Here is a 55397-nt window from a genome sequence, read left to right on the forward strand (position 1 = left end):
TAATGTGCCGATAATCTGGCACTTGCTGCAACTGTTCTAGCAGATTATTCATCCGAATCGCTTCTCAATTTCCGATCGCCTTCTAAAAGTATTGTCATTTTTCTCTGCTTGTATGAAACCACCCTGCTCTCCGACACGGAGAGGGGAGATAAAGCACAGCTTTATCGGGGTGAGGTAATTGCTGTACCTCACTTGCTTAGGAAACGCTATAAATAATTTTAACAATTCGGCATCTAACGTCTTCTGGTTACAGTTTCAACAGAGATATCAACACAACCAGACAGGAAAAAACAGAGTTACATCTTGAAGGTTGGGTAAAGGAGTTTACTTAATGTATGAATAGTGATAAATAAATAACTGTATTAATCAATATTTTGGCCAAATTAATAGCCGAAAAAATTTGGGCAAAACTCGCAAAATAACCTAAAGATGAGGGTTTAACTTCAAAGGGAGCTTGGACTCTCAAAGAATGTTTGAAAAGTCGCAAAGTTTACCGAAGAACCTTACTTCGATTATTCTGACCACAAAAGGAACAAAGGCTTTAAAAACCCAACTCCTGACAAGGAAATGGATCTAGGTGATTATAAGCACAGGTGACACTGAGAACATAATTTTGGATATGGTGAAACGCATTTATCTATGCTGAAAAATACTTCTTTGAAGACATTTGCGACTGCCGCAGTAAGTAGTACGGCTTTTTTGTGTGTAAGTATTAATAACGCTTATGCAGCTTCTTTCAACTCCATTTCTCGTATTTATGCTTTTGGTGATAGCTATTCAGATAATGGGGCAGCACTTGAGATTACAACAGCAGCAGTCAAAGCTGGAGTGCCTGGAGCATTTATATTCCCCCGATTGGATGTATATGACTCTGAGGGTCGATGGACAAATAACCCCGGATTAACTTCAGTTGAGGTACTGGCAAAACAAGAAAATTTACAGTTAACAAATTATGCCGTAGGTGGTGCAAAAAGCGGTAATGGCAATTTAAGTACTTGGCTTGATCAATATCAAGATACAGGTTTATTCGGTCAAATCGAACAATATAAAACAGAAGTTAATCGCGTGGTAGATTCTAAAGCGTTATACTTCATTTTTATATCTACAAATGACTTATCAGAAAGGTTTTTTTATAATCAGACTGGTTCGGTCGATGCACTAGCTGATGCTGCTGTTAACAATATTGCTTCTGGAATATCACAACTTGCAGCGGTAGGTGCAGAACAGTTTTTTGTCGTAAATTCTACAGATTTAGCTGCATTACCGCTTTTTGAGCAATACTCCGAAGAGGCAGTTAACTTTAGAGATGTTATCAATGAAAGTCTTCCCGGTCAACTCGACACCCTGAATGAACAATTAGGTGTTGAAATTGCACTGTATGACCACGTTGCAATTAGCAACAAAATTCGTTCCACCCCACAGGCATATGGTTTGACCAATATAAATGATGCCTGCGAACTTTTATATTCTGCTGCCTCTCGTCCTGGTTGTTCAACACCTGATAATTATTATTACTTCGACGAGATTCATCCCACTCGTCGCGTACATCAAATCATTGGTGAAGATATGGCAAATTTCTTAGATACACAAAAAACAAAAGCTGTTCCAGAACCATCAACTGTTATAGCTTCGATATTTTGTATAGGTATAGCAATTTTACTACGGCGTAAAGTTCATAGTAGCTAAAAACATTACCGTGCCAACTAGCAGGAGTGCTAAAACCGAATTACCAACAGTAGCTTCAATACAAGAAATTTCCGCAGCGATCGCCCAAATCTGCATGAGGGCTAATCTGAAGTAATTTAAGTCGCAATTCAGCTTTACCGAAAAGTTTTTCAACGGATGCAACCCAGGTGGTATAACGAATTCCATTCGTTGGAAGCTCACGTTAAAATTTAAACTTTGAAAAGGTTTTTTAACCGTTTCCTTACCCAATCCAAAGGATTTTGGTCATCTTCTGTAGTATCAACTAAACCCATGTCTCGTAGCTGTTGTTGACGCTGTGCAAGTTCTTCTTGATTTTTTGCTAACTCTTCTACAATTTGCTCATATAACTCTGGATTATCTCTTAAGAGTTTTTGAAAACCATTTTGGTTAATGGCAAATAATACTGTCTCTTCTATTGCTTTAATTGAAGCAGTACGAGGAATTCCCAGCATCAAAGAAATTTCCCCAAAAAAATTCCCAGCTTGTAGGTTGGTGAGATGTTTGTTAATTTTTTCTACATACACTTCTACAGCACCTGAAAGAATTATGTAGAAGGCATCTCCTGGGTCATTTTCACGAAACAAAACCTCCGATCTTTGCAAGCGTTGTCGGTATCCATTTTCTATCAATTGCCGTAATTCTGGGTCAGAAAAGTTTCCAAAGTACTTTATCTGGCGCAGTAAATTACTGAGAGAGAACCGTTGTTGAGTTGGTAATGTAACGTGTGACGATTCCTGATTATTTTTATCTAGATTATTCTCTGTATTTTTAAGCAATAAATACGTATCTATAATAGATAAACTAATTCCTTGTTGACGGAGACTATACTCGATTTCAAAATTCAAAGAACTTTTAATAAATTCTCTTTCATTGGGTCGGTCAATCCAAACCAAAAGTTCAAATTTAAAACAATTATCCCCAAATTCTACAAACAAAACTTTAGGATTTGGATTATTAAGAGCTGCTGATTCCATGTATGCAGCGTTTAATAGAGCTTCTGTAACTGCCAAAGGATCACTATCATCTGGAACTCGTACGGGTATTCTCAAACAACAACTTGAACTTTCATAGCTCCAATTAACAACTTTGTTATCAATCATGTTACTATTTGGAACAATGACAGATGAATTATCAAGAGTTTTGATGATGGTAGACCGAATAGAAATGGCTTTGACTGTTCCACTTAAACCATCTAATTCAACATAGTCTCCTACCTTGACAGGTCGGTCTAATAAGAGTGTGAGACCACTGACAAAGTTGGTTGTCAAATCCTGGATACCGAAGCCAATGCCTACTCCCAAACCACCTGCTAAAACTACCAAAGAGCCGAGGTTAAAGCCAATGCTTTGCAGAACAATAATGATGCCTAAGCCAACTAGCAAATAACGAACAATAACAGCGATCGCCTCCCGGTTACCTTCGTCCATTTCCACTCTAATGAGTAGTCTATTTTTAAGAAAATTACTGAGAGTGTTAGAGAGGAAAATAACTAATATGACCGACAGAATGAAGACAATAATTGATTGAAAAGATACACTATTATCGCCAATTTTAAATAATGTCAATTTCCACAACTTTAATAATTCTGTCCATAGTTCTTGGACAAGAGTGACTATTGTTGCTAGTTGATTGTGGCTGAAAACTTGTTTTTGTATCAAAACATACCTCTTTTTAACGCTTTAACGTTTTTTAAGGCTACGGTAAGGCTTTGTCCATAGAATGAATAACATACATAAGCTACGAACTGATGCAATTCTTGACTAGTCAGTCGAAAGTAAGCTGTTGCGCTTTTAACTTGCATATTATTTTGATCTAGTCAATCATTGAAACTCTTTTCCCTTTATCTCCCGCTGCCTCATGCCTTCTGCCTTGCTGTTGTGCATTAAAAATGCACAATAGCTTATTAAACTAAGCATAAACACAAGTATAATAAGATTGATTATTTAAGTTAATATCTATCTCACAAAAAATACTAATCTGCGGAAAGCCTGGAAATTGACACGCGGAAGCAAATCCACTCTTGACCATCACTAAATGCAACTTATTATCTGAATCTATGTTAATGTTGCTTTTCTATATCCAAAATGACCGTTATGCCTTGGAGAGTAAGCATGTTGTAGAGGTAGTACCTAAAGTAGTACTGAAAACTCTACATCATGCGCCCGATTATATCGCTGGTATATTTAACTACCGGAATAGTCTTGTACCAGTGATTGATTTATGCCGTTTAATTCAGGGTACTCCTTGCCGTCCTCTATTCAGTAGTAGGATTATCTTGGTGAATTACCCCCACAACGATAATTCTCTTACGGGAAGCCGCTACCAGACACAGACACAAGAGGCGAATGCCTCTCAACCATCGCATATTTTAGGATTGATGGCAGAGCGCGTAACCGACACATTCCGCAAGCAAGAAACTGAGTTTTTTGTGCCAGGAATTAAAGTTGATACTGCTCCCTATTTAGGAGAAATGATGAATGATGCACAAGGAATGATTCAATGCCTTCAGTTGGATAACATTTTGCCAAAACGAGAGCGAACTTTACTGTTACCTCAATAGCAGATGTAAATTTTATCACTACAAGACTCTGTAGTCATAAATCTACTTTTCATATATAGGAATCCGATTTGATTATTGAAAAAACAGGTTATTGAAGAATTAGAGAAAAAGTGTATAATTATGACGCAAATATTATTTGAGTCATCCAGTTCAGTCACTTTGATTTTTATTATCAGCTTACATAACTATTTTCACAAAAATTATCAGGATAGGTTCATATGTTTCACGGTGTGCCAGAAAAACAAATGCATTTTGTTAGATGGCTGCTTGTTAGTGGCTGGCTTTTACTCATTGTTTCGTTATTCTATGACCCGATTTCGCCCTACCTAACACAGCCTACGACGGAATGGAGCATTTTTCGTCTTAGTCCGGATTTGTTAGATCCGGTGAAATGCAAAGAGGTTGCGACAGTACAAGGAAAGTGTATTGATGTCAAACCTTTTGCTGTTGGAGCAAAAATATTCTGGGGAATTGTGATACCTTGCGGTGTCATGATTCTGATAGTTTTTGGTCATGAAACATGGCGACGCATTTGCCCGTTATCTTTTCTATCACAAATTCCTAGAGCATTAGGAAAGCAACGTCAACGCAAAATTACCAATCCCCGTACAGGAGCGGTGCGCTATGAACTGGCTAAGGTATTAAAAGATTCTTGGCTGGGACGCAATCATTTATACTTCCAATTTGGATTTCTCTGCATTGGTCTTTGCTTGAGAATTCTCTTCATTAACTCAGACCGTTTGTTTTTGGGGTCTTTTTTGCTCCTCACCATCCTATCAGCCATATTAGTAGGATATTTATATGCTGGTAAAACTTGGTGTCAGTATATCTGTCCTATGGGTCCGGTGCAGATGGTCTACAACGGACCAAGAGGATTGTTTGGAAGTGAGGCGCACCAAGGACAGAAACAGATTATCACTCAATCTATGTGTCGAGCAGTGGACAAAGAAGGTAGTGAGAAAAGTACCTGTGTGAGCTGCCAATCTCCTTGTATGGACATTGATGCAGAACGATCTTATTGGGAAGTTTTCAACAAGCCTGGTCGCCGATTTGTTCAGTACGGCTATGTAGGATTGGTCGTTGGATTTTATCTCTATTACTTCCTGTACTCAGGCACTTTTGATTACTACTACTCTGGAGTTTGGAGTCACGAAGAAAATCAGTTGGCAACTCTTTTCGCTCCGGGATTTTACATTTTTGGTCAGTCAATTCCTATTCCTAAATTGGTTGCTGTTCCGCTCACGATTGGGGCTTTTGTAATAGCTAGCTATTTCTTATTTTCTAGGATAGAAAAGGCTTATAAGGCTGATCGGCAACGCATTAATAAACCTCTGAGTCAACAACAAGTACAACACATAATTTTTTCAATTAGCACGTTTCTAGTCTTTAACATTTACTTTTTGTTTGCTGGGCGACCGATACTCAAACAGCTACCAACTTTTGTGGAGCTAGGATTTAACGCTTTGGTCATCCTTGTCAGTACAGTGTGGCTTTATAGAACGATTGCTCGTAGCGCAGAAACCTATTCACGAGAAAGCCTTGCCGAAAGTCTGCGTCGTCAGTTGAGCAAACTCACGGTTGACTTCTCCAAATTTTTAGAAGGTCGAACAATGGAGGAACTCAAACCTGATGAGGTTTATGTTCTTGCCAAAGTACTGCCCAGTTTTAGTAAAGAATCCAGTTTTCAAGTCTACAAAGGGTTACTACGGGAAGAATTGGAACAAGGAAATATTGACCCTGCCAATAGCTTGGAAGGACTCAAGCAAATTCGCCTGGAACTGGGGATTAAGGACGAAGAGCATTATAATATCCTCACAGAACTGGGAGTGGAAAACCCAGATTTGCTCGACCCAAGCAAGCGAAGAAGCCGGGAAAACCAATTACGGATTGAAAATTATCGGCAAGCCCTAGAACTGCAACTTCTGGACTTAGTGGAGACGGGTGTTCCTCTGCGTCAAGCACTCCAAAGCAGAGAAAAGCAAATTCAAGCTTTGAAGCAGGAGTACGGAATTACGGCAGAGGAACAAGCACAAATCTTGGGACAGATAACTGATGAAAACAGTGCTATTCTCCGCAAAGCAGAAATGCTGTTAGAGCAGTTAAAGCAACTAACTGTCCGTGACCAAATACTGAGCAATTTGGTTCCTAACCCCTCTGCACCTGTGTATATTTTGCTGCGATTGGTTGCCATTCACAACAAAGAACAAATTGTCACCAAGCAACTGCTAAATATTCTAGAAGTTTTGGGAGATGCACCTGAAGCTGTGAAAATTGCCAATGCGATGGGATTACTCGCAGACAATGTCTTGCCCAAAATATTTCAAGAATCTACTGAGAATACACAGTGGCAAGAAAGACTCAGTGCAAAGGCGATCGCCATACTACAATCAGATGAGTTAGAACCAGCAACGCTTGATACTCAAGCACAGATGGTTGATGACGAAATACCAACTCAGCTCTTCATTGCTGGACAACCGATACCAAAAGTCACATCAACAAAACGTCAGACTTCTGTGATTGAAGTCCTCAAGGAACTTCTGCAAGAGCTAGAGCCACTTGTCCAAGCAGCAGCACTTCATGCACTTGCTCAACTCGATCCTCAACAAAGTCGGCAATATGCACATCAGTTACTCAATTCGACGAAGCCCGGAGATTGGCTGGTAAAGGAAACAGCAGAAAATATTTTGGGTCTTTCCAACGCACAAGTGACCACTATGGTGCAAACTTTAATCGTCCAAGTGATGGTAAGAGACACAAAAGAACAGCTTTTCTTCCAGCAACCAGCTATCCAAATCGGACGAAGCGTGACAAATGACATCATCTTGCCCAGCCCGAAAGTCTCCCAACAGCACGCCATTCTTCAGCTTGACGAGCAAAAAGCCAGCGTGACTGTGCTCAAAAGTGCTTATGGTTTGCGGATTAATGACAAACGCGAGCGAAACAATACAGTACGGCTTAATCAGGGAGATGTGATTCGGTTTAGTCAAGCGGAGGAACCTTCGATTACCGTCAATTGGAAAAAGCAAGCGTCGATGCAGTCCGTCGCACCCTCTGAAAGGTTAAGTACTCTAGAAAAGCTGTTTTTGTTATTTGAGACTAGCCTCCTGAGAACTGTGAAGCCGGAAGCACTTATTGAATTGGCTCGTCAGGCAGAGATTCGAGTTTATACTCAGGGTGAAATGATGTGCAAGGCAGGAGAACCATCCAATGAACTACTCCTGTTAATTGATGGTGAAGCTGATGTCACAGTTTTGCGAGGGGAGAGTGAGGTTGTGATCAATATGGTTCGGACAGGTGAAACCATCGGTGAGATGGGAGTCATCAGCCGCCAGCCACGTTCAGCAAACGTAGTCGCTAAAGCCGAGAGAAATCGAGCATTGGTGATTGAGACTAAGGATTTTGAGGCAGTGTTACGTAACGATCCTGACGTGTCGAGGAGCCTTTTGCTCAACATAATTGGTCGCCTGCAAAGGCTAACAACAAAAGTCACGTCTCAATCTTAACCATAAAAGTTGGGAAATAAGGCAATGCTCAAACTCAAACTTTTCAACTCAAAAGCACCCACAGAGGGCAAAGAGCTAGAAATAAACCCAGAAATGCTGATCAATGGTGAGTGTTTCATTGGGCGATCGCGCAATTGTGGTATCGTTCTCCCCAGTTCTGAGGTGAGTCGCATTCATGGAAGTTTGCGCCGTGAGAAAGAACAATATTACTTTAGTGACCTTGCCAGCCTTGGTGGTTCTCGAATTAATGATGAAGTGGCAAATGTCAACCAAAAGTATCTCCTCAAAAATAATGACATTATTCGGATTGGTGAATTTATCCTCACAGTTGAAGCAACTTCATCAAATGGACACCACCTCACGCAAACCGAGGAAGTTCAAACTCAACCTTCAACTCAGAAGAAATCAGCAAACATCACCATCTCTGTTCCCCATCAACAAGTTGAGTCTACCCGTCACCCTAGTGAGTATATGCCGGTTGCACTTGTACCACCAGACCAGATGAGTCGATGGATGAAAGGGGATGTGATGGTTCGCTGTGTGGCAGTGATTGACGAAACCCATGATGTCAAAACTTTTCGCTTTGCTGCTGAAGCATCATTGTTATTTACCTACCAACCGGGTCAGTTTATGACCCTAAATTTGGAAATCAATGGCAAGCCAGTCAAACGCTCTTACTCAATTTCTTCCACCCCTTCACGACCCCACACTTTGGAAATTACAGTTAAGCGTGTCCCATCCCCACCAGATGCTCCTGATATTTCACCAGGATTGGTGTCCAACTGGTTGCACGACAACTTAAGAGTCGGTCATGAAATCAAAATCAGCGGTCCGTTGGGAAAATTCACTTGTTTTGCCAGTCCTTCCGAGAAAATGTTGATGATTTCCGCAGGAAGTGGCATAACGCCAATGATGTCTATGTCACGCTGGGTTTTGGATACTGCTGCTGATTGTGATATCATCTTTTTTCATTGCGCTCGCAGTCCCCGCGATATTATTTTCCGCCAGGAATTGGAGTTGATGTCCTCGCACAATCCTAAGTTTCGTCTAGCGTTCTCCATCACTCGACCAGAACCTGGTCAACCTTGGTGGGGCTTTACTGGGAGACTCACCGAACAATTGCTATATGCGATCGATCCAGACTTTTGGCAGCGTACAGTTTACGTCTGTGGTCCCAATTCCTTTATGCAAGGGGTCAAAACCATGCTGGAGCAAATCGGTTTCCCGATGCAAAACTACTACGAAGAAAGTTTTGGCGGAGCGAAAAAGGCAAAATTGCAGCCATCATCAACCCCAGTGCCCCCTGCTGCGAATCCTCCCATTGCTCCTACTGTTGCTCCTCCCCCATTCGTTGAACCAGTTGCTGAGGTCACGCCAACAGTAGCACAGCCAGTGGTTTCAACCGTAGTTGCGGCATCGCAGACAGCAGCTTCCGTAATTTTGGTCTTTTCCAAATCAGGTAAAGAAATCACCTGTGGAGGAGAAGACCCGATTTTGGATCTGGCAGAGCAAGAAGGAGTCAATCTTGATAGTAGCTGTCGCAGCGGAGTTTGTGGCACCTGTAAAATTCGGAAGCTACAAGGCGAGGTAAAGTATACAGGAGAGCCTGAGGCACTCGATGAGAGCGAGCAAGAAGAAGGGTATATTTTGACTTGCATTGCTTACCCAACAGGGAAAGTTATCATCGACGCTTAGGACTCATCTTTGATGATGTATCAATTAACCCTCTTTTGTCAGGCGCTCCACGGTTTGACCTGAAGTTGCAGCGACTACTTTCTCCACCATCCTCACCATGCCTAACAAAATACTTTAGTTGCAACTATTACTTATCAGCAGGTGTTACTCCCTCTATTGATTTCGGTATTTGTTTGTGAAAATATATATAATTAAACCATAAACTCTATTTTTATTATGTGTATAGTCGTAATAGCTGCGACGGTTGTATCTTTTGCAATTAGTGCTTTTTCCGCCTTCAAGTTATTAAACACTGAAAGCTCTCTAATGGATTTCCTAATCTTAATAATAAGCTTTTTAGGTGGAGTAGTTTTAATTAGTATTTACTCTAGTAGTTTACAATGTTAATGATAAAATATAGATTTATTTTACACAACAACAAATTAGAATCATCGATAGGAATAGTCTATCATTGATTCCGGTTTTATTATGTACCTACCGTACAAATCAGTGATTAGTTTCCATATCTACGTAAGTTCGGAGAGGCTTTATTTTTCTTTTTGTTTATTTTTTTCATGACGGATTTTATTTTTCTCCCTGTCTATTAGTAAACGTTCATATTCTTCTCTAAATTGTTGTTCTTCTTTAAGCTCACGTATTCGTTCTTCTTCATTTGCAGCCTTAGTGCTTTTAATTAAGAAGAATAAAGCAATGGGAAAAACAACGTAAGCAAGCAAATCAGTCATATATTCATTAATCCTTATTTTGCTTTAAGAAACAGTTATTTATTATTCATGTTTCTAAAAAGCCCTCTCCAAGGATTTTTCAATTTTTCTTCTTCTGCCTTCTTTTTTTTCTCCATGTCTTCGTTTTCAATTTCAAGTTCTGCTATGTGTCTAATCCTTTCTTTCTCATAATCTTCCATCGCTTTTTTGACTCCCCACCGTTCTTTTTCTTTTTCCTCTAATTTAACATCGTTCCTTGTTAAAAAGACTACGAACCAAGCAAAAGCAACAACTGGTAATACGATGTATGCAATAAATTCTTTCATATTTACTACTTAAAATAAAAAAGGTATTGTTTTTAACAATCATATTGCTATTTAGTAGATTATACATGAATAATGGTCAGAGGAGTATGTCGAAATAAGTATAAAGTGGGATATTTGTAAAGAATGATTATAGACATTCGTTTGACGATGATTTGCACAACAGCATTGGCAAAGATAATTGTAGGTTGGGTTGAGGAACGAAACCCAACAAAGCCGAGAGAATGTTGGGTTTCGTTCCTCTGGATTTGCAGGGTTTTGTCTGACACAAACGTGCCGGAACGTTAGTCGGCCATTACTGTTGCAGTGGGTCAATCTCAATGCGCCGAAGCAGAGCCGTGCGACCGTGATATCGACCTATTGGCAGGCGAATGCACTTGGTAATATCGCTGGAACTCCAGTGCTTGGATGGCTTGCTAGAATAGCTTCCCTGCGAACGGCGCTGAGTGCGGGAACGCTGGTGTACATTACGACGATACCGATCTTACTCATCGCCCAACGACGGTGGAAGCGCGCGCAGCAGGTGCCTATGGTTACGGGAGAACAGTAGCCTTTATGTAGCACAGGAGCAGACATCTGGGTTCGAGGTGAGAAGGCGCTTATTTCTGCCGCCGAACGGTTATGGTCAGCGGTTGTCAGTCACTCTACAACTCGACAAGCAGCTTGAGTCAATCCGCTGCACCAGAATGGTTAGACGGAGTTCGCGGTCTTTGCAGAATACACCAAACATTGTTATGCGGCGATCGCGCTACATCCATCAATTTAACCTTACAAAACTAATTGAGTTGCTGCTGAAGTTGCTGAACCTCTTCAACTGATAACCCTGTTCCACGAGCAACTGCTTCAACCGACAACCCATCGCGTAAGAAGTTGAGCGCAATTTCCCTTTGTTTTTTCACTTCCCCTTCCGCCAGAATAGACTGATACACTGTAGACTCTTGCATGATGTCCCTCCGCAATATACGATAAATCACGTCTTCTTCCAATTGTAGCCCAGCTAAAATCCCGGACGCTGCGATCAGATTCGCTTGAGTTTGGGGATTGGCGACCTGTTCCGCCCTTTGAGATGCTTGGCGAAGCGTCTCCTCGACATTTGCGCTTTGCCCCAGTGCTGCAAAGGGAATCAGTCCAGGATATTGCAGGAAAAGCGAGGCAGGTTGCTCCCACAAGCGAATCACTTCAAACTCATGCCGCGTTCGTTCCATTGTAAAGCTCGTTTGGTAGACCAGAGGTGAGTTGGTCTGCTTCAGATAAATGACAAATTGCCGCATCGGTTTGGTCGGGTCTCTGCGATAGCCTCGCACTCGATAGTCCAGAACGCGGAATGGAATGACCTTTTTAGGCAGTGTTTGGAATTCGAGATGCAGAATCTCGTCGTCCGACTCCAGGAAAATCAGGGCATCGGCACGAATCGGGTCAAGGGAGAGTTCAGAGGGCTGAAGTTCCGTCAGGGTGACAGATTTACCCAGCAGCCAACTGGCGAAGTCGGCTGAGAAGTGTTCGGCTAGGAATCGGCAGGTATCATCATACATAATAGGTACGATGGTACCATTAAGCACACGACTTGATTTTGAGCAAATCTAAAGTTTGGTGAATTTTATTGTTGCGGGCAATTCAACTCGCTAGGTGGCTTAAGCATCTGGTTGGAAAAGAATAGGTGAGATCGCTCTCACCTTGCTTGTAAAGAGGCGATCGCTACGAATCAATTTCCCTCTTCAATCAGTCTTCTTTGTTGAATGTAAAGCCGAAACTGGGCGAAATAGTTTTCCCATTGAGTTTTTTGAATATCGCAGCTACTCCGCATAATAGGATATGATGCAGCACCTTGATAGCAACTCTCAAGAACAATGTTTGCGTTATTCAATTCATGCTCGTACAAGGCAAGTACTTCATCAAGTGTCAAGTTATCCAGTTGTTGTCGTGTTGCCGCAAGTGTTTGTGGAGCATACAGAACGGAACATAGAAAGATTACGAACAAAATGATTTTTTTAGCATTTTGGGATCTCATAAATTCCTCTTGGACATACTACTTAGGTAGGAATACACTGACATCAATACGAACTCAAGTTTTTCAGATCATCGCACACAGTTATTTTTAAATCTTCTGTTGCGATTCTTGAGAAACTTAATCTTGCACACCAAATGATACGCCTCCGAATGTTCGCCATAACCGATCGCCCAGCGGCATAACTATTTATTATACGGAAAGTTTTCGTATAATCTTTTTTTAATCCTGATATATCAGGCATTCTAAGGAAATCCTGTTTGAATATACGGAAAACTTCTTTTTTACCCCCTTATTTGGGTATTATACAGAATTTTTCCGTATAACCACCCTTCACAGGAGGATTATATGGAATTTTTCCTTATATCCCTTGGTGTTATCAAGAACTTTTCTGTATAACATCCTGATTTAGAGTATTAAACGGAATTTTTCTGTATAACACCGATGGAACAACGCCCAAAGAAACTGCTTGAACAAGTACAAGATGTTATCCGGCTTAAACACTATTCTTACCAAATAGAGAAGACTTACATTTACTGGATTCGACGCTATATCCTTTTTCATAATAAACGCCATCCTAAAGATATGGGAAGTACCGAAATAGAAACGTTTTTAACGCATCTTGCGGTTAATGAAAATGTGGCTGCATCAACGCAAAATCAAGCACTTCATGCTGTTCTAAGGAAACGATCGCCTTCTGATTTTAATTTAGCGATCGCCTGATAATACTGCTCGAAAAAATTTATAACCTCTCACCAAAAGTGAAATTAGAATAACCCCTAATCATACCACAAAATATTTATGCAAGAGTTCTTTACTTGTGAGAAATCCGGGTTAGGGGGATCATCAATGTATTTTGCTACAAAACAAAACATTCCAAACATCCTCTGACTCATCATTCAAAAATCAAAAGTCTGACCTCGTTTCACAAAACCATGAAATCCATCTTTTCTGGCGTCAGGAAGTGTACCTGGTTGATAACCATACAACCAGATTTTATTTTTTATCTTGTCTGGCAAAGTCAATAGTTGCTCGTAATGAGCGTGGACTGTACTAGGAAATTTTGCTGTTTCACAATCGTGGAAGATAATATCTGCTTGCTCATAAAATTCTCCATTTTCTTCTAGAGCCAGTTGAGTATCTGTGGTTAAAAAGACTTTAGTTCCATTGATTTCAAAAAATAGTCCATAACTTGGCATTAAAAAATATCCATTATCAACATGTATCACTCTCACCGTATGAAACTTTATTCCTCCCCAAGTAAAATTTTCATGACGAGGAATTATATTCACGTTAAAAAAGGAATTTAAATCTGTCACATCCCCTTGAACCGATCTCATTCCGCCAGATAAACTTCTTTCCCAAATTTCACCTGCTAAATCTTTACTCAAATAAAGATTAGGCTTTTGGCAGCGTGGATCAAATTTTGTACTAAACCCAATGTATTCTAATCCTCCTATATGATCGGAATGCAAATGGCTAATATAAACATCAGTAATATCTAGATATGATAATTCAAATGCGTGTAATGAAAATCGAATATCTGAACCGCAATCAATTAAAAGTTTCTTCTCTTGGTCGGTTAAAAGTATATTTGATTGAAAATTGTCTGCTCCTACGGTAAAAGCTGAACCTGAACCTAAAAAGATTAACTTCATAAAAGTTATCAAGTATTAATAGTCTAAATTATTTCAGTGATTGATACAGTTCATCAAGCCCTGCTTTTATAGATGGAGGCATGGTAGTAAAACCAATATAAAAACTTCCTTGCTCTGCTGATTCTACCAAAACTTTAGCATAAATATCACCACTACCTTCTGTTGAAGTGGAAGGTGTTAAGAAGTTCAGCTTGAGATTGCTGAGTGGCAATGGTATTCCGTTAGTAGCACCTGGAATTGTACGAACAAGCGCTCTATTGGCAGAAAGCTTGACTAGACTTCCCTTCGATAAGTTATCATTAATATGCTTTCCATCAAAAACTGTATATTGTATTGAAATTTCTTCAGTAAGGGAAAAGAAGACTTCTTCTTCTTTGCTTAAGAAAAGATTATATTCTCCACCGATACCACCGACTTCATAGATGGTAATTGGCTGCTTAACTCCTTTTGGTGTTACTTGCCTTTCCCCATCAATTTTTACTAATTGTCCTACTTCTTTATAAGTCGATTCGGAAATGAAAATTTGACCACCAAGTGTGTAAGATTCAATGCGATAAGTAAGATTCACTTGGCTACCAACAATACCATATTTAGTGCGTTTATCTGAGCCAATATTTCCGACAACGACTTCACCAGTGTTGATCCCAATGCCCATTTCTAGTTTTGGTAAACCCCATTCTGCCATTTGTTCATTGACTGCTCCCATTGCCAATTGCATATCTACCGCACAGGCGATCGCACGAGTCGCATCGTCTTCTCTGGGGGTGGGCGCACCAAACAGAACCAAAATCCCATCACCCATAAATTCATCAATTGTTCCTTTGTATTTGGTAATAACTTCCGCCATGTGATGTAGATAGAAGTTGAGAACTTTCACCACTTCTTCAGGTGATAATCGTTCTGCTGTGGCTGTAAATCCTCTTAAATCAGAAGTAAATATAGTGATTTTTCGTCTCTCTCCACCCAGTTTCAATCCTTCAGGACTTTCTAACAAGCTGGCGACGACTTCATCACTGAGATAACGTCCAAAAACTTGACGAATGAGTTCATTAGATTTCTCTAATTTTCTAGAATAATTTTGGATCGCTTTATAAGCTTCATTTCGTTGTAATAAGTTGATATAACCTTTGGCATGGTAACGAATGCGAGCAATCAGTTCAACTCGATCGGGCAATTTGACCAAGTAATCATTCGCACCCAAAGCAAAAGCTTCTGCCTTAACTTTTGCATCCTCTTTTGAAGAAAGGACAATCATTGGTACATTACGAGTCGCCTTATTAGCACGAAAGAACCGCAACAAAAGTAAGCCATCAATGTCAGGCATAACTAAATCTTGCAGAATGACTTTTGGCGAAACCTCTATCGCTTTAGGAATAGCAACTGCTGGATCGCTACAGTAGTGAAAAATAATATCTTCTTCATCAGCTAACATCCGGCGTACCGCTTCACCAATCATAGGTTGATCGTCGATCAGGAGGACAGTAGTCGCGTAATCTGTGAAAAAAGATGATGTATTGTTAGCCATTTTTCTGCTTTAAAAGATTGAGCGCAATAATTGCTTTTCACAAGCTTGTGCGATCGCCTCAATTGGTAAAATCTCCACTGCGGCTTTCAACTCCACCGCTGCTTTTGGCATACCATAAACTACGGATGTCGCTTGGTCTTGAGCGATGGTATACCAACCTGTAGAACGCAAGGATAGTAGTCCTTGAGCTCCATCTTTTCCCATACCAGTTAATATGACTGCAACTCCCTTTCTAGTCCAGTGCTGAGCTACACTCTTAAAAAACACATCCACAGATGGACGGTAAGGATAATCGCGTGGTTCTTTAGTATACCAGAGACTCAAGTTTGGTTGTAATATGAGGTGGTCATTGGTGGCAGCAATCAAAACTTGCCCAACTTGTATCTGGGAACCAACTTGAGCCAGCTTAACTGGCAATCGTGATTGAGTGTTTAACCATTCAGCTAAGCCAGAGGTAAACTGTTCATCGACGTGCTGCACAATCACCACAGCAGCTGAGAAATTTGCTGGTAACCCAGAGAGAAGAACTGCAAGGGCTTGGGGACCGCCAGTAGAAGAACCAATGACAATCAATGGTGGGGTAAACTTGGATGGGGAACTTCCACGCTCTCGAATTCGCCCAGATGGCTTGCTCGTTTTCCCAATAAGTTTGCCTATTGTCGCAATTTTTTCTAAAATCCCTGCACCGCCTTCGATTTGCCCACTATGACCTAAAATAGGTGCATGTATGGTATCTAGTGCACCATACCCCATCGCTTCAAAAACTTTGGATGTATCCCCATTGACAGTATCTGTGATCAACAAAATCGCGCATGGAGAATCGCTCATAATTTGGCGCGTAACTTCTACCCCATCCATTACTGGCATAAGCAAATCCATCAATATCAAGTCAGGGGTATCTGCTGCACATTTTGTCACTGCTTGGGTGCCATTACTAGCAATCCAAGCAACTTTATAGTCTGGAACTTGTGCCAAGACAGACTTTAGCGCCTCTACTACGTTTGGGATATCATTAACAATAGCTATTCTCATAATAAAACTCGGGAAAATTATTCAAACTTCAAAGCGATTCGCCAATTAGGTCAAGAACGGCATTTATTAAACTATTGTCCTGAAAACTGCTCTTGGTTAAGTAATAATTAGCGCCAACTTCCAAACCACGAATTCGGTCTTCTGGACGGTCTTTGTAAGAAACAATAATCACAGGTACAGACTTCAAATTGGGATGATTTTTAATCCGGCTCGTCAGTTCTAACCCATTCATTCTGGGCATATCAATGTCACTGAGAACCAGGTCATATGAATTTGTCCTGACAGCATTCCAACCATCCATTCCATCTACAGTGACTTCAACTTCATAACCATTATTTTCTAGCAACTGCCGTTCCATTTCACGTACAGTAATGGAATCATCTACTACCAGAATCCGCTTGCGTGGTTTAGTGACGCCGCTGCCAGTCATTTTGTTAATTTTGCTTATCAGACCGACACTCAGCAATTTGTCAATTGAGCGTAGCAAATCTTCAACATCGACAATGAGAACAGGAGAACCATCATCCATTAATGCAACAGCGCTAATATCTGGTACTTTCCCCAAGCTGGGAACTAAAGGTTTCACAACCAAATCCCGCTCTCCAAGAAATTTATCGACGACCAAGGCATAACGACTCAAGCGATCGCTAATAATAATGCATGGTAATTCTTCTGAGTGGACATCAGAATTTGGCAATTCCAACACTTCATGAGCCGCCACCAATCCTATATTTTGCTCATCCAAAACAAAATACTGGCGATTTTCCACAACGGAAATAGAAGCGGGATGAATCATGACAATCCGGTCGATGCGCGTGAGCGGAAAAGCATAAGGTTCTCCTGATATCTCCACCAACAACGTGCGAATAACAGACAAAGTCAGTGGCAATTGTAAATGAAAACTCATGCCCTTTCCAAACTGAGATATCGCTCGCACGATACCTCTTACTTCCTGCACCATGCTTTGAACAACATCCAAACCAACACCGCGACCAGAAACTTCAGTCACTGCTTGTGCTGTAGAAAAACCTGGCAGAAATAAAAACTCCATCAATTCGGGTTCGGTTAACTGCTCCGCCATGTCAGCAGAGACCATACCCTTACTGATAATTTTTTGGCGTAGGCGCTCTAAATCTATCCCACGACCATCATCGGAAACTGTAATTGATAACATTCCCGCTCGATGAGCAACTTCCAATCGCACTGTCCCTTCAGGAGGTTTCCCTACAGCCTGCCGTTTTTCAGGTGACTCAAGACCGTGATCGATAGAGTTACGCAAAATATGGGTGAGGGGAGCCTCTAACTTTTCTAAAATATCACGATCTACTGGCGTTGATTTGCCAATAATTTCAAATTTCACTTGCTTTCCTAGGCGTCTGGCTAAATCCCGCATCATCCGGGGAAATCCCTGAGCACCATCTGCAAATGGGCGCATATTACTGGCAATAACTTCCCGATAGAGACGATCTGAAAGATTCCCAGAACGACGAGCAAATAATTCCAGTTCATTCAAGCGGTCGGATAGAATTTGGCGACATTCATTTGCCTTTGCCTTTGAAGTCGAGAGCGAGTTAGCAGCACGCTCATTCAGGTTTTCCCCAACTAGGGATTCCTGTAGTTTTTCCAGAAGATTAGATAGCTCAATTTGGGTTTTCTTGAGTCTTAGCAAGGAACTAGCAAACGGTTGTAGCCAGTTTGCTTCTACGAGAGATTCTCCAGCGAGTCCCATGATGCGATTGAGGTTATCTGCGCTGACTCGCACCACCCGGTCTGCTGATTTCGCTTTTTGAATTTCTGCAATATCTTTGGTCGATGTGGATGTGGTCGTTGCGGCTGGAGTTTTAGGTGATGAGGTAATGGCGGATGAGGGAGCAGGAGGAGTAGGGGAAGCTGGGGAAGATGAGGAAGAGACTTCTAATTTTGAATTTTGAGATTGCGTCGCTTCCCGCCACGGCTTCGCCTCGCGGCTTCGGCTCGCAACGCTTTGCGATTTTGAATTCTCTTGTCCTCTTGTCTCCTTGTCCTCAGTTTTCTGCGTTGGAATAGTAGAGATAGCTGCGACTAGGGTTTCAATTTCTACTTGATATTGAACTGACCAGTTTTCTATATCGGTTTCAGGAACTTGCGCGATCCGTAGGAGCACATTAATGCCTTGGAGGCAATTATCAATGTGCGAGCCGACTAGGGATTTTCCTTCCTTAGCAGCGATGAAGCAATGCTCAATAGCATGAGAAACTCGAAAGGCGGCATTAATTTGGACAATCCGGGAAGCCCCACTCAGTGTATGAGCAGCTTTTATCAAGGGTTCTAATTGTACTTTAGTATAACCAACCTCCGGGTTATTTTTGCGTTCTAGTAAACTTTCTTTCAGTATTGCTGATTGACCGATCACTTCCATACGGAATAAATCCAGCATGGAAAAATTTTCATCGTCTGGCAATTTGAGATTTTGGATTTCCACTGCAGACTCTGTAGAGGAGGACACTTGCGTACTTTGGGAAGCAAAAATAAGCGAAGTGTCCTTTATTACAGAATCATTCTCAATATTCTGTGTGTCCTCTATGATTGGCTTTGAATTGGGGGAAGGTATAGTAGATGCGGGTTCTAAGGATGAAGAAGTCAAACCTTCCTCGTTCCCGTCTTCCTGTGTTTCCTGATTCGGTGTCATGATAGCACAGAGAGGTGTTATTAAACTTTCAATTTCTCCTTCATTAGTTGCTATCCAGTTACTGACCTCGCTCTCATTAAGTTGAGAGAGGCGCTCAATCATATCAACCCCTTGCAGTAGCACATCGACTTGATCTGCTGAGTCAATCGCGATCGCTCCTTGCTGTGCGGCGACAAAGCAATCTTCCATAACATGGGCTATTTTCACGACAGCATCAAGTTGCACTGTGCGAGCAGCACCCTTGATAGAATGGGATGCACGCATCAAACTTTCAAGTTCTGTGCTGACGTTGGGGTTACCTTCCAGAGCTAAAAGATTATCGTTTAATATTATCGCTTGGGCTTCCACTTCCATACGGAATAAATCCAGCATGGAGAAATTGCTCATATCGTGATTAGTCATAAGTCATTTTATAAAACTTTACCGCAGAAGAATTCAGGAGCAAAGCCGGAGACGCTCCGCCTCCGGTCAGGAGTCAGGAGTCAGAATGAACACAATCGTGCGACTGGTGGGGATGAATAATATAGGACTTACGCACTGTACAAATTGGCTGTTATGTGCATAACGATATTTGGTTGTCGAGCGAGTGTTGGCGATCGCGCTTGTGCTGGCTCGCCAGTCCAAATGCAAACAAGCTAGGACTTGCAAATTGACAAAATCAATATGACATGCTTTTAGAATGAGACGATTATCTCCAAGTTGTTCAGATCAAGGAATTGAGCCGCTAAATTATCAATAATAAAAGAGCGGATGACTTCATAAAATAAATTTCTTTGCAAAGAATACCAATTGAGAATTTGACCTTGAAATCGGAGGTACTACAGAAGAACAAAGTCAATATTAAAAGCGAAATCTTTACATAATTTTTGTCTGAGTATTAATTGTGTAATTTTTACATAAACTTCTCAGAAAATATATTAATTGTATGAAGATAAGCCCTAAACTCTGATTGTCAAATTGTAGTTCTAATCAGGAGCATGAAAACCAAAAGGTTCGCACTCTCGACTATTGCGGCATTAGCTACCTTGGCTGGCACCGCAGCAAATGCACAAGCAGTCTCGCTCGTCAATCAAGCCTTAGACGTTCTCTCCTCGCCTCCACCTGGTGAACCAGTTTTCACTTTCACAGAGCTACAAGTTACGTCCCTACCATATCTTAGTCCTACTCTCACGACAGGATCTGGAACTACAGTTAGCATTAACAATAACCTGAACAACTTGGATGTTTCTGTCGGTGATATTGTGTATCGTCTGTTAAGCCCTGATGCTCAGTTTGGCACTGTTACTTCAAACCTTTACACGGTCACGCTATCTGAGAACAACAAAGTTGCAACATTCACAGGCGCGCGCGTCAACCCTGGTGAAGTGTTTCGCATTGAGCGCTTGGTCAGCGATGAATTGCCTGTCGATTTTACTGGGGAATTTTTTAGCGCCAATGAAACAAACACGGCTACTGTTCCCGAACCGACCACAATTCCAGGTCTAGCACTCATAGGTGTCCTTGGTGCCTACCTCCTAAGGCGCAAACAGCAAGTGCAAAGTAAATAACTCAAGTTGCGTTATTGGGGTAAGTGCACATATAGATGAAATGTCATATTACAGCCATTTTGTACAGTGACAAATTAAATGGCGTTGAGACAAATTCCTGTCATGGAGTTAAGCCTTACCCACTTTAAGCTTGCAAGTATTGGTGTTGATGTTGATATAGCTTGTCAGTTTCCGTTTTACTTTTAAGCTTAACGCTCTTTGAATGCAAGCATTACAGCCTCAATGACAGTAATTTAACACCGCGACAAATAAAAAGTCACTGTACACTTTTTGACTCACTAATAGTATTATCAATAGTGTTGTTGAGTAAGTTGAGTTAGAACTTACGCATCGTACATAAGTACTATACACAATTTGGTTATTTCAGCCATTTTTAGCTGACAGCGATGTCTACGACGGGCTACGCCTACGCAAAGCAAGCAAATAAATTAGGGTTATGCGAAGCGTTTGAAACGACCAAATACCGTGATACACATTATGGTTTATTTGTACAGTGCGTAAGTTCTATAATAATCTAAAGCCCCTGGATTTCTCTATGGAGAAGAAGAAAACTTCTCATCATTGCTGATAGCGTCCCTTGCGCGTGTCCCCTTGGGACGAGCGCGTGGCGTTAGCTATAGCCCCCGGATCTATCGGTAAGGATATTCTGACTCTTTCTTACTTATAAAACTTTTTTGCTGAGGGCATAAAATAATAATTCATCATCTAGGTAACTAACCTTTTGATTTTTCCAGTTAAATAGCCCTTGTGTATAGTTTTCTGGCATTTTGGATAAGGTCGCAGGCACATTTCCTAGTTCCATCGGATGGATGCGGTGCATACCATATATTTCATCAACAGGAAACACCCAAGGATTGCCAAGTTTCTCAACCACGACCATTCTTTCATAGATGACAGGGCTAATTTTCTGGCGATCGCCATCTGCTGTTTCTATTCCCAGGAACTCTTTAAGCGAGATACAAATCTGGACTTCACCCCGGAGACTCACCAGCCCCAAAAATATATTGTTGCTGCGATGTGGTAGGGTGTGAATGGTAGATATCGGCATCACTTCTTTGATTAATTGCGCCGATAGAGCTAACCATTCTTGTCCCAGTCGAAAGATGCCCACTGTTATCGTTTTAATAGAAACGATTCGATGACCGACCTCTAAAGATTTTTCTGATTTTTCCTTAGAAAGTAGATTTGTCCACTCATCTATATATTCTTGTGGCGCTTCACGTTCTAATAAACTGCGCCCCGCCCAGGAATAGACTGGACAGTTTTGGCAATGAATATGGGTTTTTAGTTCAGGACAAGAGCGATCGCCTGCTATACCGATTTGATTCCAGCAGTTGAGTACTTTTGAATTGGGAACTTCTTCCATATGCATCTGTTAGTTCCTAGAATTAGACTTTAAAGCGAGAAACTTCTTGGCGTAAGCCATGTGCTGCTTCGTTCAATTGCCCAATGGCAATGTTGATCCCACGCAGTGAATCAGCGGTTTGTAAGGAAGCTTCACTCAGCTGCACCATCGCTTCACTAATTTGCTGAGCACTTTCTGACTGAGCTTCCATACCCTCACTCACCATTTGAAAACGTGGAGTCAGAACTTGTACTTGCTCAATAATTGAACCGATTTGCATGCTGATATTCTGAACATCTTCAACACCATGTTCGACTGCTTTTGTGAACTTATCCATTTCCATCACCCCAGTGGTAACTGCTGATTGCATTTCTTTAACCATACTCTCGATATCCAAGGTGGCGACGGCTGTCTGATCGGCTAAACGACGAATTTCTCTGGCGACAACAGCAAAACCCATACCATACTCTCCGGCTTTTTCAGCTTCTATCGCTGCATTGAGAGAAAGCAGATTGGTTTGGTCTGCCACTTTCGTGATGGTTGTGACAATACTATTAATATTGTTAGCTTTTTCGCTGATGACTCCCAGTTTTGCAGAAATCCCACCCGTAGCACCTGCTAACTGACGCATAGTTGCTTCCATGCGAGAGAGGTCTTTTTGAGAGTCATCTGCTGCAACAGCAGTGACTTGCGAAGTTTCGGCAACTTCATCCATTGTTTTCACTAGTTTCCCAGAAGTTGTGGCAATTTGCTTCGCTGTCGCTACAACCTCGTTTGTAGAAGCAACTTGTTCCGCCACGGTTGCTTCCAATTGTTTGCCAGAGGCGGCTATTTGGGTGGCTGAGGTGGTAATCACAATTCCAGACTGCTGCACTTGATGAATTAACGAATTCAGATTTTGATTCATAGCGCAAAAAGCGGTTAGTAATTTTCCAATTTCATCCTGCTCCTCGGTGACTTCGACTTGGGTGGTGAGATCGCCAGTCGAGATCCGTTCTGCGACTCCCACAACTTTGGCAATTTTGGCACCCAATGGAAGAGCGATCGTATTACTAAAGTACTTACCAAAAATTACTGCTGCGACTGGACTAATTAGCAAACCGCCTAATATCCAGAATGTGGATTGACTCACATCAGCAGCAGCTGATTGCCTCGCATCTGCTGCCAAATTCTCGTTATATGTTATGAGTGCGAGCAGTGCATTTGTGGCTTCCTTAAAAGTAGAGATTTTCTTCGCTATTGTTTGCTCATTCATCTTATCAAGCGCTTCAATTGCAGCTTTGGCGGCTGCGAATTCTGGTGAATTAGCTTTCCCTTCGGTCAATAAATTAATCTGTACTTGTTGAGGATTGAGGATGCCAAGACTCTCAAATGCTTGATTCAACTGTTGATATTCCTGCTCGCCTTCCTTCCATTTATTCCATAGTGGCAGAAATGTTTTATATAATTTATCTTGTTCTGGATCGCGATTCAGTTTTTCGTATTCGCTAAACCCTTCGTTGATTTGCTTCCAAGCATTTTTAATTCTGATTGAATCATTTTGTCTCGTTTCCGGACTGGTTGCTGGATTAAGCTGTGACCTTTCTGAGGACTGAATCTGAGTCTGACCTTCCTTAATTTTCCACAAATTAACTACGCTGGGAAAAGCATTATTCCCTATTGTGTGGATGTGGTTGCTTAACCGGGTAGTCGCTATCCAGCCAATTATCGACACAATTAATACGATTAACCCCATGAAGAAAAATGCGAAGAACAGACGTCCTTCTAAGCTATTGTTTTTTTTATTATTAAAAGGTAGAAGTTGATTCATGGTGAATTGTATATAGCTAAATTTTCTGACAATTTTCCTAATAATTATAATTTTTTATGCAGTCTTTTAATTCGCTCTCGAATAACGGCTGCATTGGCAATATCTCCACGACGTTCTTTAAGTAGGACTAAATGGATAAGTGCTTCATAATGATTTGGTTCTAGGTAAATCGCTTTTTGAAAGCATTGTTCAGCCTGTTGTTCATTTCCTTGTATTCGATATAGTTGTCCCAACAAAAGATAAGCATCTGCAATGGTTGGTTCTTCATGCAAATAAGTTTCACATAAATTAATAGCTTCATGTAACTGTCCTCGTTCCGCCAGAGTTTGGGCAGTTTTGAGGGTAGAGGTTAGGATATTTGTAGAATCATAACTCTTTGTCTTGTTTAAAGGGATGGTTTCCGCTTCTTTTGGTTTCTTCAAAATTTCTTTTGAAGTGATTGATACGTCTAGTTTCGGGTTGAATTTTGGAAAATTTCTTTTCCTTTCTATAGGCTCTTTTTTATTTGTTAATTTTTTTTCATGCTTGAACTCCTGATTTTTATCCTCCTGCTTTTGATAGACAAAAGCAAGAGGGTGTCGCACAGTCACAAATTGGGGGGTTAATAATTGTGTTTCAGAATATCCGACAAAGAGCAACCCATTGTCTACTAATAAACGTTCCAAAGTTTGGAATGTTTTTTTTTGTGCTAAATTATTAAGATAGATTAATACATTGCGACAAAAAATCACATCATAAGGAATCTTCTCTATAAGAAAAGAAGGGTCAAGTAGATTACCGTGTATGAAGTTAACGGTATTTTTTATGGACTCGTACAACTGATATTGTTCTCCAACTTGGGCAAAATAGCGTTCCTGTCTCTCTTTGTTATTACCTCGAAAGGAGTTTCTGCTATAAATAGCAAGGCTTGCTTTGGTGAGTGACTTTTTACTGATGTCAACAGCATCAATAGAAAAATTTTTGGTTGCTAACCCAGCTTCAGTAAGTGCGATCGCAATCGAGTATGGTTCTTCACCTGTTGAACATGGTACACTCAAGATACGCATCACTTTATCACGATGGTTTGGAAACCATTCAGACATGACATAGCGGCTTAAAAAGACAAAAGGTTCTCTGTCTCGAAAAAACCACGTCTCTGGCACGACTACCATTTCAATCAATTGTTCTAGTTCTTGAGTTGATGTTTGCAACCGTGCCAGGTAATCTGTTATGTCAGTCAAACCACAATTTGCCATGCATTGAGAAATTGCTCTCTTGATGGTAACAGAGCCAAGGGTACTAGGATCTAAGCCTATCTTCTGTTTCAGTAGATTCTCAATTGATAACTGAGTCATTATTCAGCTCGTCTAGAATAGAAATAGTCGCACCGTCTTTAGTCAGCCGTCTTAGAGGAGGTCTGAAAAGTTTTTAATGGGTGATTTTAATCACGCAAGAAGTTTATCGCATCAGACGAATCATCGCAATGTAAACAAAGGTTTCTGTCGTTTCTGGTAAGATTTCATAATCCTTACTTAATCGCCGACACCCTTCGGGTTCGCTAGTCGCTCATGGGGGAGACCCCCAAGACCGCGCTAGCTCACCAGTTAAACCTACCCTATGTCCTTAAGGGCAAGCCAGCGTTTAGGTAATACGACAAAACCCTTCTGTTCTTCTCGGGGGGTAACAACATTTAAAATCCATCGATAGACATCAATGACCCAATGCTGAAAATTTTGCCCCCGATATCCGCCATCAACCCAAATCGTGATTAAACGACAGAAGCGAGCCTCTTTCAGAGGAGCTTCGCTAACGCGGACAGAATCGAGTTTGGAAAAAACGAGTTTTGCGCCTGCTTGCTCACTAACACTGGCAGCAGTAATGACAACAACAATGAGTAAACCCAATGTATCCACGAGTATATGGCGTTTACGTCCTTTGATCTTCTTCCCACAATCATAACCAACCTCCTGCGATACCAAAGTTGGCAGTTTCAACACTTTGGCTGTCCATAATTGCCTCGCGCTTGGGATGCTTCTCGGTTTTGACTGACCCTTACCCATAAAGGTAAGCGTTCGTGAATCGAGAGCCATGTTCCATCTTTGCGCCACCATCTTTTTTGAGTGATACCGGTTCAACTTGAAGTTTAGCTTGTACTTCTTCCTTTGACTGTTCAGCATTACGAGATTTGTTGAGGAGATTTTTGAGATCTTCTTGGGCAGCTTTTTGTTCTTCGGGGGTTGGTTGGGTAAAAGTTAGTCCTTCTTTTTGAGCTGATGTCATCATACCTTTGAGCATTTTCGCCATTTGAAAAGAGGAAATTTTTTCTCTGGCAGGATTAATTATGAGCCGCAAACAGTTAGTTCTCGGTTGTGCGATCGCCACTTTTGCATTTTCCGCCACTTTGAGCGGCTGTATTCTAACTTTCGGGCAAAAGAAGCCGAACTACTTGAGTATAACTATACCTGTTAACTATGCAAAGCTGGCTTTCGGTTTAGGCTTGGCTGGCACTGGGTTAACAGTGTTTCTTGCGAACCGAATTGAGGTAGTGGAGAGGAGAGAACTGCCCAAACCTGTACTTATTCCTACCCCCTGCCAAGGTTGCAGGTATTTTCACGGCTACATTTACAACGGCGTAATTTTCAATTGCGCTGTTCACCCCCAAGGCTGGCTCTTGGAACAATGCCCTGATTGGCAGGGGTATCAAAAACTAACTACGAGGAGCAAAACGTATGACGATGACTCAAACTAGAGAATCAACTCTGACGAAAGCAGCACGACAGATACAGCAATTAAACTCCAAGATTGCCCAGCTAGAACAACAACACCAAGACTATGTGCAAAGGCAACAAGAGCTAATCCCAGAGATTGCACGCCTGAAGCGAGAGTTCGCTTCAGGAAATCCAGGCTTTACGCATTCTGATATATCGAGGTGAGGCCCAGTGCCGGAAATAGTTGCAAAGTCTTTTGATTAATCAAAGGAGAGCATCGTCATCTAACTGTAAAAATAATTACAGCTTCTTCAAAAATCAACTTCGATGCTGCTGAAATTTCAGTACAAAATGGTCGATACTAAGATAGTATACAGCAGTTACCCTAGTACTAGATCAGCAAAATTATGGCAACAATTATAGGCACAGATGGAGACGATACTTTAGTCGGGACTGCTGGAAATGACAGATTTATCGGCAGCGCAGGTAATGATACCTTGAATGGCAAAGATGGTACTGACACTGCCGATTACAGCAAAATAGGTGTAAACTCTACCATCTTTATTGATGGAACTCTTAAAAAAAGTGGCGGACTAGGTACAGATTTCCTTGTCAATTTTGAAAAGCTTGTTGTTGATGCTAGTGCTGCAAACAACACTATAGATGCATCAATTGCTCCTTCAGTGCCCCTTTTAGTTGGAGATGCATCAGTCAACGCTAACCTTGAAACTCAAAGTTTCGTAGTCAACGATGTTCCTAACATAGGCACAGTTGAATTCACATTTATAAACTTTGATAATGTTAAAGGTACAAATCAAAGTGACACCATTGTTGGAGATAGTCAAAATAACCTTTTATTTGGCAATGGAGGAAATGATACGCTTTCTGGCAATAGAGGTAATGACATTCTTGCTGGTGGAGGTGGTAAGGATGTTCTCACTGGTGGGCTTGGTGCAGATAAATTTGTTTTCACCAATGTTTTCGAGGGTGTTGACGTGATCAAAGACTTCAGAGCAACTGAAGGTGACAAAATTCAGATTTCTCAAGCAGGGTTTGGTGCTATAGAAACCAGTGACTTTAGTTATGATCCTCTAAACGGTTCTTTGTTCTTCCAGGAATCTAGATTCGCCATTCTTGAAAATAGACCTATTGGTTTTGTGGCAAGTCTAGATATTCAGATAGTATGACATCCTCCCACACCAAATCTGCATATTATGGTGTGGGCTTCTAACTATCCGGTAGGAAATTCCTGTTTCATTGGTCGCATCCCAGCCTATTCACCTGAATTGCAACCTGCGGAACGTTTATGGCCATTAATTAACGAACCCATAGCAAATCGTTCTTTCGAGACACTTGAGGATTTAGAACAAGCTTTATTCCAACGCTGTCAAGTTCTTTTAGAACAGCAAGTTTTAATTCGGCAGGTTACTTACTATCATTGGTGGCCTCAGACATCAGCTTAATTATTCCGATGCTACCGGATTTGATATAAATCTTTAAAGACCCGCTCAAATAATTCAGCAGGAAATGCCAAAAACCTTTGAGAAAGTGATTGTTGAGCAACTTTAGTTACACGGCACCATAAGAAACCAACTCTAGCCAAAAGGCGATTTAACTCTTGTACTCCAGGAACTTGTCTCCACAATAGTGTTAATACTGCTGCCACTATGAATGTCCTAACCGCCTTGGCGGTTGCTATATCCCTCTTCTGTCACTTTCCGGGTATTCTAAATAAAAGTATTAGAAGAAAAAACCCTGGAAGGTAAGTAGGGCAATGGATGTAGAATTACAAATCCTGAAACATCTGGCAAGAGATGCCCATCCAACAGTTGCGATCGTAGATGAATATTGTGCAGAGTATAAAGACCTGTTCAAAGAAGTAAGAAATTATGAATGCTTCAAATATTTACATTTAGGAATAATTTCACCAATAAAAAGAAAATCATTACCAGAAATAGCCAAAGTAGTAAGTATAAACTCGGCACAGTCATTACATCATTTCATAGCCTATTCAGATTGGTCAGTAAAGAAATTAAAGAGCCGAAGATTAAATAAATTAAAGAAAGCATTAAATGGTCAGGCGATAACCGTAGTAATAGATGAAACTGGAGATAGGAAAAAAGGTAAAAAGACAGATTATGTTGCAAGACAATATCTAGGGAGCGTAGGAAAAATAGATAATGGAATAGTATCAGTCAATGCTTATGGAGTTTATGAAAATATAACATTTCCATTAAGTTTCAAAGTATTTAAACCGAAGGGGACGCTCAAATCAGGAGATAAATATAAAACCAAAATAGAGTTAGCGTCAGAAATTATTACAGAATTAATAAATGAGGGGTTTAATATTAAATTAGTATTAGCGGATAGTTTATATAGTGAAAGTAGCGAATTCATAAAAAAGCTCAATGAATATGAATTAGCTTATGTTGTAGCAATTAGAAGTAATCATGGAGTCTGGCTGCCAGCCAATCAGAGCGTTAGAGCTAACAAGTGGTGCAAGTTTGAGAGAACATTTAGTAATCAAAAAACCGAAATCAGATATATCCGAGAAATAATTTATGGTAAAAAAAGAGCCATAACTTACTGGGAAATAACTACTGATCCAGAAACAATGCCGGAAAATTCTACTTCATTTGTTATGACGAATCTTCAAGGAAATCTCAAAAAAACTTTAGGCGATTTATATGGATTAAGAACCTGGGTAGAATATGGGTTTCGACAATGTAAACAGGAACTCGGCTGGACAGATTATCGCTTGACAAATTTTCAACATATAGAGAGATGGTGGGAAATTATTTTTTGTGTTTACACAATGATTAGTTTAAATTCCCCAGCCTTGTTAGCCTTAAATCAATCTCTTCAAATTGAAACTGAGGTGACAGGTACTAGTTGTGCTAATTGTGTAGATTTTTCTCATCATCAACAATGGAATCATGATTCTGGATGGAAGAATACTCTTAATAATCTTCGTTTAATTGTCCAACCTCTTTTACTATTTTGGCTGATTTATCCCTGGTTAGATATTTTCCCAAATTCTCATTTATTGCTAGGATTTAATCATCTAATTTGTGCCATGAACCAATTTAAACCCTTTTTTGCTTCTGGATGATTTCACTTATTTACTACTTGCTTATCTCGGAGAGTGACAGAAGAGGGATATCTAGTAACAATATCGTCTCTAAGAATCCTCTCAATGTTGCGTTCTGCTAAAGCTGCAATGGTGAAGGAGGGATTTGTGCATCCTGTAGAGCCTGGAATCATAGCGCCATCTACAACATAAAGCCCCCGATATCCCATAACTCGCCCGTAAAAATCACAAGCGAGTCCCAAAACTGCTCCCCCTAAAGGATGACCGATAACACTTGCATCCAAGGTAACTGTGATTGGGTTCTTATCCTGATATTTCTGATTAAGTAGTTTGTAAGTGTACTCCGTAGCTTGTAAAACCTTGGTGTCTTTTGGGTGATTACTATTAACAGGCCACGTTAATTTAACTAAACCTGTAGTGGCATCGTAGTTAAATTTGCCCTTTAGTGTTGGGATACCCATACCAAGAGATATGAGGGTTCCTTCAGGAGCATTCCATTGTGTACCATGTAGTATTGAGATTGGACCTAGAGGATTATCGAAGTGTTGAACAGTTGCAAATCCATCACCCTCTTGACCAGGATTTGTGGGTTCTGAAAAACCCGATCGAAGAGCTATACTATCTCCATTACCTCCCCATCCTAAACCTACATATTCATTTAATCTAGGGAGAGTGTCGGTTGCTTTAGCCTTCACCAAAAGAGCAGAAGTTCCTATAGATCCTGCTGCTAAAAACAAATAGCGACTGGTAAAAGTTTTTGTCGCCACGACTTCTCCGAATTCGTTAATTTCATTTACCGAAACACGATAACCGAATCTTGGAACTTCAGTTATTGCCGTTACTAAATGTAGAGGGAGAATATTTACATGTCCAGTTTGCTCGGCTTGGGCTAGATAGTTACGGTCTAGACTGTTTTTTGCTCCACTGTTTAAACCATACCAGTTTTCACCAATAATAGCGTCAGGAATTTTAGTTCCCTGAATTTGTTGACGAATTATGTCCCAATCCAAAGCTGCATCTACCAAACGATGAGGTAATCCCGCAATAGTTGCTTGTTTAAGAAACAGCCGCGTTGAATCATAGTAACTGGTATTTAAAATATCTTGTGGAATTGGAGATGCTTTTAGCATTGAAAGGACACGCGGATAATAAACTCTATCCAACTCGTCGTAGTTAATATCGCGAGGAAAGACCTTATAAAATAATTGACGAGGAGGTTGATAAGTAGCGCCGTTATAAACTAGGGACCCACCGCCAACGCCAGCGCCACATAAAACAGTAATTCCATTTTCATCTTTACGCTCTAAAACACCTGTATATACATCAATAGGTACACCATCAAAAGTCGTTGAACTGAGCCATGCAGCTCGCCCATCAGGTTTACGATAAGTAGCAAAAGTATTTTGCTCAGGCGTAATGGGCCAACGACGACCTCGTTCTAGTACTAAAGTATTAATACCAGCTTGTCCTAAACGCAAAGCTGCAACAGCACCACCAAAACCACTACCGATCACGATGGCTTCTACACTCTCATCACTGGCGTGAATCGGACGATCGCTCAACAGTGAAGCCATTAAACCAGTAGAAAATATCGCTGCATTTTGAAGAAACCGACGACGTCCTTGAGACTGATGAAACATAATCCACACGCCTGGTAATTAGTAGGTTGCAATTCAGATTGTAAGGGTAAGAAGTCACGCAAAAATAACTGATAAACTTTGCTTATCAAAGCTTTCATCTTCCTGCGCTGTGCTGATGCGCCAAGAAGAAAATACAGCAATTCTAAATTTGGCTTTTTACGAATTGAACATGAGTCGTTGGAGGTACCCGTGTGAATTATCCTAGAACTCCTGCTAAGAAAAAAGCGCATGAATTAGCCAAATATCTGCGCTCAGAAAATCCTGATTATACTTACTTAAAAACTGTATTTCGCTATTTGCGAACTGAGTTAGAAATTTCAGTTCCCAAAACATCAACTAAACAATTACCTGATGTGCCAACAGAATCAGAAATTCAACGATACTATGAAGCTGTTTGGCACACTCGTAATGTGCAAGATATGGTTCTAATAAAAACTTTACTTTATACAGGAGTAAGAGTTAGCGAATTAAATACTTTCTAAGGTTTAAACTTGAGGTCTGACGCTTTAAACGTAGTCACCTGTGCATACATTAACCCATTACTCGTCACATAAGCGTCAGAACCGCGATAGGGTTCTGCCAGAAAAGGAGCTTCAGCCCGCCACTGAACATTAATTGTTTGATCAACTTGGCTGACATACTCAGGAGTAAAGGTAAGGCCGCATAAACCGCCTTGCTCACGAGACTTAACGAAGTCTGCAACTAGTGTTTGTAACTGCGTCCGCCCTTTAATTACGACACCATCAGGCAGATGAACCTCAGCTTTGTTTGGATACTGAGCCATGAGCCGATCGAATGAACAAGCGTTCAATGCCCTCAGATGTTCATCCACCACCTTAACAGGTGTAGGCTGACGTTTTAATATTGATTCATTCTCGGATATAAACGTTAACTTGTTAACAACAATATTAAATAGTAATTGATTAATTCCATTGAACGCCGAAACCGTTGAGTTTGCTGTGCTAAGAAAAACAGCAGCGAATAACAAAACTTTTAAAAACATAGGTTTGTGCATTTTTCTTCTTCTTTTTCCACAGAACAATCAACGTGAAACCTAGATTTCCAACTCCAAATTTAAAAACTTGAACATCGAGTATCAGGTACTCGGTAAAACTCGGCGTCAGGAAACACAATCTTTCACAAACTCGACACGCATGAGCCTGTTGCAGTTCTTCAGGGGTTATGAATCGAGGGGGCCAAGCAGCCAGTAGCCCGGAGAATCGGGCGAGTTGTCGAAGTAAAAAGCGCGGATGGCTTCGAGTAGTTCACGAGTGGAGATGAATCCATCCGCGTCCTGGTCAAGGCGGCGGAATACCTCGCGGGCATATCGCTCGGATAGGTGCATCATAGCACCAGTCCAGCGGATCTGATCAGTGACGGTAAGTTTCCCGTCGCGATCTTGGTCAACGATATCCATAATGGCGCAAAGCAAAGGCATGTAGCCCTGGTCAAACGTTTCGGTGGTTTCTAGCAGTCCCAACGCGAATGCTGCTTTGTACTCGGCCTCGCTGATGCGCCCGTCGGTGTTTGTGTCGGCGACTTGAAGCAAGTGTTCCCAAAGTCCTAAGCTAAGATCGAGCAGCCGTTGTCGGGCAGGAGATTCAGATTGGTGACCGAATTCTTCAGCCAGACGCGTAACCGACATCTCGAAGTCGATCCGCTCAATAAAGCCATTGCGATCGTCATCAAAGGTGCGAAAGCGTTGGGAGAGTTTGCGATCCAGGAAATCGTTCATCCGGTTTATGTGACATCACGTATTTACTCTATAGTAAATGCGATATGATATACAACTTAATGTTCTGTCAATCAAGGATTAAGAAATTCTAAATGTGCGTCTGCTAGGTTACGAAAATCAGAGATCGTCCCTTGAAAGATAGCCTCTCCCTGCTCAATTACTGGAGTTTAGACTAGTTGACGGTGCGAAACTAAATTTCCAAAAAATAAGAATACGGATTTAAGATGTTTCCAGGAACTAAAACCTTGGTTTTTAAGCTTTATAGAATGAGCCTTCTGAGTTTCGCACTCCTAACTAGACTAAGCAACAAGAAACGACCCAGCAGTGCTGAGTTGATAAAACACAACCTTCAAAGATGAAAATCTTTAAGATTAAGCAGATTTTGCTTTCTCTTTACGGGGCTTTACTGTACTTTTTTTGACTATTGGATAGCGAATTCTACGTTGTCGTGGTTGCCCTGCTTTCCAGCCTGGGGACAATCCTTTGAGGTTTGGGCGAACGGGCAGGAGTGCCAATCGCCTCTAAAATGATCCCCATAGCCTGAGCAACTCTTCTGGGGGTCAATTTAAAACAATCCCAACACTGGGTTTGTACGCCTCGGTGTAGTATCTGAGATCAGAAATCATATAAGATTTAGTACTAGCATTAAAAGTTTAGGTATAAATTTATCATGTGTGGATTTGCGGGTTTTCTCACAAGTGGGACTGAGCAACTGGGAGCATCCCAACGCAAAAGCATTTTGCGCAAAGGGGACTGTTGATGTCAACTGCTATTGGCAATTGAGTAACTATTTCGTAACTGAAAGCAAACAAGACCATCGTTCGCCCCAAGATTACATTACAGAGTACCGCGAACTGTTTGCTGACAGTGTGAAAAAACAACTGATGAGTGATGTACCTGTAGGGGTAGAACTGGCGAAGCTGTCATGAAGTGCAAACTAAACCGTTTAGTTTAAAAACTGTTAGTGGAAGGATAAGATTGCCGTTAAAACGTGCTTATGCTTCCAAGGCATCAAAAAAGGATGCGATCGCTTTACGAAATAATGAGTATTACAGCCTCCGTTGCAGCAATATTATGGGTTAACCGAAAAAAACCTAGCATAACCATAGACATTTGTCTTTGAAAAAAGCCATTTATTGGGATATTATCAATCAACGCTCTTGCTGCGATTGCATGAAATACAGTCAGGCGATCGCCGGAGTAAAAAGGTAATAGTTATGCTTAATAAAGAAGATATAACTCCAGTTGTATGTTTATGCAGCAGTTTCAATAGGCAAACGTTCGTTCATATCCAAGTTGAAAGTACCTTTTGGATTGATATGCAGCCAAATCAAAGGTGAAAGCGCCCGCAAGTCAAGTTTAGTCATTAACTTCATCCATTGCGGTTGTGACAATACCTGGTGAATCATCAATGTATTAATATACACCAATGAAATTTGTAGCAGATGTAAGGATAAAATAGCCAACTCCTGATCTTCTAAGCGATTAGTGGCTACTTCTCCACCCTTGCCATAAAAAATAAAACTGTTAGCACTATGACAATTTTCAACTACATTTAGCCCCTCATTAATTTCTCGACGCAGTTCTGCTGAATGCAGATATTGACATAGAAAGATAGTCTTGACTGCTTTCCCTAATTCACATAAAGCTTGATAAGTAGGGTGCAACAAATTCCCCCTAGTAAAACGCTTTAAGATAGCATCTGTTTCTGCTATTCCTAAGCAAAGTGCAGTAGCATACTTAATCATTTGGTCATATTGATGACGAATTAAATCCCAGTTGATTGTCCGAGTTAGAACAGGTTGTAGATTGGGATAATCACTGGCACTTCCATTGATTGGTAAATATAATTTTTGAACATTAATGCGTTTAATACGTGGCATCAGTTGAAAACCTAACAAATGGCAGAAAGCAAAAGCTACCTCACTTTGTCCATGACTATCCACCAAAATTGATAATTTTTCAATTGATTTTTGAAAACTTTCTACACCAATCCTTCCGGGGTCTAATTTTAATTCATTCCAGATCGATAACTCTGAGGAGTCAACATCTAATCCCTCTTTTGTTACTTTGGGGAAAGAAAAAACAGCAATCTTATTCAACTAGCAATAGGAAAACTGATTGGACTCGCCCGAAAATCATTCATAAAGTCAATTAATTTCAAAAAGCAACGTTTCATGCCAGGAATGTTAAATACTGTTAGCCAAGGTCGAATTAAACAGTAAAAAACATATGGTTGAATAATCAATCTTATGTTATTCAAAGCACTCTTCCATGTTGTACCAGACTCCCAATAAGGATGTTGACTATGTTGATAAATATCATCATCACTTGATGACGATAATTCGGAAGTAGATGTTGGTTGTGGTTGAGGATTGAGTTGAAAATAAGTTGCTTGAATGCTGACTAGAAGGTAGGCACTAAAAATTATTTCCCACCAGCGTTCAATACTTTCATAATTAGTCAGACGGAAATCAGCCCAGCCCAGTTCATTCTTGACTTGTTTAAAACCATACTCAATCCAATTCCTTAAACTATAAAGTTGAGCAACATTACCTGACAAATCAATTGATAAATTAGTCATAACGTACCAACTTTCATCTCCAGTAGGGTCAGGAGTATTAACCTTACTGATTTGGTAATATCTGATGCAGCGACGTTGACCAAAAATAATTTCTCTCAGATAACGAGTTTCAGTTTGACGATCTGAAAGCTTTTGCTCATATGCTTTCCATCGGTTATAACGTTTTCGACTTCCTGGTGGCATCAACACTCCATGATTGGAGCGAATTGCTACAATAAACTCTAGCTGTAACTTTTCTAAACATCTAATTACATCTCCACTCTCTCCATACAGGCTATCTGCTAAAACTAACTTGATTTTAAATCCCCATGCTTTCAACTCTTGAATAATCTCTACTGCTATTTGGGGTTTGGTTTTGTATTTATCTCCATCTTGCAGTCGGTTTTTAGGTTTAAATATTTCAAACATTAATGGATAAGTAATCCCATCTACTACTCCATAAGCATTTACTGATACTATTCCATTCTCCGTCTTTCCTAAATTCCCAATATATTGACGAGTTACATAGTCTGTTGATTTCCCCTTTTTCTGATCTCCTGTTTCGTCAATACATAAAATTATTTCTCTTTCTCCCACAAACATTTTTGTTAACCACAGCCTCGTTTCTCTCATTTTTTTGACATCCCACAGTGCGTCTCTCAAAAAATGATGTAGCGATTGACCGTCTTTTAATCCTACTGTTTTCGCTATCTCTGGCAGCGATTTGTAGCGGGTCTCTGATAACATTCCCACATGTAAATACTTGAATGCCTCAAAATATCTCACATCTTCAAATAATGAATAATAGTGTTGACAATAGTTATCTATGAAGGCAACAGTGTTTACTGCTTCTCTGCGTGGCGTAACCATCCTTGCTAATTACTATTTCCGGTTTCCTTCCTGACTATACTCTCCCCAAAGTAACAAAAGAGGGATTAGGGAGGTTGTAAGGGCAATTCTCTGAATACTTTGGACAAAAGCGATCGCTTTTGGGTCTTTGGGTTGATTAACTTGTGATGGGAGAAAATTAGTCAACATTACTATTCACTCCAAACTAATTTTCCACAACCCTTCTAGTGGATTTGACTGTTGCAATTGACTATCACTACTGCCGAGCCAATTATTGTCATACACCAAGCCAACACTGAACGTGCTATTTATAGGATATTGCCCACAATTCCAAAACCTTCAATATTGTTTGAGTCAGTAATTACCTGCTGGTTTAACTGTATGATTGTTTGGTTGCCGTCGTCAAAGTAAATTGTGGCTCGCTTATTGTGAAAGCTGACCTGAACTTTGTAGAGACCACCAGTTGCATAGTAATAAGCTTTAGCAGGCAGCTTTTGACCATCAATATTTTGCCCTTTGAACTCAACTGCCATAGCAGGCGTGCCTAGTATCAACAGGACTGGCAGGACTAAGTACAGCTTTGCATTAATTCGTAGCGAATTTCTCCATCATTTGCGCCACTGTATATGACCATTTTATTGGTTGTGCGGAGTCGTTGTGGCGGATAATAAAATCAGTGATACGTTGCTGTAACGTCTCGATGTCAGGAAAATCATTTGGAGTCAGTAATTTACGCTGTAGAATGCTGAACCAAATCGAGATTTGGTCTAACCAAGAAGCATATTTTGGCAGCCAAACAACTTCGACTGTAAAACTCCAACCTTCCTCTTTTTGTTTCTGATTCAACCAAGCCTGTAATTGTTTTGGGGCATGAGTAGAGCCATCGTCAAGGATTAAATAGATATGGCGTACACCACGACGAATAGCTTCTGGAATCAATACGGATACTAGAAATGTCTGAAAATCGAGAAATGTTTTCGTCGGACTACAACAGCCATAAATCAAACCCTCAGCAACACTTAAAGCTGCGAAAAGATGTGTTGCTCCTTCTCTGACATATCTGGCAGCAAAGTGAACTGGTTGTTCCACACCTGCTGCTTTATTAGGATGCAAGCCAAATCGTGCTTGGATTGAAGTTTTCTCATCTACACACACTACCCAAAATCCGGCAGAAAGTAAAAATTTTGCTTGGGCATACAATCTGAGTACAGGTGTTGCTTTTTCAACAAAATTATCATCAATCCGATGCATCCAAGCATGAAACCGCCAAGGTTTTATCCGTTCAGATTTTAGCCACCGCCAAACTGTTGAAGTTGCAATGGAAACTACAATACCTAGTGTGACGAGATGTGCTGCAATATCGCTACAACTCCACCTCGCTAACGGGATATCAAAATCCGTTGGCTTGCTACAAGCATCGCTGTAACTTGTGCTTTTACAATTGCTTGAAACAGGCAAGGACGACCAGGGCGTGGCGCTTCTTCTAGGCTACGAGTTTGACACCAGCGTTTGCGCCACTTACGTACAAGACCAGATGAACACCCTATTTCTCCAGCTATTTGAGCATCCGCCCAATCGGGATTTTCGTCAACTTTTAGTAGAATTTTCGCTCGTCTGGCTTTACTTTGACCTGTTTTACGCGCCAGCGCTTGTTGTTGCAACAGCTTTTTTTCGTCTTCTGTTAGCTGCACCCTGTAAGTTTTTTGCCGACCAATCATAGTACTGAATGGTTGAGGGATGTTTGTGTATACTTACACTACATTCAAAAATTTTCCCTTGTCAATTCGCTACGAATTAATGAAATGCTGTACTAAGCCGAACATTTTCATTGGTTTGTTAACAAACGCTGTTTATCAAACTATTTCCCACTTTAAAACATAAATTTCGGTTGCGGAACAGTTTTAGCACTCATTCATCAGGCAATCTGGGTCGTTATAGTTACACCCCTGAGTATGGTGCTAGGGCTAAAGTTTTCCTACTATCACAAAGGAGAACGCAATGGCGCTATTTCGCCCGCCTGATTGCGATGGCGTAACCGCCCTTTTCGGTGGCGAGCAGAGGTTAAACAGTTCTATCTCAGTCTGTGTTTGTCGCATTAGCCGTAGGAAATGACCTTCAGTATCAACGCTTAGGGCAATGTAGTTGAGGAACATTTTCAAGTAGCCGACGCGCGATCGCTCTGGCATAGTTGCTGCGGTTGGAGGAGCTATACCTGGGACGACATGGAGATTCCTAACGTTCGACAAAGCATCACTCTATCAAAAAATTGTTATTAATTCCTCATTGGGATGAAAGCTCATGGAGAAGCATTTCAGCCAGATACCCGATGTCAAAGTTAGGTTTGGACAACGGTTGACTTTAATCTTTCCAATTTGTACTGGAGTTTAGCAATCAGTAATTAAATCCTTACCATTACGCGTAGGCGCAAAGCAGCTTGTTGCCAAACATCGCTTTTTTCGGTTGGGTGTTAATCCTTGTGGTCAAAGGCAGTTCCCTTGCGTGGGCTGCTGTGGGAGAGCAGCAGAGGTGTTTGTCGAGAATCGCAGTGTCAATGTCAACATGGTGCAAGAGGGACAGGCTGTAGTTTATCTCCAATATCGCAAAAACTGTCCAGAGTCTAGAGATAGTTTGTTGCAGGGTGAGAGCTATGCCAAACAACAGCGTCTAGCATTTTGGAGTCAGGCCAATCCTGTAATGCCTTGGGACTTCCGCCACAGAGCTACCCAAAAGACAACTTCACAACCGATCCAACCGCAGCAACAGAATAACTGTGATCCCTCTTACCCAGATTTTTGTCTGACCAAAAATTCACCCGATTTGAATTGCCGAGATATCACGCAAAGAAGGTTTAGAGTCTTGCCACCTGACCCGAATGGTTTTGACAAAGATGGAGATGGGATTGGGTGCGAAAAATAAAAAACTTTGAGTAGTGCAAGTCTAAAACTTGATAAAGAATTTTAAGTTGTATTTGAAGTAAATTCAGCATTGACTACTGTATTCAAGTTCAGGAGAATACCGTTGGACTGGGTAAAGCTATTGCCTTGGAGTAATTCTGTATAGAGAATATTGGCATAACCATGATTACCAGCAAAATTCCACTGTCCAGGCTGAAATAGATCGTTCCAGTTGGCATAGACATCCAGGGTAGCCAAGCGAGCATCATAGCCTAAAGTTTCACTAGTATGAATAGATACAACGCGATTGGCGTCGCTCGGATCTAAGCGTTCGCTTGCTGCTTTGCCTTCAAACTCAGGTCCTGCTGGATCTAAACCTATTATTTGAGTAAGAGAACGCCCTGTAGATTCACGGTAGGTTGAGCCAGTGAATCCAGCAATGTGCGCTCCCAAACTATGTCCGATCAGATTGGTGTAAGTCGGATCTACACCATTATTTACTAAGTAGGTAGCCAGCTGACTGGCGACATCGCGCGTTCTGGCGGCGGAAGTGGAATACCACAAGGAACTAGCTCCTTCTTCCCAATCTACCAGAATGATATTAGCATTTGACTCACGTTGCCGAATGGTTTGGGCTATATTTTCCATCCAATCAACAGCTTTGTAGTTATTACCTGCATTGCCACCAGTGTTTTGATAACCATGAATAACGACATAAGTCGGTGCATCAGAAGTAATATGCCCAGAACGGTTGATAGAACCGTTACCCCAAACATTAAAGTTGACTTCAACCATTTGAAAAATTCGGTAGTGGAAAATTTTTATTTCTTGAGGCGAAAATTATGTCTTACCCTGGCAAATTTCTAGGTGGGATTTCCCCTCCTTGATAAAACATCTAGTCCACCGGGAGAGTCCTTTTGTACTACTCTAGTTAGGGATATTACTTGTTGTTGAGAACCCTCTTGAGTTAAAACACTATTGGACATGGTAACAATTGAAAAATATGTTATTTTATATCCCAAAAAATACACCTAATTTCTAATATTACTGGTGTCGATAAATTGAGAAATCAGTCTTTAGTCTCAAGTGGTTTCGGCCAAAGCAGAAAATTTCTGACAAAGAAATCGTAAAACTTTTGACATTAAAAACTTTGGGTAGACCTGAATGAAATGTAACCGTCCAAGGGCGTAGGTTCTTTTAAAACAAAGAGAACTCTTTGCGGTGAGGACAATCATTAATATCTGTGTTTATCAATTTTCAGACTAAGTTATTAAGTAAAACTTTGCAGCTCTCTGTCAAAAAACACAATGCTCTCTTGGGCATTTGCTAAGTTGTTTTTCCAGTAATCAGAAAAATTTTTTACTTAGGCTTGTCTGTAAATTGGTTGTCAAAAGAGGCAAGGTTGTTCAAGTGCTATCTATTTTAGAATGCAGTTAAATTGCACCCCCATTTGTGAAATGCTGTAATAAGCGCAATATGTAGGGAGAGTTACTCCATGACATCAAAAGGTAGGAAGAAGACCTCACGGCGTAGTTTTCTCCAAGGGGTAGCTATTAGTACAGCAGCTGTGGGTGGGGCAGAGTTACTAAAAAAAGAAGTGGCAGATGCTGCCAGCGAAGGTCATTATCCAGCAATCCTTCCCGAAAGTGCTGAATTTGATTTGACTGAGAAATCGGCTGCCTTAGAGCCGGACAAAATTGTAAATAGTGCTATAAGCAAACATGAGTGTTAAAAGCTATTTAATCCAACATCTCTGATCTACTCTGCTCTATTATTCTTATAAAATTAAAGAAAATTCTTTGGTTGTGAGGTTTCTCCAACTAACTTATTTCAATCAAGTATGTGTCTCAATGATGTCGTGATTGCTCGTGCCAGCCTCAGCGATGTTGCTGGAATTGTCAAGTTGTCCCAAGCCAATGACCCAGAACATGGTGGTATGTTGTTAGGTCATCTTGAGCCAGAGGCAGTGATGATGACCATATCTAAAATGCCGAGCGTTGTAGCCCGCAAAGATGGGCAAGTTGTAGGATTCTTACTCAGTTGGTCAAAGGCAACTGCTAATTTACCAATAGTAAAGGTGATGTTACAAGCCTACGCTGGTACAAAAGATGCTTACTTATATGGCCCCATCTGTGTTGATGAAACTATGCGTGGGCAAGGTATTGCTGGGGTAATGTTCACCAAGTTGAAAGATTTTTTACCAGAGCGGGAAGGGATACTGTTCATTAAGGCAAACAACAAAGCATCACTTCAGGCACATCAAAAGATGGGTATGTGCAAGATGGCAGAGTTCATCTATGAAGGCACTGAATTTTTAGTATACGCATATAATGGCTAACTACTTGATGGGTTTGGGTGATTCGAGCGGCGCGATCGCTTTTAAGAGCGAGGGGTGTAATCCCAAAACCAATGAACCAATGACTATTCCAGCAACCAAAGTGCCTGAATTTTCTGTTTGTTGCAGTTTAAAGAAAAAGTAGCACCATAGATGAATTGCTTTAGCGCTAGTAATCCAATCACTGCAAAGCTGTAGCAATTGCTGTTCTTCAGACAGTATGGGCAATGGTAGGGGCTAAACTTTATTAGGCGTTATGAAACTCAGTATTAGGCAATGTTTGCAGAGGATTAAGAAATTCTTTCAATTCGTCCCATCGCAACTCCAATGCTTGACGAGCAGGTGTTTTGGCGACGATTTCCAGTCTGATTCCGTCTGGATCATCAAAAAATATTGCGTAATAGTCAGGATGATATTCAGGATATCGTTTGGGTTGGCTAACATTGATTCCCACTGATCTGAGTTTCTCAAAGCATAAGTCTACGTCAGTCATTGTCTCTACCTGAAAGCAGAGATGATGCAAACCAGGAGCATAGGGATCGTGTTTTTGTGCTGACCTTGCAGGTCGAATCGTTAACTGAAATTGCGGGCCGAAGTAATGAGCGTGTGGTTCTTGGGCAATAACTTTATCGCCCTTGTGTTGTCCGAGTTCTCGCATTACCAAGTCGTAGAATGTCTCAGATTGAGAAAAATTAGATACTGACAGGTAAATGTGGTCGATTCTTTTTAGCATCCAACTTATATGAACAATGCTGCACAATTACATATAAAGATAGCAAGTGTAAGATAATGAGCAGTGGGAGAGTGATCCTATTTCAAAGCTTCATTATAAAATTTTACCCAAGCTATTTCGATGGGCTTGCTACCGTTTAAATAAGCGATCGCTAGTACAACCAGTGTCTACGCTCGGCTACCCAGCCTTTACTATCGGCGTAACGTATACGGGCGTGCAGAAGTCAAATCAACGGGTTTAAATTTAAAGAATACTTTACTCTTGTGCCTCGGTAAGCTTCTTAGCTTAGGCTACTGATGTATATCAAAACAAAATGCTGCCGATGCGATGCTTTTTTAAGAAACGGTAAAAACTTACTTGATCAGAGTACCTATTTTGTATTAAAATGTCTTATACTTTCTTGATATTGTCTTAATAAATACTCTTTTTAAAAGACTGAAACTTCATATTCTAAAATAGACTTTACATTTTCACTATTATTTAGAGAAACATATTAGTTTACTTCATCATCTCTTAAATTAAAAGTCATTATTGATACCCATGTAGTAACAGATTAAGTGATTGATATTAGAGAAGTAGTTGCGAAATCTAACTTGTCTAATATTATGAATAAAAAATGGGCTGCTAAACGACTTACAATCAATCTGACATCAAGTGAAGCAGAGAAGCTGGAAAAATACTGCTCAATGACTGGCAGACCAGCAACCGATGTAATCCGGGAATTAATTCGGTCTCTGCCAATTCAAGAAGTACAAAATGCCAATTAGCAATTCATCTAGGGTAAGTTTAAGGGGTTTTCCTTTCCCTTTTCTTCCAAAATCCGACAAATATTGATACTACACCTACCAGCGCATTATGAAAAAAGCTCCTGAATAGACAAAATTTCAACAGCAGTAGTAGCTGAAAGTGATTCAACGCTGATTATGTGTATAGAAAGGGCTGGCAACTTTTTTTAGCTGACATTTAGTAAACGGCATATACAATAAAGCCCTGGTAAAATCCAGGGCTTTTAACTTAGAAACTTGATTTTCATCCAAAAATATTACTTGTCATTAATCCTGAGTCAAGGAATCTTTCTAAGTGTATCCAAGACTAGGGGTGATGGCTCTCCTGCTGGTACGATGAAAGTGCTTTTCCGACTGGGATTGCCACTGAATGAATTAAACACTTCAATGGTTTTGATAAATCGAATCACGCCCAGCTTTTGCTGCTGCCTCAGCGCTATAGTAAATCGGATAGTCACCGAATACCGTGCCATCTGGGCTAACAATCCGAAACTGCCAGCATTTGCATGGAGTGTAAAATACCGTTAAAACACGAGAGTGAATACAGACAACTGAATGAATCTTGGTGGTAGTCATAGTACTGTACGCTTGCGCTTTTGAATATTAGTAAAGCAGCCATTCTCGTTACGAGAATGAGTATAAATACGTTTTAAGCGAAATTAACTGATCAAGCTTAGTTATAAATGTTCTAGAGGTTTTTCTACATTAGCCCTTTTTGCAACTAACTTAAGTATGAATAATAGTCTATCTTAAGTTAGTTTTTATAGACAAATACAGCAACTAAGCTGTTGTTTATAGCTGAAAATAGCTTTCCATAAGGAGAGTGCTTAAATCTGAAGAGTTTAAGTACTCTTTATCTAAGCTAGGATTTAGGCACTGCACAAATTAAGCATAATGATGCTGTGAATTTCAGCTTTTCAGGCGTGTCAAGAAAGCAATATCAGGGTCAAGGTTTTAGTTAACATAGAAATTCCCCTGACATTGCTTAGAAAGTATGCCCAAGACTTGGAATATAAAGATAGATAACTATTTTCAAGCCAACCCCAATTGCATCATCGCCACCGCCCACGTAGACAGCTTCCCTATAGACCTTCCCCTAGAACCCAACATCCGGGAACCCAACCGCAAAAGCGCAACCTACAGACAAATCTTCGACTCGTTGACCACCGAACCTGCAAAATTCTTCTCTCGCCACAGTGGAATCGTTCTGTCAGCCAATAAAGTTAAGCCCAACAGAAATAAAACCGAACTCGAACTGGAAATTTTAGAAGCTAACGAGGGCGGTAGCGATGGGATTATTAACGGTGGCCACACAGTTTTAGCTTTTGAGCAAGCGAAAAATTACAAATACGATTTAACCCAAGCCAGGGTAAAAATTACGATCCACATCGGACTGACTGAAGAATCAGCCAAAGACATAGCCCTGGCAAGTAATACTACGACGCCAGTAGATTCTCGCTCAAAAGTCAACGCCAGAGGTGACTACAAATTTATCAAGCAGTATTTAGCCCAGTTAGAAAGAGCAGAAGATCGGAAATTCCGCATTGCCTATTACCAAAACCAAAGCGGCGCTCCCAGAAACGCTCAGTGCAATGTCACCCATTTGCTGAAACTGCTTTACTGCCTCGATAGAAATAAATATAATCCCGACGGTAATAAACGAACCAAACACCCAGTAGGGATGAGTCTTCCAAATAACATTACAGACGCAGAAAGGGAACGGTTAACCGCTTTACTACCTCTGCTCTCTCAAGCTCTGTGGATAGAGCAAAGACTCTATGAAATAATTCAAGACCATATCAGCAGCCCCAGAAGAAAGGGTAGCAACGATTTAGCCTCAATAGATATACGTAAAACTACGTTATTGCCTGACAGCAAGTACTCTTTTGGGTTTGGTGCGCCAACTGACCTGGCATTACCGATAATTGCGTCCTATCGGGTATTTTTGGATAAAGACTATAAATGGATTCTGCCATTTGACGAATTCGCTGAAGATTTTCTCCAACACTTATGGACTAACTATTTCCGCAAATATTTGGTGTCGGAGAAAACAGCAGGGAATACAGTCGGTACAAAAATCAGCCGCAATCAAGAGATCTGACTTTTCACGGGAAGTCTTCAAGCCTCGAAAAAACGTGACTTTTTCTACAGCCTAATTGTCAATAGCTTTAAGTTAATGAAAATAGCTAACGGAAAAATCAGGGTTTGGAAAACCCTCAAAATGGCCTTTTCCACATGCCGTGAAAAGTCAGGTATTGGGTGCTGTACTGTGTTTGCTCAAGGAAAGAGTTAGCAACTGCACCTCTGCTATGATCTAACGCCCTCTGAAATACCTTTGCTTCTAATGTTGCTATTGCATTGGCTTGGGCTACCGCGCCATTCATCACCACTCGAATCATTCCCGCCATCATCTGATGATTGATGTTTGGGATAACACTAGCCGCCATGTTGGTTGCTTGTTGAATTGCTGATGCTTCTTGTTCTGATGCTGGCAGGTGCAAATGGTTATGAATTGCTGCACCAGCCAGTTCAAATACTTTCTCTAACTCTTCTGTGATGTCTGGGCTAAACTCATCGCCTTCAGGGTCAACCTCTGCCCCGTGGTCACGCATGATTCGCAGTGCTTCTATCACTTGTACATCGCTGTAGCGATCGCTGAAATATTCGATTACTTGTTTTCTGGTAAACATTATTGTTGCTTCCTCCATTGTTCAAAATCTTTGCGACGTAGATGCATGAAATTTGCAATTAGAAGTCTTTTAACTTCTTCGTACTTCTTGCCCTTCATTAAAAAAAATATAGTTGCTGATAAAAACCTTTGATATCCGTCAAGGTAGTTACTTCGGCAGCCTTTTCCTGTTTCGTAATAGCTGGCTTTTAACGGAGGAATTTTATTTATAATATTTACCTCCCATCTCCAAAGAGTTATACGGTTAATTTCCAGAATCTTACTCCACTCTTTTCTTGATAACAAATTGTCCAAAAAGGCATCATTGATTTTTGGATCTTTTCCTATGGAAGCCAAGATATCATGTAAATTGTCCTGATTCATTGTTTCATCTGCCCTTGCAATATTGTTGCATCAGAACTCTGACATCTCCATATAAAAGTAAAAAATATCGTCAAAACAACTGTTTTTAACATTCTTTTGTTCGCTGGCGCTCGATATTTGCTGTGCAATGTTGCAAGTGCTTGCAACATTGATGCTTGCAACATGGTTGTTACATTACTGCAATGTTGCAATCACCTCAATCAACTAATCTTAGTAAGAAAGCCCTTTTTTGCAAACTGATATTACTAAATTTTGGTAAAATTTGAGTCTAGATACTAATAAATTCCAATAATTAACTTGGATATATTAGTATTAACTTTACTAGCAATATATTTGCATAATAGTTTATTTTTAATCCATATTTAAGGCTTTTATAATAGGAGAATATTGTTTTTTTTGCATTCAGATTAAACTGATGGTTATCGTTAAATAGACTGTCTCTAATAGCATAAAATCCGTTATTTTGTGCCATAATTCTCTTTCCAGATGGGACTTATCGAGGTAAAAAGCGGTTGGCTAACTTTCACAGGGCAGCGACCGCTTTTTACTTTCAGTTAAGTGCAACAATGTTACGCTTGTTAAATACATACTAAAAAACCCGCCAAAGACGGGCAATGCATTTTGATGACAAACTAGTGACAAAAATTTCCGTTAGTTTTTAAAAAAAATCGAGTAGTTTATTTGTCCCGATTCCTCCCATTCCTGATCAATTTTCTCTAGCACCCATTTCACATATTTTGGTGTTCGGCTCATCCAGTTTCTTATCGTTCTAGGGTCACGTTCAAAAAAACCGCATAGCATTGCTTTTAATCTGCACTCTTCACTGCTATCTCCCCTAGCCCATTTACACAAGAATTCAAGTAAACTCATGTCACTCCTTCTGTTACTGATTCTGCCTTGAGTAAACCTCGGTGCATTACAGCCGAGTCGAAAAATTTTAGTTTTGACAAGAGGCACTTAGCTTCTTGAAAGGTACAAACCTCGCCCTTCTCCAAGAGACGCACTGTTAGGTCGTGGGCAAAAGCACGCCTGCTCCTTCACTTGAGGTTTAGAGCAATAACTTCAAGTGGCGTGGTTTTTCCCGCATAGTTTATTGCTCCCTGCACAAAGTGCTTTTTCACTTTTTGCGGGATTATTTAGTTTCTTATACCATACTACACCCATATATATCTATAATAGCTACATATCATATAAGAATTAGGGAGTGTTGATTTATTTGTAGGGTTCTTGTCCCATAACCAATCTCATTTGATAATTTGGGTGATTAACTATGGATGCAACAATGCCTAGAACGAAAGCACAGGGAATGACCAGAATTGAACTTTACGTGCCAACAGCACTATTTTCAGAAGCAGAAGAACTGGCCGACTTTGAGGGTTGGAAATTATCAGAACTGCACCGTGTATTTTGGGAAAACGGTTTTGGCGTTTATGTCGAACGCAGTAACAAGAGAATGATTAACAAGCGCTTGAGAGAGAAAAATTCCCCCGACGTTGCTAATCAGGGAGAAGAAGAGTAATTTTCGCGCCCAGGTTAAACCTGGGCATTGTCGAAGTAAAGGGAGCAACAAAATATGCAAAAGACCTCTTGCAAAAGTGCTTTTTGCACTCTTGGGGAAAAGGTTTTGGTTAAAGGGGAAGGGGACAATACAAAACCTTTTCCTCTTCCCCCAACCCCAGTTCCCACAAATGCCAAGAAGTCTAAAATATTGAAGAAGCATACAGTCTTGCTTGGGTGAAAACAGCTTGTGAACATATTTTAGGTAAGAATATTTGCCATTAGATTGACTTGCTGCATGTCAATCTATGTCAATCTAATGGATTTTGCTCTAGATACTGGCGCACTCCCGCGCTCATGGCTACGAGGTTTGGTTGTATACTTTTCCCTAAAAAATCTTCGACTACATGAGCAATTGTACTTGTGAGAAAGAATGGTACTCCCTTGATTTTTTTCGGGTCAATCACTAGTTCACCACGGCTTTCAATTACTGTATTATTGCCATCTTCCAGAAAGCGATTTTTGCCATAACACTTGACTGCTTCTGTGAAAGCGTGAGTTTCAATACGCCATTCAAGTGTAAAGTCTGTCTGATTCCAGATATTATATTCTGTCCAAGAGAGCATATCTTCACTGAGCAAAACTCTTGCTGCTGCTGGAATTTCACTCCCACCGTGCCATTCATTGACACTAGAAACATTACTGCCTGCTTCACTACGGGATAAAAGTGTGATCTGGCGCACGTTTGGCATATAAGGAACTAGCTCAACTAGTTTGTCCCGATAGGTAGCATAAACCAGGGAGCGTGGAAAAGGAATTTGGGTATCAGCACGGATGAGCATTAATTAATACCATATCTAAATAGAGACAAAATGGGGAATTACCAAGAGTTTAGGGATTGCAACTAAGGTGTTTTTTTGGTTGATCCGCCTGAATTTTGATTAACTATATTTTACTGTCGCATCGGATCACAAAGCGGCACAAAAAAGCAGCAAGGTCTGCCGTGACATCTAAAAGCCTTACTGTGTATAGATGTCACAGAAAGCGGCAAGATGAAGTAAAACTCTAGAACCCTTGCTATTAAAGGAATGTCACAAAAAGCGGCATAGTTAAATTATGAACTTGGTGTCACTTGAAAGCACTCAAAGCTATACAAGATGGGTGTCACAAAGGAAGTGGCAGGGTTGACGAAAAAAAATAGGGATGAAAAAAACTCCGTTTTTGGGGCTTTTTTCTGAAGTGGGATCGACAGCCTCTGATGCTCACAGAACACCTGCTTTTAAGTGTGGGATTCCCTACACCCTATCCCTACAAGCTTTTCATGACTGATGCTGAAATTTATTTCCCAAGCTTTCTATTTTTTATTTTGCAAGTTTTTCTTCTTCCTTTGTTTAGGGCATTGGATATCGACCATCAACCCATGCTCAAATACAATAGTGTGTTTTGGATCTGCTCCATCAGAAAGGAGAGTTTTTTTCTGTTTACTCATCAACTTCATTTCCTTAATTGTGTTCTCGAAAAAATGAAGTTGATAGCCACAATCACACTCAAATGATGAAGGGAATATTTCTTTGGGCATAAACTAATCGAAAAAATTATATTTCCTTGGCATTTTTTTTCATAATCCCATTGCCCAGATGAAAAAGTGTAATCTTTTGTATAAGTTATTGAAACAGAGGAAAGCCGATAGCATGGTTAATCTGTGAACCTGGTGACACTGGACAGCACTCAAGCGGTTGATAATTTTAACAGCAGCCGTTGGTGCGCCAGATGCCATGTACACCTGTGGAGAACTTTGAGTATGGAGTTCGTCATTCTTCTGAATAGGTAGCGAGGTGAAGTTAATGAGTCAGGAAGAACCTAATTACAGTCAAAGCGTCTTTAATCAAGAAAATGCAGTAAATCCAATGGGTTTATTATTTGATGAAGAATGGTTGCGAAAAGGTGTTGAAGCTGAAGATAAAGTTGGTGGTAACATTGGGGCTGGATTAGATTGGGGGTCAGCATTTGGTTCCTTAATGGGCAATCTAGAACTTTGGGGACGCTTCACGACGTTGCGTATTTCTCTAAATAGAGAAGTGCGGTTACTGCTGAATAATTGGAATTTAGGGACAGCTACGAAAATTGCAGTCATTGCTGCAAGAGAAAGGATACTTGAAAAATTTAGATTGCCGACACCAGAGGTAAGAGAATACATACTTGCTACTCTGGAAGATGATGAATTTTATGGCGAAGAATTCATTTCTAATCGAGAGATACTGCGTGAACTGCTTGGGGTGTTGTTAAAACAAGAAGATTGGGAAACCATTGCAGCAGTTGCAGCAGATTCGTTAAAGAAAGAAATTATACATCAAGCTGTTGGTGAAAAAATTTCCGCATAGTCAAGCTCATCGCAATAATCCTATTTGAATTACTTTTTTGTTTTGCCAACAAGCGTGTGCTGTTTAACCTAGCCTTTCTTCTAGGTTCTCAACGTTTAAACTTTGTGAGAGGATTAACCCAGTATTTAAACTCAGCTTAAACATCTTGTTCTGAAATGTGATCTAAATTCATCACTACACAGGAGTGCTTAATCATGGCGCAGGACGAACTAAAGAACAAAGTAGCTTTCATTACTGGTGCAAATAAAGGTCTGGGGCTGGAAATGAGTCGCCAACTCGGACAACATGGATTGACAATTCTGATAGCAGCCCGAAACTTAGATGCAGCTAAAACAGCAGCAAGTAATTTAGAGAAGGAAGGAATAATAGCTCACCCAATTGCCCTGGATATCACTGATAGTACTCAAATTGAATCTGCCGTTCAACAGATTAGTGATTCTTTTGGTAGGCTTGATGTCTTGATCAATAACGCGGGTGTGTTTTTAGATGGTGACTGGTTAACCAGTAATGCTAGTTCTGTTTCTGTAGAGATTATTCGACAGACATTTAACACAAACTTTTTTGGATTAGTGGAATTAACTCAACGAGCATTGCCGTTAATATTGAATAGCCCTAGCGGTCGAATTGTAAATATGTCGAGTATTGAAGGCTCGTTAACACTTCATGCCGACCCCAATTCATTCATCTATGATTCCAAACCATTTGCTTATGATGCTTCCAAGGCAGCTGTTAACTCATTCACGATTCATTTAGCTCATGAGTTACGCAATACTCCGGTGAAAATTAATAGCGCTCATCCGGGTTGGGTAAAAACGGAATTAGGTGGTGAAGGTGCAATGATGGACATCGCATCAGGTGCGAAAACTGGTGTTGAATTAGCGATATTGCCAAATGATGGCCCCAGTGGTGGGTTTTTCCATCTTGGCGAACCAGTAGCTTGGTAACTTACGCCACGACTTGAAGCCGTGGCGTAAGTTATTAATTATTAGTACATCTTTCACGATTTTCGTATACTCGATACTATTGACTATTGACCCTTACGGCGAACGGCGATTCATCCCATATTGAAGGAATGGGATGAATCGCCGTCTTTTGTAAAAAGTTGAGCAATATCCTTCTGACTTTGACTTTTCCGTATTCCGTGAAAAGTCGGCTCTAACTCTAATCAAGTCATCTATTATTAGAGGTACTTATTAGTACGTGGACACCGACTTAACCATTGGATATTGCCCCCAACTGGTGCTTGAGAATTAGTATTTTACGCTGATACGCTTCAATCTCAGCTTGAAGTTCAGCACATAATTCGCTTGGTGTAACCAGATGAATTTTCTCCTCTTCAAGATGTGACACTTCGGAAAAATCGTTTTTATCTAGGAGAGCATAACGCCAAGATTCGTTACACAAGCCAGTCAATAGATTATTGGGTGGATAATACTGAATCCCAACAATCACTCCCTGCTTGCTTCTCTGCCCGAATGAATATTTGGGTGATGTCCAATAATTAGGAATAGTCACAACTTTTGAAGTTTCCATGCGATTGCTCCTATCTTTGTTTTGACTGTGTTTGTACTACTCGCTGCTGCCTTTTCTCTACCAAAATCTGACCCATAGATCCTCCAGTCCCCAGCCCTAACATGGCTGTAGTAATCGTGTACATTGTATTTCTGCCTTCATATTTGCACTCCTAAATACCCGATAGATATGGCCGCTAATGTGCTAGTCAGACCTACAGCAATTACTTGTGCTTGATTCCGTTCCATAATTAGAATGCCTTTCCCTGATAGAGGTTATGATTTAAATGATTTTGCTGTTACGCGAACGCGCTACCCCGGAGCAACTTGAACAAATGCTGCAACAGCACAAGTTCTACATCAAAACCGCAGTCGATATCGAACGTCGGGTACTAGTTGGTGGTGGTGATTTACACTATGACTGCGAACAGGCTCTTTTGGGTGATGGTAGTCGGCAAGAAACTATCTGGGCAGCAAGCTTGATGCCTGTAACTCAAAAGATGATTTTTGAATCAATTGTCAATCTCCGCCCCCGGCAAAATAAGTCAATGGAGATATTGGACTCTAATATTAGAGAAGGGGTCGCTCAAATCATTATCGAATTCCTGGGAAATTTATGATCGAATTGACACCGAGACAACAAATTTTTATACAAGATGATGTGACTACCCGTTTACATCATCTAGCTGCACACCTTGAGCAAATTCAGTTTTTGTGGACTCAAGGCTCGTCCCAGGAATTGATGCTGACTCTGGTCAAAGAAAGTCGATACTTTATCGAGTGGACTGTACCAGATATGGTGAAAGCAGAGGACATTGATAGAGCAGCAGAGTTGGTTGACTTAGGTCGCTTGTTGACTCGATGGCTATTCAATTGGGAGAACATTTGGTCGGATGCCGAACAGAAGCAATCTGCATCTCTTGAAACTTCATATTGGTTACAGCGAGTTTTGGAAATATCACGTACAGAACCGGAATCACTGAGTGCCTGAACTCTATGAATTCTTCCTCTGTTTAACCGCTCCATGACTTGATTCTCCTTGTCGATTAAATTGCTCCACCTGATCAATTGCCTCTACTACTTCTCCTAAAACATTGAACGCATCGTTTAGCACCACATCATTCGATGTAGAAAAGGAAGGAGGACGATTGAAGCCTGCGATAATCCTTACTGCTCCCGACAAGCCGCAACGTATATTGACATCCTTGCAAGATAGTCCGAATCTCTGATGTAGTTAATTTGATTTCCATTGTTGTTTCCCTCCCTAAAATTTATCTCGTTGAATACTCAAACTTGCTCCGACTAAAGAAGTCCCTAAGAAGGCAGAAAAACTGACCACCATTGCACCCAAGCAAATACTCTTCTGCTGCTGCCACCCGGAGATGATGATGTTGGGATTAGCATTTGTCTCAATAATCTCCAGCCCCCAACACCCCATTGCCCCTACTCCTGAAAAGCCAGTCAAGAGCAGAGAGATAATTGCAGTTGTTTCTATGGTGTGATCAATGAAAATCCTGGGGTTGAATCTTCTCTTAGTACGACGACGAGGAACCATTTTACTCTTGTGGTTTAATTGAGATTGGTAAACAACTTGTTTGTGATTAGTCATTTGGAATCCTCCAATTCAATAAAAAACCCTGCACCAGTATTGCTAATCTTTACCTTTCTTTGATTGACCAAGGTTTGAATCACTGACAGACTGAAGTTGATATGACACAATCGAGCGCTACCCCCACAACGACGGAGATACTGTAGGCACAATGAGGAATGGTCAGCAGGGGCGGGATGAGTGGATTTTCTCGGCATAATCTTGACTATGATTCTATGATTTGTAAATGATGTGAATTGAAAAAAATTCCTTGACTAGGTGGCATATCTGGAAAATGAACGCAAACCATGCCGTGTGCTGAATACTGGATTACTGTACCTGTTTGCCCTAACCTTGGGTCTTTTTCTGTCAGTGCTTTAATGACTTTGACAATTGAATTAATTAGTGGAAGATTAGCCATTTTTAATCCTTGGATGAACAGCCTGATATGGAAGTACATCTGGTGAGTTGTGACTTTAATGCTGAAAGTGCCTTATCCTTTGATAAACTTGGTTTATGTTTGATAACACTTGCAAATTTATCGCTGAAATGTATTCTCCCGATTTCGCCACTTGGCTATTAGGAGAACCGATTACTTTAACCAAATTAAGTCCTACAGAATTGTCTTTAGAACCTATTCGTGCTGATGCTTTAATCTTGTTGCAATCAGATGAAGTTGTTCTCCACATTGAATTTCAGACTAAACCCGATGACGATATGCCGTTTCGGATGGCTGATTACCGTTTGAGGGTATATCGCCGTTTTCCCAATAAACGAATGCACCAAGTGGTAATTTATTTAGCCAAAACTGAATCAGAGAAGGTGTATCAAACTACTTTTACTACTGAAAGTTTACGACATGAGTTTTCAGTGATTCGATTGTGGGAGCAGCCTCCTTCAAATTTTTTGAGAAGCCCAGGGTTATTACCATTTGCTGTATTAAGTGCGACTGACAACAAGGTTGCTACACTGCAACAAGCGGCCGAAACTATTGATAAAATTCCTGAAAGGCGAACTCAAAGTAATATTGCTGCCGCCTGTGCAATTCTGGCTGGGTTAGTATTAGAGCAAGAAGTAATTGCGCGTTTATTCAGGAAGGATGTTATGCAAGAGTCAGTGGTTTATCAATCAATCAAGACCGAAGGTAGCGATGAAAAAGCCCGTAAAATTGCTATTAACTTATTAGCTGAGGGAATTAGCGTCGATGTGATAGCTCGGGTTACTGGTTTATCAGTAGAAGTAGTGCAACAATTACAGCAGGAATAATCCGAGAACCAAGAGTAATTTTGCGACTATTCCTATACTGAATCGGCTCACCAAGGGCTGCATTTTAAGTCCCCATTTTTTACCTTACTTAGTGACGGTGCTGGGTTGTTGACAACAATGCCCGTGTTTGTTGTAGCTGCTCGTACTCATCCCAATTTCTGAGATTATAAGGTGATGACGTTGATTCTTCAAACTCCCAGTTCTGAGAACTGATATCAAATAACTCAATTGCTGCATCAAACCCACACTGTAAAAATCGGGTATATGATTCTTCAGACCAAAGAATAGACTCAACAATTGCAGTCAGTAATTTAAGATTAGTTTCAGTTGCCGCTCCCTCAGATTGGAGCCATTCAATTGTTTCCAGCAGTTGTTGTTTAGCAGAAGCCGCAGTAGATGGTGGTAATGCTGCGATGGGAATAAAACCTGTTAGTTGTTTCATAAGTCCTCCATGTCAACGAGATCAGCCGCTACTTTGCGTTGAGATTTGGCTTTACTAATTTGGAATTCGTTCGCTTTAATTACAGGCATTGCAGCCTCTTTGACTGCTGCTTTTGCTTGGTGATAGAGGAATTGAACAAGGGAGCATCCCAGTTTTTGAAGTGGCTCAAACCGACAATAATCCATTGAGGTAGGCACAGCGATGGGCTAGGACTTGAGGTACATTTTCTCGCTTCCACTGCGCTCCGGAAATCTTAGTTCGACGGT

The 55397-nt window shown here is 40.7% G+C and carries 63 protein-coding genes and 3 pseudogenes; 24 read left to right on the forward strand and 42 right to left on the reverse strand.

Going from position 1 to position 55397, the window contains the following annotated elements:
* Positions 1 to 639 precede the first annotated feature (639 nt).
* Positions 640 to 1686: an SGNH/GDSL hydrolase family protein gene (locus LC586_RS24040; protein WP_229487174.1), complete on the forward strand. Its 1047-nt coding sequence runs from the start codon at positions 640 to 642 to the stop codon at positions 1684 to 1686.
* Here the strand turns inward: LC586_RS24040 and LC586_RS24045 are convergent.
* The gene (locus LC586_RS24045) at positions 1660 to 1872 is read right to left on the reverse strand and encodes a hypothetical protein (RefSeq protein ID WP_229487175.1); all 213 of its coding nucleotides are present in this window, start codon (positions 1870 to 1872) and stop codon (positions 1660 to 1662) included. The two genes, LC586_RS24040 and LC586_RS24045, sit on opposite strands and share 27 nt — an antisense overlap.
* A gap of 23 nt (positions 1873 to 1895) precedes the next feature.
* Positions 1896 to 3365: a mechanosensitive ion channel domain-containing protein gene (locus LC586_RS24050; protein WP_229487176.1), complete on the reverse strand. Its 1470-nt coding sequence runs from the start codon at positions 3363 to 3365 to the stop codon at positions 1896 to 1898.
* Positions 3366 to 3727: 362 nt separating this feature from the next.
* Here LC586_RS24050 and LC586_RS24055 point away from each other — a divergent pair, with 362 nt between their 5' ends.
* From LC586_RS24055 to LC586_RS24065, 3 genes are all read left to right on the forward strand, one after another.
* Complete coding sequence (locus LC586_RS24055; protein WP_229487177.1) at positions 3728 to 4267, forward strand: chemotaxis protein CheW; 540 nt, start codon at positions 3728 to 3730, stop codon at positions 4265 to 4267.
* Positions 4268 to 4485: 218 nt separating this feature from the next.
* Positions 4486 to 7770: a cyclic nucleotide-binding domain-containing protein gene (locus tag LC586_RS24060; RefSeq protein WP_229487178.1), complete on the forward strand. Its 3285-nt coding sequence runs from the start codon at positions 4486 to 4488 to the stop codon at positions 7768 to 7770.
* Positions 7771 to 7794: 24 nt separating this feature from the next.
* Entirely contained in the window at positions 7795 to 9465 is a 1671-nt protein-coding gene (locus LC586_RS24065; RefSeq protein WP_229487179.1) for an FAD-binding oxidoreductase, read from the forward strand.
* 527 nt (positions 9466 to 9992) lie between these two features.
* Here the strand turns inward: LC586_RS24065 and LC586_RS24070 are convergent.
* The 5 genes from LC586_RS24070 to LC586_RS24090 all read right to left on the reverse strand — a co-directional run bounded on the left by LC586_RS24070 (position 9993) and on the right by LC586_RS24090 (position 12500).
* Positions 9993 to 10190, reverse strand: a complete 198-nt coding sequence (locus LC586_RS24070; RefSeq protein ID WP_229487180.1) for a hypothetical protein — start codon at positions 10188 to 10190, stop codon at positions 9993 to 9995.
* A gap of 35 nt (positions 10191 to 10225) precedes the next feature.
* The gene (locus tag LC586_RS24075; RefSeq protein ID WP_229487181.1) at positions 10226 to 10495 is read right to left on the reverse strand and encodes a hypothetical protein; all 270 of its coding nucleotides are present in this window, start codon (positions 10493 to 10495) and stop codon (positions 10226 to 10228) included.
* 59 nt (positions 10496 to 10554) lie between these two features.
* Complete coding sequence (locus LC586_RS24080; RefSeq protein ID WP_229487182.1) at positions 10555 to 10761, reverse strand: hypothetical protein; 207 nt, start codon at positions 10759 to 10761, stop codon at positions 10555 to 10557.
* A gap of 507 nt (positions 10762 to 11268) precedes the next feature.
* On the reverse strand, positions 11269 to 12024 hold the full coding sequence (locus LC586_RS24085; RefSeq protein ID WP_229487183.1) for an Rpn family recombination-promoting nuclease/putative transposase: 756 nt from the start codon (positions 12022 to 12024) through the stop codon (positions 11269 to 11271).
* Between the two features lie 170 nt (positions 12025 to 12194).
* Complete coding sequence (locus tag LC586_RS24090) at positions 12195 to 12500, reverse strand: hypothetical protein (RefSeq protein WP_229487184.1); 306 nt, start codon at positions 12498 to 12500, stop codon at positions 12195 to 12197.
* 441 nt (positions 12501 to 12941) lie between these two features.
* Here LC586_RS24090 and LC586_RS24095 point away from each other — a divergent pair, with 441 nt between their 5' ends.
* Positions 12942 to 13220 (forward strand): phage integrase N-terminal SAM-like domain-containing protein, encoded by a 279-nt coding sequence (locus LC586_RS24095; protein ID WP_229487185.1) that lies wholly within the window; start codon positions 12942 to 12944, stop codon positions 13218 to 13220.
* Positions 13221 to 13396: 176 nt separating this feature from the next.
* On the opposite strand, the gene LC586_RS24100 is transcribed toward LC586_RS24095, so the two are convergent.
* The 5 genes and pseudogenes from LC586_RS24100 to LC586_RS42745 form a co-directional block, all read right to left on the reverse strand.
* Complete coding sequence (locus tag LC586_RS24100; RefSeq protein ID WP_229487186.1) at positions 13397 to 14155, reverse strand: MBL fold metallo-hydrolase; 759 nt, start codon at positions 14153 to 14155, stop codon at positions 13397 to 13399.
* A gap of 28 nt (positions 14156 to 14183) precedes the next feature.
* Positions 14184 to 15680 carry an adenylate/guanylate cyclase domain-containing protein gene (locus LC586_RS41210; protein WP_306423286.1) on the reverse strand — a complete coding sequence of 499 codons (1497 nt, stop codon included), beginning with the start codon at positions 15678 to 15680 and terminating at the stop codon, positions 14184 to 14186.
* Between the two features lie 9 nt (positions 15681 to 15689).
* Complete coding sequence (locus tag LC586_RS24115) at positions 15690 to 16712, reverse strand: chemotaxis response regulator protein-glutamate methylesterase (protein WP_229487187.1); 1023 nt, start codon at positions 16710 to 16712, stop codon at positions 15690 to 15692.
* 28 nt (positions 16713 to 16740) lie between these two features.
* Positions 16741 to 19782 carry a hybrid sensor histidine kinase/response regulator gene (locus tag LC586_RS24120; protein WP_229487188.1) on the reverse strand — a complete coding sequence of 1014 codons (3042 nt, stop codon included), beginning with the start codon at positions 19780 to 19782 and terminating at the stop codon, positions 16741 to 16743.
* 272 nt (positions 19783 to 20054) lie between these two features.
* Positions 20055 to 20198, reverse strand: a pseudogene (locus tag LC586_RS42745) (IS701 family transposase); the annotation flags it as partial.
* Between the two features lie 159 nt (positions 20199 to 20357).
* On the opposite strand from LC586_RS42745, the gene LC586_RS24125 reads away from it, so the two are divergent.
* Entirely contained in the window at positions 20358 to 20927 is a 570-nt protein-coding gene (locus LC586_RS24125; RefSeq protein WP_229487189.1) for a PEP-CTERM sorting domain-containing protein, read from the forward strand.
* 661 nt (positions 20928 to 21588) lie between these two features.
* Here LC586_RS24125 and LC586_RS24130 read toward each other — a convergent pair.
* From LC586_RS24130 to LC586_RS24150, 5 genes are all read right to left on the reverse strand, one after another.
* A complete protein-coding gene (locus LC586_RS24130) occupies positions 21589 to 22299 on the reverse strand; it encodes a chemotaxis protein CheW (RefSeq protein ID WP_229487190.1) in 711 nt (236 codons plus the stop codon).
* Positions 22300 to 22315: 16 nt separating this feature from the next.
* Positions 22316 to 24082: a methyl-accepting chemotaxis protein gene (locus tag LC586_RS24135; RefSeq protein WP_229487191.1), complete on the reverse strand. Its 1767-nt coding sequence runs from the start codon at positions 24080 to 24082 to the stop codon at positions 22316 to 22318.
* A 44-nt stretch (positions 24083 to 24126) separates the two neighbouring features.
* On the reverse strand, positions 24127 to 25416 hold the full coding sequence (locus tag LC586_RS24140) for a CheR family methyltransferase (RefSeq protein ID WP_229487192.1): 1290 nt from the start codon (positions 25414 to 25416) through the stop codon (positions 24127 to 24129).
* Positions 25417 to 25671: 255 nt separating this feature from the next.
* Positions 25672 to 26172, reverse strand: coding sequence for a transposase (locus LC586_RS24145; protein WP_306423287.1), 501 nt, complete (start codon positions 26170 to 26172; stop codon positions 25672 to 25674).
* Positions 26114 to 26365 (reverse strand): hypothetical protein, encoded by a 252-nt coding sequence (locus LC586_RS24150; protein ID WP_229487193.1) that lies wholly within the window; start codon positions 26363 to 26365, stop codon positions 26114 to 26116. The genes LC586_RS24145 and LC586_RS24150 overlap by 59 nt, the downstream gene beginning before the upstream one ends.
* Positions 26366 to 26402: 37 nt before the next feature.
* Between LC586_RS24150 and LC586_RS24155 the strand changes: the two genes are divergently transcribed.
* The 4 genes from LC586_RS24155 (at position 26403) to LC586_RS24175 (ending at position 28232) form a co-directional block, all read left to right on the forward strand.
* On the forward strand, positions 26403 to 26810 hold the full coding sequence (locus LC586_RS24155; protein WP_229487194.1) for a hypothetical protein: 408 nt from the start codon (positions 26403 to 26405) through the stop codon (positions 26808 to 26810).
* Positions 26791 to 26994 carry a hypothetical protein gene (locus LC586_RS24160; RefSeq protein ID WP_229487195.1) on the forward strand — a complete coding sequence of 68 codons (204 nt, stop codon included), beginning with the start codon at positions 26791 to 26793 and terminating at the stop codon, positions 26992 to 26994. Before LC586_RS24155 ends, LC586_RS24160 begins: the two co-directional genes overlap by 20 nt.
* Before the next feature lie 182 nt (positions 26995 to 27176).
* A complete protein-coding gene (locus tag LC586_RS40800; RefSeq protein ID WP_267921719.1) occupies positions 27177 to 27956 on the forward strand; it encodes a calcium-binding protein in 780 nt (259 codons plus the stop codon).
* Positions 27957 to 27983: 27 nt separating this feature from the next.
* Positions 27984 to 28232 (forward strand): hypothetical protein, encoded by a 249-nt coding sequence (locus tag LC586_RS24175; RefSeq protein ID WP_438822929.1) that lies wholly within the window; start codon positions 27984 to 27986, stop codon positions 28230 to 28232.
* Positions 28233 to 28258: 26 nt separating this feature from the next.
* On the opposite strand, the pseudogene LC586_RS24180 reads toward LC586_RS24175, so the two are convergent.
* Positions 28259 to 28438: pseudogene (locus LC586_RS24180) on the reverse strand (IS4 family transposase); the annotation flags it as partial.
* A gap of 105 nt (positions 28439 to 28543) precedes the next feature.
* Here LC586_RS24180 and LC586_RS24185 point away from each other — a divergent pair.
* Positions 28544 to 29881, forward strand: a complete 1338-nt coding sequence (locus LC586_RS24185; protein ID WP_229487196.1) for an IS701 family transposase — start codon at positions 28544 to 28546, stop codon at positions 29879 to 29881.
* A 2-nt stretch (positions 29882 to 29883) separates the two neighbouring features.
* Here the strand turns inward: LC586_RS24185 and LC586_RS24190 are convergent, their stop codons facing one another.
* Positions 29884 to 31500 (reverse strand): GMC oxidoreductase, encoded by a 1617-nt coding sequence (locus LC586_RS24190; protein ID WP_229487197.1) that lies wholly within the window; start codon positions 31498 to 31500, stop codon positions 29884 to 29886.
* A 191-nt stretch (positions 31501 to 31691) separates the two neighbouring features.
* Between LC586_RS24190 and LC586_RS24195 the strand changes: the two genes are divergently transcribed.
* A complete protein-coding gene (locus LC586_RS24195) occupies positions 31692 to 31982 on the forward strand; it encodes a site-specific integrase (protein ID WP_229487198.1) in 291 nt (96 codons plus the stop codon).
* Here the strand turns inward: LC586_RS24195 and LC586_RS24200 are convergent.
* Positions 31979 to 32515: a hypothetical protein gene (locus tag LC586_RS24200; protein WP_229487199.1), complete on the reverse strand. Its 537-nt coding sequence runs from the start codon at positions 32513 to 32515 to the stop codon at positions 31979 to 31981. The genes LC586_RS24195 and LC586_RS24200 overlap by 4 nt on opposite strands.
* Positions 32516 to 32680: 165 nt before the next feature.
* Positions 32681 to 33235, reverse strand: a complete 555-nt coding sequence (locus tag LC586_RS24205; RefSeq protein ID WP_229487200.1) for an EF-hand domain-containing protein — start codon at positions 33233 to 33235, stop codon at positions 32681 to 32683.
* A 779-nt stretch (positions 33236 to 34014) separates the two neighbouring features.
* Here LC586_RS24205 and LC586_RS24210 point away from each other — a divergent pair.
* Positions 34015 to 34164, forward strand: a complete 150-nt coding sequence (locus tag LC586_RS24210) for an asparagine synthase-related protein (RefSeq protein WP_229487201.1) — start codon at positions 34015 to 34017, stop codon at positions 34162 to 34164.
* Between the two features lie 324 nt (positions 34165 to 34488).
* On the opposite strand, the gene LC586_RS24215 is transcribed toward LC586_RS24210, so the two are convergent.
* From LC586_RS24215 to LC586_RS24245, 7 genes and pseudogenes are all read right to left on the reverse strand, one after another.
* Complete coding sequence (locus LC586_RS24215) at positions 34489 to 35337, reverse strand: Tn3 family transposase (protein WP_267921720.1); 849 nt, start codon at positions 35335 to 35337, stop codon at positions 34489 to 34491.
* Positions 35334 to 36668, reverse strand: coding sequence for an IS701 family transposase (locus LC586_RS24220; RefSeq protein ID WP_229487202.1), 1335 nt, complete (start codon positions 36666 to 36668; stop codon positions 35334 to 35336). Before LC586_RS24220 ends, LC586_RS24215 begins: the two co-directional genes overlap by 4 nt.
* 12 nt (positions 36669 to 36680) lie before the next feature.
* The gene (locus LC586_RS24225; protein ID WP_229487203.1) at positions 36681 to 36836 is read right to left on the reverse strand and encodes a hypothetical protein; all 156 of its coding nucleotides are present in this window, start codon (positions 36834 to 36836) and stop codon (positions 36681 to 36683) included.
* A 119-nt stretch (positions 36837 to 36955) separates the two neighbouring features.
* On the reverse strand, positions 36956 to 37180 hold the full coding sequence (locus LC586_RS24230) for a hypothetical protein (protein ID WP_229487204.1): 225 nt from the start codon (positions 37178 to 37180) through the stop codon (positions 36956 to 36958).
* Positions 37181 to 37232: 52 nt separating this feature from the next.
* Complete coding sequence (locus tag LC586_RS24235) at positions 37233 to 38105, reverse strand: IS630 family transposase (protein ID WP_229487205.1); 873 nt, start codon at positions 38103 to 38105, stop codon at positions 37233 to 37235.
* Positions 38027 to 38365, reverse strand: a complete 339-nt coding sequence (locus tag LC586_RS24240; protein WP_229487206.1) for a helix-turn-helix domain-containing protein — start codon at positions 38363 to 38365, stop codon at positions 38027 to 38029. The genes LC586_RS24235 and LC586_RS24240 overlap by 79 nt, the downstream gene beginning before the upstream one ends.
* A gap of 220 nt (positions 38366 to 38585) precedes the next feature.
* Positions 38586 to 38848, reverse strand: a pseudogene (locus tag LC586_RS24245) (hypothetical protein); the annotation flags it as partial.
* 325 nt (positions 38849 to 39173) lie between these two features.
* Between LC586_RS24245 and LC586_RS24250 the strand changes: the two are divergent.
* Positions 39174 to 39563, forward strand: a complete 390-nt coding sequence (locus LC586_RS24250; protein ID WP_229487207.1) for a thermonuclease family protein — start codon at positions 39174 to 39176, stop codon at positions 39561 to 39563.
* Positions 39564 to 39604: 41 nt separating this feature from the next.
* On the opposite strand, the gene LC586_RS24255 is transcribed toward LC586_RS24250, so the two are convergent.
* Positions 39605 to 40336 (reverse strand): alpha/beta hydrolase family protein, encoded by a 732-nt coding sequence (locus LC586_RS24255; protein WP_229487208.1) that lies wholly within the window; start codon positions 40334 to 40336, stop codon positions 39605 to 39607.
* 700 nt (positions 40337 to 41036) lie between these two features.
* Between LC586_RS24255 and LC586_RS24260 the strand changes: the two genes are divergently transcribed.
* Both LC586_RS24260 and LC586_RS24265 read left to right on the forward strand, forming a co-directional pair.
* Positions 41037 to 41273, forward strand: a complete 237-nt coding sequence (locus LC586_RS24260) for a twin-arginine translocation signal domain-containing protein (protein WP_229487209.1) — start codon at positions 41037 to 41039, stop codon at positions 41271 to 41273.
* Between the two features lie 108 nt (positions 41274 to 41381).
* Positions 41382 to 41879, forward strand: coding sequence for a GNAT family N-acetyltransferase (locus LC586_RS24265; protein WP_229487210.1), 498 nt, complete (start codon positions 41382 to 41384; stop codon positions 41877 to 41879).
* On the opposite strand, the gene LC586_RS42750 is transcribed toward LC586_RS24265, so the two are convergent.
* Both LC586_RS42750 and LC586_RS24275 read right to left on the reverse strand, forming a co-directional pair.
* Positions 41880 to 42104, reverse strand: a complete 225-nt coding sequence (locus LC586_RS42750; protein ID WP_438822930.1) for a hypothetical protein — start codon at positions 42102 to 42104, stop codon at positions 41880 to 41882.
* A gap of 19 nt (positions 42105 to 42123) precedes the next feature.
* On the reverse strand, positions 42124 to 42609 hold the full coding sequence (locus LC586_RS24275; RefSeq protein WP_229487211.1) for a VOC family protein: 486 nt from the start codon (positions 42607 to 42609) through the stop codon (positions 42124 to 42126).
* Between the two features lie 605 nt (positions 42610 to 43214).
* On the opposite strand from LC586_RS24275, the gene LC586_RS24280 reads away from it, so the two are divergent.
* The gene (locus LC586_RS24280) at positions 43215 to 43376 is read left to right on the forward strand and encodes a ribbon-helix-helix protein, CopG family (protein ID WP_229487212.1); all 162 of its coding nucleotides are present in this window, start codon (positions 43215 to 43217) and stop codon (positions 43374 to 43376) included.
* Positions 43377 to 43778: 402 nt separating this feature from the next.
* Here LC586_RS24280 and LC586_RS24285 read toward each other — a convergent pair whose 3' ends face one another.
* Positions 43779 to 43970 (reverse strand): hypothetical protein, encoded by a 192-nt coding sequence (locus LC586_RS24285; protein ID WP_229487213.1) that lies wholly within the window; start codon positions 43968 to 43970, stop codon positions 43779 to 43781.
* A 418-nt stretch (positions 43971 to 44388) separates the two neighbouring features.
* On the opposite strand from LC586_RS24285, the gene LC586_RS24290 reads away from it, so the two are divergent.
* Positions 44389 to 45495 (forward strand): AIPR family protein, encoded by a 1107-nt coding sequence (locus LC586_RS24290; protein ID WP_229487214.1) that lies wholly within the window; start codon positions 44389 to 44391, stop codon positions 45493 to 45495.
* 115 nt (positions 45496 to 45610) lie between these two features.
* Here LC586_RS24290 and LC586_RS24295 read toward each other — a convergent pair whose 3' ends face one another.
* Both LC586_RS24295 and LC586_RS24300 read right to left on the reverse strand, forming a co-directional pair.
* On the reverse strand, positions 45611 to 46084 hold the full coding sequence (locus tag LC586_RS24295; protein WP_229487215.1) for a hypothetical protein: 474 nt from the start codon (positions 46082 to 46084) through the stop codon (positions 45611 to 45613).
* Positions 46084 to 46446, reverse strand: a complete 363-nt coding sequence (locus LC586_RS24300; RefSeq protein WP_229487216.1) for a hypothetical protein — start codon at positions 46444 to 46446, stop codon at positions 46084 to 46086. The genes LC586_RS24295 and LC586_RS24300 overlap by 1 nt, the downstream gene beginning before the upstream one ends.
* A 1270-nt stretch (positions 46447 to 47716) precedes the next feature.
* Between LC586_RS24300 and LC586_RS24305 the strand changes: the two genes are divergently transcribed.
* Entirely contained in the window at positions 47717 to 47965 is a 249-nt protein-coding gene (locus tag LC586_RS24305; RefSeq protein WP_229487217.1) for a hypothetical protein, read from the forward strand.
* Between the two features lie 289 nt (positions 47966 to 48254).
* On the opposite strand, the gene LC586_RS24310 is transcribed toward LC586_RS24305, so the two are convergent.
* Together LC586_RS24310 and LC586_RS40805 are read right to left on the reverse strand one after the other, a co-directional pair.
* Positions 48255 to 48785: a hypothetical protein gene (locus LC586_RS24310; protein ID WP_229487218.1), complete on the reverse strand. Its 531-nt coding sequence runs from the start codon at positions 48783 to 48785 to the stop codon at positions 48255 to 48257.
* 512 nt (positions 48786 to 49297) lie between these two features.
* A complete protein-coding gene (locus LC586_RS40805; protein WP_267921722.1) occupies positions 49298 to 49432 on the reverse strand; it encodes a hypothetical protein in 135 nt (44 codons plus the stop codon).
* A gap of 355 nt (positions 49433 to 49787) precedes the next feature.
* On the opposite strand from LC586_RS40805, the gene LC586_RS24315 reads away from it, so the two are divergent.
* On the forward strand, positions 49788 to 50324 hold the full coding sequence (locus LC586_RS24315; RefSeq protein WP_229487219.1) for a hypothetical protein: 537 nt from the start codon (positions 49788 to 49790) through the stop codon (positions 50322 to 50324).
* 194 nt (positions 50325 to 50518) lie between these two features.
* A complete protein-coding gene (locus LC586_RS24320) occupies positions 50519 to 51268 on the forward strand; it encodes an SDR family oxidoreductase (RefSeq protein ID WP_229487220.1) in 750 nt (249 codons plus the stop codon).
* 268 nt (positions 51269 to 51536) lie between these two features.
* Here the strand turns inward: LC586_RS24320 and LC586_RS24325 are convergent, their stop codons facing one another.
* Positions 51537 to 51857, reverse strand: a complete 321-nt coding sequence (locus tag LC586_RS24325) for a hypothetical protein (RefSeq protein ID WP_229487221.1) — start codon at positions 51855 to 51857, stop codon at positions 51537 to 51539.
* 265 nt (positions 51858 to 52122) lie between these two features.
* On the opposite strand from LC586_RS24325, the gene LC586_RS24330 reads away from it, so the two are divergent.
* Positions 52123 to 52455: a DUF5674 family protein gene (locus tag LC586_RS24330; RefSeq protein WP_229487222.1), complete on the forward strand. Its 333-nt coding sequence runs from the start codon at positions 52123 to 52125 to the stop codon at positions 52453 to 52455.
* Positions 52452 to 52826 (forward strand): hypothetical protein, encoded by a 375-nt coding sequence (locus LC586_RS24335; protein WP_229487223.1) that lies wholly within the window; start codon positions 52452 to 52454, stop codon positions 52824 to 52826. Before LC586_RS24330 ends, LC586_RS24335 begins: the two co-directional genes overlap by 4 nt.
* A gap of 3 nt (positions 52827 to 52829) precedes the next feature.
* Here the strand turns inward: LC586_RS24335 and LC586_RS24340 are convergent, their stop codons facing one another.
* From LC586_RS24340 to LC586_RS24355, 4 genes are all read right to left on the reverse strand, one after another.
* Positions 52830 to 53018, reverse strand: a complete 189-nt coding sequence (locus LC586_RS24340; protein ID WP_229487224.1) for a hypothetical protein — start codon at positions 53016 to 53018, stop codon at positions 52830 to 52832.
* 81 nt (positions 53019 to 53099) lie between these two features.
* Entirely contained in the window at positions 53100 to 53444 is a 345-nt protein-coding gene (locus LC586_RS24345) for a hypothetical protein (protein WP_229487225.1), read from the reverse strand.
* On the reverse strand, positions 53441 to 53641 hold the full coding sequence (locus tag LC586_RS24350) for a hypothetical protein (RefSeq protein ID WP_229487226.1): 201 nt from the start codon (positions 53639 to 53641) through the stop codon (positions 53441 to 53443). The genes LC586_RS24345 and LC586_RS24350 overlap by 4 nt, the downstream gene beginning before the upstream one ends.
* A gap of 8 nt (positions 53642 to 53649) precedes the next feature.
* Positions 53650 to 53844 (reverse strand): hypothetical protein, encoded by a 195-nt coding sequence (locus tag LC586_RS24355; protein ID WP_229487227.1) that lies wholly within the window; start codon positions 53842 to 53844, stop codon positions 53650 to 53652.
* 95 nt (positions 53845 to 53939) lie between these two features.
* Between LC586_RS24355 and LC586_RS24360 the strand changes: the two genes are divergently transcribed.
* A complete protein-coding gene (locus LC586_RS24360) occupies positions 53940 to 54689 on the forward strand; it encodes an Rpn family recombination-promoting nuclease/putative transposase (RefSeq protein ID WP_229487228.1) in 750 nt (249 codons plus the stop codon).
* Positions 54690 to 54777: 88 nt separating this feature from the next.
* Here LC586_RS24360 and LC586_RS24365 read toward each other — a convergent pair whose 3' ends face one another.
* On the reverse strand, positions 54778 to 55131 hold the full coding sequence (locus LC586_RS24365; protein ID WP_229487229.1) for a hypothetical protein: 354 nt from the start codon (positions 55129 to 55131) through the stop codon (positions 54778 to 54780).
* Between the last annotated feature and the right edge of the window lie 266 nt (positions 55132 to 55397).

It is taken from the genome of Nostoc favosum CHAB5714, from assembly GCF_020829495.1.
GTDB classification, from domain to species: domain Bacteria; phylum Cyanobacteriota; class Cyanobacteriia; order Cyanobacteriales; family Nostocaceae; genus Nostoc; species Nostoc favosum.

Coding starts and splice junctions, on each gene's coding strand:
- LC586_RS24130 (WP_229487190.1), bottom strand. CDS start 22,299: ATGCATATGGAAGAAGTTCCCAATTCAAAAGTACTCAACTGCTGGAAT.
- LC586_RS24275 (WP_229487211.1), bottom strand. CDS start 42,609: ATGCTAAAAAGAATCGACCACATTTACCTGTCAGTATCTAATTTTTCT.
- LC586_RS24200 (WP_229487199.1), bottom strand. CDS start 32,515: ATGCACAAACCTATGTTTTTAAAAGTTTTGTTATTCGCTGCTGTTTTT.
- LC586_RS24290 (WP_229487214.1), top strand. CDS start 44,389: ATGCCCAAGACTTGGAATATAAAGATAGATAACTATTTTCAAGCCAAC.
- LC586_RS24175 (WP_438822929.1), top strand. CDS start 27,984: ATGGTGTGGGCTTCTAACTATCCGGTAGGAAATTCCTGTTTCATTGGT.
- LC586_RS24190 (WP_229487197.1), bottom strand. CDS start 31,500: ATGTTTCATCAGTCTCAAGGACGTCGTCGGTTTCTTCAAAATGCAGCG.
- LC586_RS24135 (WP_229487191.1), bottom strand. CDS start 24,082: ATGAATCAACTTCTACCTTTTAATAATAAAAAAAACAATAGCTTAGAA.
- LC586_RS24240 (WP_229487206.1), bottom strand. CDS start 38,365: ATGATTGGTCGGCAAAAAACTTACAGGGTGCAGCTAACAGAAGACGAA.
- LC586_RS24355 (WP_229487227.1), bottom strand. CDS start 53,844: ATGGCTAATCTTCCACTAATTAATTCAATTGTCAAAGTCATTAAAGCA.
- LC586_RS24070 (WP_229487180.1), bottom strand. CDS start 10,190: ATGACTGATTTGCTTGCTTACGTTGTTTTTCCCATTGCTTTATTCTTC.
- LC586_RS24225 (WP_229487203.1), bottom strand. CDS start 36,836: ATGTTGACTAATTTTCTCCCATCACAAGTTAATCAACCCAAAGACCCA.
- LC586_RS24205 (WP_229487200.1), bottom strand. CDS start 33,235: ATGAACGATTTCCTGGATCGCAAACTCTCCCAACGCTTTCGCACCTTT.
- LC586_RS24330 (WP_229487222.1), top strand. CDS start 52,123: ATGATTTTGCTGTTACGCGAACGCGCTACCCCGGAGCAACTTGAACAA.
- LC586_RS24295 (WP_229487215.1), bottom strand. CDS start 46,084: ATGTTTACCAGAAAACAAGTAATCGAATATTTCAGCGATCGCTACAGC.
- LC586_RS24090 (WP_229487184.1), bottom strand. CDS start 12,500: ATGAGATCCCAAAATGCTAAAAAAATCATTTTGTTCGTAATCTTTCTA.
- LC586_RS24075 (WP_229487181.1), bottom strand. CDS start 10,495: ATGAAAGAATTTATTGCATACATCGTATTACCAGTTGTTGCTTTTGCT.
- LC586_RS24100 (WP_229487186.1), bottom strand. CDS start 14,155: ATGAAGTTAATCTTTTTAGGTTCAGGTTCAGCTTTTACCGTAGGAGCA.
- LC586_RS24085 (WP_229487183.1), bottom strand. CDS start 12,024: ATGTATGATGATACCTGCCGATTCCTAGCCGAACACTTCTCAGCCGAC.
- LC586_RS24150 (WP_229487193.1), bottom strand. CDS start 26,365: ATGGCGAAAATGCTCAAAGGTATGATGACATCAGCTCAAAAAGAAGGA.
- LC586_RS24350 (WP_229487226.1), bottom strand. CDS start 53,641: ATGCCGAGAAAATCCACTCATCCCGCCCCTGCTGACCATTCCTCATTG.
- LC586_RS24285 (WP_229487213.1), bottom strand. CDS start 43,970: ATGACTACCACCAAGATTCATTCAGTTGTCTGTATTCACTCTCGTGTT.
- LC586_RS24140 (WP_229487192.1), bottom strand. CDS start 25,416: ATGACTCAGTTATCAATTGAGAATCTACTGAAACAGAAGATAGGCTTA.
- LC586_RS40800 (WP_267921719.1), top strand. CDS start 27,177: ATGGCAACAATTATAGGCACAGATGGAGACGATACTTTAGTCGGGACT.
- LC586_RS24365 (WP_229487229.1), bottom strand. CDS start 55,131: ATGAAACAACTAACAGGTTTTATTCCCATCGCAGCATTACCACCATCT.
- LC586_RS24255 (WP_229487208.1), bottom strand. CDS start 40,336: ATGGTTGAAGTCAACTTTAATGTTTGGGGTAACGGTTCTATCAACCGT.
- LC586_RS24040 (WP_229487174.1), top strand. CDS start 640: ATGCTGAAAAATACTTCTTTGAAGACATTTGCGACTGCCGCAGTAAGT.
- LC586_RS41210 (WP_306423286.1), bottom strand. CDS start 15,680: ATGGCTAACAATACATCATCTTTTTTCACAGATTACGCGACTACTGTC.
- LC586_RS24310 (WP_229487218.1), bottom strand. CDS start 48,785: ATGCTCATCCGTGCTGATACCCAAATTCCTTTTCCACGCTCCCTGGTT.
- LC586_RS24345 (WP_229487225.1), bottom strand. CDS start 53,444: ATGACTAATCACAAACAAGTTGTTTACCAATCTCAATTAAACCACAAG.
- LC586_RS24160 (WP_229487195.1), top strand. CDS start 26,791: ATGACGATGACTCAAACTAGAGAATCAACTCTGACGAAAGCAGCACGA.
- LC586_RS24230 (WP_229487204.1), bottom strand. CDS start 37,180: ATGGCAGTTGAGTTCAAAGGGCAAAATATTGATGGTCAAAAGCTGCCT.
- LC586_RS24155 (WP_229487194.1), top strand. CDS start 26,403: ATGAGCCGCAAACAGTTAGTTCTCGGTTGTGCGATCGCCACTTTTGCA.
- LC586_RS24145 (WP_306423287.1), bottom strand. CDS start 26,172: ATGGTGGCGCAAAGATGGAACATGGCTCTCGATTCACGAACGCTTACC.
- LC586_RS24115 (WP_229487187.1), bottom strand. CDS start 16,712: ATGAGAATAGCTATTGTTAATGATATCCCAAACGTAGTAGAGGCGCTA.
- LC586_RS24065 (WP_229487179.1), top strand. CDS start 7,795: ATGCTCAAACTCAAACTTTTCAACTCAAAAGCACCCACAGAGGGCAAA.
- LC586_RS24220 (WP_229487202.1), bottom strand. CDS start 36,668: ATGGTTACGCCACGCAGAGAAGCAGTAAACACTGTTGCCTTCATAGAT.
- LC586_RS24360 (WP_229487228.1), top strand. CDS start 53,940: ATGTTTGATAACACTTGCAAATTTATCGCTGAAATGTATTCTCCCGAT.
- LC586_RS24335 (WP_229487223.1), top strand. CDS start 52,452: ATGATCGAATTGACACCGAGACAACAAATTTTTATACAAGATGATGTG.
- LC586_RS24320 (WP_229487220.1), top strand. CDS start 50,519: ATGGCGCAGGACGAACTAAAGAACAAAGTAGCTTTCATTACTGGTGCA.
- LC586_RS24120 (WP_229487188.1), bottom strand. CDS start 19,782: ATGACTAATCACGATATGAGCAATTTCTCCATGCTGGATTTATTCCGT.
- LC586_RS24095 (WP_229487185.1), top strand. CDS start 12,942: ATGGAACAACGCCCAAAGAAACTGCTTGAACAAGTACAAGATGTTATC.
- LC586_RS24305 (WP_229487217.1), top strand. CDS start 47,717: ATGGATGCAACAATGCCTAGAACGAAAGCACAGGGAATGACCAGAATT.
- LC586_RS24260 (WP_229487209.1), top strand. CDS start 41,037: ATGACATCAAAAGGTAGGAAGAAGACCTCACGGCGTAGTTTTCTCCAA.
- LC586_RS24300 (WP_229487216.1), bottom strand. CDS start 46,446: ATGAATCAGGACAATTTACATGATATCTTGGCTTCCATAGGAAAAGAT.
- LC586_RS24060 (WP_229487178.1), top strand. CDS start 4,486: ATGTTTCACGGTGTGCCAGAAAAACAAATGCATTTTGTTAGATGGCTG.
- LC586_RS24280 (WP_229487212.1), top strand. CDS start 43,215: ATGAATAAAAAATGGGCTGCTAAACGACTTACAATCAATCTGACATCA.
- LC586_RS24045 (WP_229487175.1), bottom strand. CDS start 1,872: ATGGAATTCGTTATACCACCTGGGTTGCATCCGTTGAAAAACTTTTCG.
- LC586_RS24185 (WP_229487196.1), top strand. CDS start 28,544: ATGGATGTAGAATTACAAATCCTGAAACATCTGGCAAGAGATGCCCAT.
- LC586_RS24125 (WP_229487189.1), top strand. CDS start 20,358: ATGAAAACCAAAAGGTTCGCACTCTCGACTATTGCGGCATTAGCTACC.
- LC586_RS40805 (WP_267921722.1), bottom strand. CDS start 49,432: ATGAGTAAACAGAAAAAAACTCTCCTTTCTGATGGAGCAGATCCAAAA.
- LC586_RS24315 (WP_229487219.1), top strand. CDS start 49,788: ATGAGTCAGGAAGAACCTAATTACAGTCAAAGCGTCTTTAATCAAGAA.
- LC586_RS24325 (WP_229487221.1), bottom strand. CDS start 51,857: ATGGAAACTTCAAAAGTTGTGACTATTCCTAATTATTGGACATCACCC.
- LC586_RS24265 (WP_229487210.1), top strand. CDS start 41,382: ATGTGTCTCAATGATGTCGTGATTGCTCGTGCCAGCCTCAGCGATGTT.